The following is a 57,671-nucleotide window of genomic DNA, read 5'->3' as shown; positions in this document are numbered from 1 at the left end:
ATTGTTGTTGTGGATGATGACCCCAAATCCGCAATCTAGTTCATCGTTTTTTAAATCAGCAATATCAAGTAGATTCGGCCGCAGATGGCGAGACTGCTTTAGCATTGTTTGAGAAATTAAAGCCACTGCTAGTAGTTCTCGATTGGAATTGGCCGGATACTACAGGCTATCATCTCTGCCAGGAAATGCAGCGCCGTACTAATATTTTTGCGATCGTGCGATCGCCCCCGCACCGACGAAGCCGATCGACTTAAAGTCCTTTCCGCAGGTGCTGATGACTCGATCTGCAAACCATTTGGTCTGGCGGAGTTGGCAATTAGTATAGAAGTTGTGTTGAGACCCATGAAGGCTGTCACTTCCTCACGTATTGTATTCGATCGATTCGCGATCGATTCAACGCGTCGGGAAGCAACACTCAACGATCGCATTATCAAGTTAACAGCCTGGGAATTTAATATGTTGTAAGCTGGGGAGCATCTCGCATTGAATGCATAGATGGGCTTTTCTGCCCGTTCCACAAGAATTGTAGAAAAATTGACTGTCAAATTAGATGCACAGCAGCTTGTTTTTTAGCAATTTATTCCGGTCAATATTGGAGTCGTCAACAGCTAATCGAAAAAATCTGGGGGTGGAACAGCGACAACACAGGAGAAGAGCAAGTTGTTAGCGTAGATATCGGTCAGATTCGCAAGCAAATGATTCAAGTTGATGCTACTGCGTCTGGGTTTATTAAAACTATTCGGGGTTATGGTTATAGATTCGATCCGCCCGTTAGCGAAGCCCTCGAAGAGGATCGCAGGGCAATGGGAATTTACTAAGGTCATCGGCATTAAGGATTTTAACTGGTGAAAAACCTATTTTCCCAGGTGCCCTGGGGCAGCCAGATGCCTCCTAGGGAACGGACGCGATCGGGTAACATGAAGTATGCCCAAGCGGTGCCTAAAGGTTTGAGGTGTGGATCGAAGATTTCGATGGACTGCCGCTGATATTCGTTTTGTGTCGGTTCCCGCAGGGGATGATAGTCTTCAAGTCGGTCTAAATCGTCCAAAATAGCCGAGGAAGCGAAACAGAGGAGAAAACCGCAGACTGTTCCGTTTCCGGCAATCATCGCAGGATAGCCGATCGGCAGCGCAAAAAGTTGACCGCGGGCGATCGCCGGATAAGCATCCACAACTTTTCCTTCGCAGTAGCGGAGGTAGTTGCACTTCCCGGGTTTGAGAGTGCCGTAGACAAAGACTTTCATCGGGTAGGGCCTAACCGCTAATTTTTGCTAAGATAGATGGCTAAGCTAATAGTTTAAGTGTCGCGGGCGATCGCGACTGCAATCTTGATAAATTTCGTTGTTTACCCTTTCTTATAATTCATGACTCTAGCAGTTAGTTTTATTGCTTTTGGACTTCGGCCTTTGTACTTGAGCTCTTTTTTGCCGTCCCTGCCCCTGGACAGCTTGTTTTCGACTCAAGGGATTATGGTGATGCTGCTGGCAGCCTATGCGGGGGCGATGTGGATGTTTCTCACCAGTGCTCCGAAGGTACACACGGTGATGGTATCCGATCTCGGGCAAGCGAGGGAGTTTTATGAAGGTATGCTAAACCTGCCAGTAGCAGAAGTGCCACTGCACTACTACTACAATTACGAGCAAACTTTGGGGACAACAGGTATCGATCCGCTGTATTTGTCGCCGAATGTCGGGAGGGCAACGACCTCTCAAACAATGGGGAGTCCCGAGGGTTTGTGGTATCAGTTGATGAAAAATACCCAACTGCACATTATTAGCGGGGCCGGTGCAGGAGAAAAAAATCGCCAGCGTCACGTTTGTTTCGATCGCGATTGTTTGGATCAGCTATTGATGAGGGTACAAACTCGTGGCATTAAGTATAAAATTCGCCGGGAAAAGCCACTGAATTTTTTGGTCAAGGATTACGACGGCCGCGTCATTGAAATGGCTGAGGTTAGTAATTAGATAAGACTCGGCCGTTAAAACCGATCCTACACAAACTTTGGTCACTGCAGAGAGGGACTAAAGAATAAAAGGGGTATTAAAGCCGAATTTGGTATTGCATCCCAAGTTAGAAACCCGGTTTATCTAAAAAACCGGGTTTCTCGTTTATCAATTAATCTTAGCTTCAATGCTAGATTTTTCCGAGGCAGCCGCTGCTTTAAACTCTGAAATAGCTTTCCGGCTGAAGATTTTGAAGTAGAGGGAAACAAAGAACTCTTTGACTGGAAAAACTATAAAAGTCAAAGGATTAATTGTGACGATGATATTGCGGACATCAGCTTTAGCTTGTTTGACAACTTGCTGCGCTACCCAATCTGGAGACATAATGCCGATCGGATTTAAATTGCTTTTAAACGGCCCTAAAATCAGTTTGCGAACGATGCAGGGCGCGTCCAGCCGCCGCAGGGTGACTAAATCTCCCAGGGCGCGTTTGCTGAGTTCGTACAGGGGACTGACAGCGGGAATTACTTCTGCTTCTGAAGTGTTGATCCAGACTTCTTTGCAAGCGATGTTTTCGTTAGTGCGGACTGTTAAGAAAAAGAGTTCCATCAGCCGCCACGCGGAAAAAGTGTTAATTTCGTAGGAGTTGGCGATCGCCTCTCCTGTTCTTTCTCGCTGTACGTTAATCCCGTGATTGATGACGAGAATATCGATTTTTTCTAACAATAAGGCTAAGTCTGCCTCTTGGCCCACTTGCCAAGTTACGGTTTTTACAGGTAAATTTTCGCCGTCTATATTCAAAGTAATTTCCTCATTTCCCGAGGAGAGGGCGATTACTTTTGCACCAGCTTTGTGCAGGTGTTTGAGCAGCAAACGTCCTAAAGTTCCCGATGCACCGGTGACGGCTACAGTTTTGCCTTTGAGAGAAAGTGCTGTACCCATAAGTTTGTCTATTAAGGTGAAAGTACCGCAATAGTAAGCATTTTGATTGTCGAAGTGGTGCCGCCAGTGATAAGGTTTATTAACTAACCACTTGCCAGGGGGAGTAAGGAAGTCTCCGGGTTGGTGGGTGATGTCGGTTAATTCGTCTGCGCCTTTGATGCCGCACGCGCGGGCGATCGCGCTCAACAAAAAGCCTAAAGTATAAATACAACCCGCTGCCGCGCCCCAGTGATATTCCGGCAGCCCAAAATAAGCTACAACCCACAGCAACAAGCCCAAAACCATCATCGCCGCAGCTTCGGGCACGTCGTGACGCCAGTGTGCTTGCTTGTAAATTGTCTCGCTGACGGCTGTTAAATCCGGGCGGAAAACGCGGTGATGCCAAGTGTGCAGCTTTTGCAGGGGTGTCCAATAATGGGACACGACGTGATAAAAGTCTCGTATTATTTCTGCCCAGCAGACAGAAGCTATTGCCACAGCGCCGACTATCCAGTAATTTACCATGCTCGCACCAGTTTGAAATTTGAGATATTAGATATTGTCTGCTTTGAAAGATAACTCAAAATGGCTTTTATTGCTAGTCTGGCAGTTGACTCAGGCGTTTTAAAATCTGCAAAACGCGGTACAATTCATTGCCGGGATTGGAAATAACAAATTCAGCAGATCGGGCATACTGGGGAGTTTCCCCTCTTACTAACTTGACAAAAGAGAAGTTAGCACCTGTGGAAATCATTCCAAAAGTAGGAGTTTCTGGGTTGGGATCTGCCAGCATATATGTCAGGAGTTGTGCGAGTGCTTCGTCAGTTGAAAACGAAAGTTGTTTGGATTCAATTACTGTCACCCACAAGTTTGCTTTCATAATTAGGATGTCTATTCTGCCTTCGATGATTCTGCCTTCGTCTTCCTCTTGAATGGCTATGGACTTTTCGGCTTTGACGTGAAAAGGAGACTCGTACAGACCGGCTATAAACAAAATGGGGCTGATGATTGTTAGCTTGACTGCATTTTCCAATACAGGCGGGTTGTCTACAAAGTTGAAGTATATGTCTTGGACGCGATCGAGCAATTGTTTTTCTGAGTCGGTTACTTCGGGTAAGTTTTCTTGCCATTCTCGGAAAAATTCGCTGTTGCGAACTCGCTGCAAGCCGAAGTTATCGATTAGATAGCGGAGGTTGATGTCTCTTGATAGAAGTTTTTGCATTATGATTAATAAAAGCTTTTATGGTTATTAATGAGTTTAGCATGATTGTGATTTTTAACCGCAGATGAACGCAAATGAACGCAGATGAAATGCAGATAAATGAGATTTGGCCCAGATGTCTGTTTATTGGGTTTTTTGATCGGCAATTGGCTGTTTTTGTCCAGCTTGCATTTGCAGCAATTGCGGCACGGTTACAAAACGATATCCCTGCTGTTTGAGTTTGGGAATAATTGCAGATAGCGCCTCGACTGTTTGCTGGCGATTTCCGCCGCCGTCGTGCAACAATACGATCGCCCCCGTTGAAGCTTGGGATAGCACGCTGCGGGCGATCGCAGCGGCCGGAGGTTGCAGAAAGTCTTTAGGGTCGATCGACCACATCACCACTACATAATTTTTATTTTTAGCGTAATTTGCCAAACCGTTATTTAAGCGGCCGCCGGGAGGGCGAAACAAGAAACTTTTTGCCCCAGTCGATCGATAAATATGAACACCAGTATTATCTATTTCATCGGATGCTGTTTTTTCGGTAACATTGTGAGAATAGTGGTGCCAAGTATGGTTGCCGATCGCATTTCCCGCTTGCACAACTCTTTTCGCAATTTCTGGATACTCCCGCAAATTTGCACCCAAGCAGAAAAATGTAGCCACAACTTGATGTTTGTGCAAAACTTCTAATATTTTCAAAGTTTCAGGCGTTGGGCCATCGTCAAATGTCAGGGCGATAACTTTTGAGTTGTTAATACTGGCTTTATAAACAATTTGGCTGCGAAATTGCGCGGGCGGTGCGAAGACTAAAGGTTGTTCGGGAGGTTTGGGAGAGGGAGTTGCGGGGGGAGAAGGCGGTGTTTTTAGTTTTGGGGGTTTAAGCAGGTTTGGAGGCGGATTTTCAACGGGTGCGATTTGTTGGGCGATCCTCTTCGAGGGCTGCGCTAACGAATTTGAGTTTGCAGTTTGTCGCGTTTCAGCAATAAGGGAAATTAGGGCGATCGAGCAGACAAATATAAAGGTTTGAATTAGAAAGTTTTTAGGAAATTTGGTACTCATGCACTGTATTATTTGCTGTTAATGATCTAATTATCGCTTACAGCTCTGTCAGCTTGAGAGTTAGCTAAATTAATTTTTGTTTAAGAAGTGCGATCGGAGCCACGCTAAAAGCTCCAGCTAAAAGTCTGGCGAATCTTAAAATTATTTTATTTTGGGGCCAATATACCCAATGATTATCTTTCCGGGTCCTAATTCTGTGCAGAAATGGAGTCGCCAAGCTCCCGGTGTCATGCGGACGTGCAAACTGAAAATACGCTTTTTCCCGTCAAGACACTGAATATTTAGTTGCTCTCTAAACTCCTTAAGCCTTGACTCGCTCTCTGGAGATACCTTGCTAGGAAGATTATCCAAATCCAGCGCTCCGTCGATCCAATTTTTGGATAATTCATCAAGTTCAAATAACTTTCTGACAACTTGTCGTAACATTTTCGGATCGACAAGGCTTTCTATCTGTTGGCTGACGCGAGGGCAAAATTCCAGGCTGGAGAATAACTCAGCTCGACGGTTCCAAAGCTCCAAACCGTCAACCACCGCTGTTTGCTCACGTTTCTTAATCCAATCAGCGTGTTCGAGAACGTGGTTTTTCTGACTAGCATGAATAACCTCTACGCTTTCTTCTATCAGTTGCCAATTCTCGTCAATTTGTATTAGTTCTAACTTGATACAACTGCTCTTCCACAATGACTCTGAATTCAGACTAATTGCCAATGTTTCAAGGTAATAAGAAACTTTAAACTCTTCTGTTTGAATACCCTGTAAACTCAACTCACAACCTGGGTTTTCAACTTTTATTTGAATCTCTTTATCTGGAATATCAACGGATAAAGGAGTCTTAGTTGCAAGCGTTCTCAGAAAAGTCAGCTCTTCTCTATTCACTTCATTATCATTACGCCAACGAGGAAGAGGATAGTTTTCTGCAAGTACCATATTATGAAAATCTGTTTGAGTGCGAAGTCCCTTCAGTCCACAGCGTTGAGCTTCACGCATCGTACTAATCAATTCTGACATCCATTGTCGTGCCGTAGAAATATCAGGAGCAAGAGTTCGTGCAGACAGTTCATTAAACACCATCTCCAAATCCATCGCTTATTCTCCTTCCACCGCAGGTTCCAACAAAATCTCCAAGCTGTTGTCCCACTCATCAAAAAAACCATCCGGCCATCGATCAATTCGTCCGTTGCGATCGATTTTTGGCGATATTACCTCAGTCACGGCCTGTCCTTCTTTATTTTGACGCTGGAAGTAATGCAACTGAACATCCTTCGGGGCAATTTTGCCCCCGTGAACCGCAAGGCGAATCCCATTTAAAACATGATCGCTGTGAGTTTCTATCACAACTTGAACCCCACCACTCGCTGCCAAAGCTAACAATTCACCCATTTTAACTTGTCCTTTGGGATGGAGATGCGCTTCAGGATTTTCAATTAAAATGATTGTACCAGGTGTTGATGCAAGTGCCGCTACAATAATCGGTAAAGTGTAGCTAATTCCAAATCCCACATTAGTTGCACGGTAAGGATTGCTATCTCCATAGGAATATTGAAAAATCATCAAATCGACATCTGATTTGGCCTCAATTTTGAGGCGCGTACCCGGACTAATTTCTCCCATCCATGCCTCAACTTGGTCGATTAAATCCATTGATTTATTAGGAGTTTGTTCCAGGTTTTGGCTTTTAAATTTTACCTCTGGATGGCTGAGGTTACTATTAGGGATAACCTCACGCCCATTAATAGCAAGAAAATGAGCAGCATATTCGCCTTTGATACCCAATTGACCGAGCTGTCGTACTTGGTAATCTGACATTTCATTAAATGGCCGCGGTCCGATCCGTTCTGCCTGAAGGTAATGAAAATTATTGCCAAAAAGATTCGATTTATACACTTCCGGCGTAACTTGTTCCATGAGAATGTTCAACACATCTACCTCTTGGTTATATCTGAAACACCATATCGCTTCGCTGTTGTTTTCCCAAAAAATGTCAAAACCAATGAAGTCCTCTTTTGCTCCATCAAAAAGTGCGTCTCTAGCAGTACCCACCTTCACTAAATCGCCATTAAGGGCCAACCCTATTCCTGGCAGTAAACCCTGTTGGTAAGATTGTCGCAGCAGCAGGAACGATTGCATAACAGAAGATTTGCCAGTGCTGTTTAATCCGGAAAATAACGTGAGTTTTTTGAATTCCAATAACTGCTTTGCAAAAGGTTTGAAGTTGTTCAACTGCAGCGAAGTAATCATGCCAGAACCTCCTGAATTATTTTTTCAATTATCTTAAATCTGTACTCTATTTTTTCCGCTGCCTGAGAGATAGAAGCTAGAAACTCTCGATCGCTATCTACATATTTTCTAAATTTTTCAATCAATTGCTCTTTGTGCTGCTTCAATATATTAAGTTGCTCGTCACTAAGTAAACTGAGATTAACAGACCAAACTTCAAACAAAGCTTTATTAATTGGAAACATTTTTGTTTGGTGTTGGGAGATTTTACGAAAGGCATTTTTCCCAAAAATTTGCCATGCTGCAATCATAGCTTTTGTGAAATTATTTTCTATTACTTGTAATTCCTGTTCAGACATATTATTAACCTTAGATAATGCTTTACTTAAAAATAGATTTCTCTTTTCAGCTTGAGAATTTTTATAAGATGTAAGCGTAAAGGCTAAAAAACCGAGTATAAATTCCCGATCGTCCATCCGCATTTTACGCAACTTACTCAGCTTAGTGACTTGCTGGAATTCATTAGATGTAGCAAGTTGAGCTAAAAACTTTGTTGCCTTACCGGGGTTGAGAGCATGGCGGAGCTCTTGGGGAGTCATTGGCAATCCCCCTGTATTAATCCGTTTAAAAATGTTATATTTAACTTCAGGAGGTGTACCTTTTTCAATCAAATAAACTGTAACCTGAGTTTCCTCTATTCGACGCTGGTATCTGCGTTCAATTTCATCATAACTTTTACCTTCTAAATTGGTTAAGTATTCTAGTCCGCATAACCTAAGTGTTTTATCGCTCATAAATTGCTTGAGAGCAGATAGCCGTTGCAATCCATCCACAACTAACCATTTATCTTCATCAGTTGCATCTATATAAAAAGCTGGTAATGGAATCCGAATCAGGAGCGACTCAATCAGTCTACTTTTAGCGTCATCTTTCCAGATGTTTGCATGGCGCTGAAAGTCCGGTGCTAAGTCAAGAGCTTCCTCATTGATTCTTCTTAGAAGTTGCTCGATGGTTGGTTCTCTGGTGAAAATATTAATTTCATCAGGATCGTATATCAATTTGTCTGTTTGATAAGGTTCAGCATCATTATCTTCTTCCTCTTGCATCAAATTTAGTTCATCAAGCGTCGTATCTTCGTTAGAGACTTGGTTGTAGGGTTCAGGCTGAGCTACCATAGGAAATACTCCTTTGTACTAACATTTATTGCGATTCGGTATTGTCCTATTTAAACTTGGATGACGAGCCTAGCAGATAAGAACATTCTCAAATATTATCGCACAAATTCTCTCTTGTAGAGACGCCACGAACCGCATCTCTACAACCTACAGCTTATCTACAACCGGCAAGTTTGCCGTGCCCTTTCATCCTCGGGTTCTTGCCACCCAAAAGCAAAATGACTCACCGCATTAATTTGCGGCGTCGCAGAGCGAATTGCCTGCATTTGAATCTCCAATGACGGCCGATTTTTCAGAGGTTTTCCCCAATCTCCAGCAATGGCAGGAATGATTTTTGCTCCCGCAGGCGCTAAACTCACTGTCCGCTGCACCTGTGGCACAATGCAGCTTACATCCCCGCAATTTCCGTAAGACATGGCGTGGAATTCCACAGCCGCCGGAAACTTGTCCCAAGGCTGCAATCTCGAATCAAATCCCCCTTGATTTATCGTTTGATTTCCGTTGGGAAAAAACACCGCTCCTACAGGAATTCCCATCCTTTGAGCTGGTTGAATTGCTATTCCCAAAAAATCTAAAATCCCTTGGACTGCGTGAGCAACGCTCAGTGTCCATAGGTCTTTTTGTAGAATGCCGGTATCGGGAAGTGGCGGTGTCGGTTTTGGTGTTGGACGTGCAGCGTTGGGCTTGTTAGTAGCGGGAGTTGTTGAGGCCGATCTGGATACGGCATTCTCCCTTCTAGAAGCTGGAGTTGCTATCGGTATCGGTCGCGGAGTTCGCCCCTGCCAAAGAGGTTCTTTCTCAGTTGGATACTGTTTGACTACTGCTTGAACGTCATTAGGATTGATAAATCCCTTAGTCAAATATCGCTGAATTAAATCTCGCCCTTGCTGATTGTTAGCCCGCTGCAAAAGAACTTGCTGCGATGCTGGGCCGTAAATCCACAAGTCTTGAACTTTGGTAGCAACCGAAGCAGGCCCGACGCCCCGTAGATAGCGAATGTAGTCGAATAACATTCCTTGGGGCTTGCGCTTGACTATTTGATTTACTAACAAACTATAGTCTTGCCTCGCTTGCGGACTGTAGGGGTCGATAAAGGCTTGATTGCCCGGAACTTCTGCGAATTCATCGTTAATTCCTGGGTCTTGAACTACTGTTAAAGTTGTCTGATTTTTACCGTTGATAGCGAGGGCTTGCTGTCTGTCGGGACGCTGAGAATATGTATAGCCAAAGTTCATGGTAAACAACCAGGCGTATACTTTTAAACCTCGTTGTTTGCCTTTGGCGATCGCCTTTTCTAACAAGTCGTATTTCTCGTAGCCGCGATTTCTCACAACAGAAGGCCAAGCGGTAGGATTGTCTGCGACTGGTAGCAGCACTTGACCGTCATAAAATGTTTCTATATAGACTTGGTTGTAGCCTTTATTCACAACTTTGTCTAATACCCGATCGATTTCTCCGGGTCTGACATCGCAGGGATACAAACGCAGCCACATTGCTTGGGTTCCGGGCCAAGTTCTTTGGCGGCATTGAGCTATTTCCCGCGCGTGTTTGCTCAAAACAGCAAAATATGCTTGCTGAGATTCCCGTTTTCCTGACAGGGCGGCGCGGCGCAAGTCTTCTTTTTGATTTACCTGTTCTTTGGATAATTGGCAATAGGCTGATGTTGCGCCAAAAGCTGGTTGAGTTTCGATAAACGGCCACACAAGCTGGCTGATGAAGCTACTGGTTAAAACAGCAGTTACCGCACTTAAAAAGCGTCGCTGGTGTTGAAAATTCGCGATGCGAGTTGGTGCAATTTTCATGGGAGAGTTGAATGGGGTTTTCTGGTTTAAATTGGGTGGCGATCGCATTTTGCCGAGATCGCTCAACAAGCAGCTACCAATTTTCTACTTTTTTCGGTTGACCTAGTTATGCCACAAGTCGATCGCACAATGCAAATTCTGTCTGGCTGCTATTTAGATCGAATAAGGGCGGCCAAGATAATACTCGGCGGTTGAAACCGCTGCTATGCTATACAAACTTTCGTCCGTCTAACTAAGTATTGGCGCGCAGCCGCGCGCCTTCGCGGACTCAAAAATAAAGGGGGTAAAAAGCCCGGATTCGATCTCATATCCAGTTCAATTTTTCACTAAATGCTGCTGAAAAAAGCGCCTGGGTACAGTGGGCGCTAAAAGCAGTTGATATTTCTACTAAAAATTGTTAACACTCAAATATCAAGGATGAAAGATGAATTATTAAAATTTATCCTTTATCCTAAATTTTGAGATTAAGATCCTCTTTTGAGAGCAGCTTCTACCTGCTGAAATTCTGCCTCAAGACGCTTTTTCAACTTTTCAGGAACGGGACGGTTTGGATAGGAACTGTAATGTCCTGCCAAAGAGTTTAATGCGGTGCGCATTGTCGTGAAAGATGCCAGCTTGGTAAGACCGGGATCGCGGCGGTATGCAGCAGAAAAATCGTTGATTTTGGTACGAGCATCGGCTTGAGCCGCGGCTTTTTCCGGCGTGCCTTCTGGCAAAGTGAGCGCTGTTCTCAAGCTGTTCACTAATGCTAATGTGTCTTGACCATAATCTCCACTGAGAGTGGCCGGAACATTGGTACAGCCCGCTATGCCGATGACAACAACTAATACCAGGGCTAACAGACGGGAAATGTAATGCTTCATAAGGGTTAGAAAAATGGAAGCGAAAGCTGCAATGAAAATTAACCTTTATCCTATCTCGAATTGATCTAATAATGCCAATTTTTCAAAAATTTTGCACCAATACCATGAAACAGAAAATTTGTCAATCCAAAATCTAAAATCTCAAATCTAAAATCGATTGATTTGTCCAGCAACGACGGAGAGTATTTGGGTTTGTCGCAGCCACTGAGTGTCAAAAGCGCCTAAATGAGTCGTAGTAATCAGAGTTTGAAATCTTTCTTGAATTGTTTCTAAAAGCTGATTTTGGCGGCTAAGATCGAGTTCTGCAAGTACGTCGTCGAGCAACAGTAAAGGCGCTTCGCCGACGACTTCTTCAATAAGCTGCAATTCCGCTAATTTTAATGCTAATACCAGAGTTCGCTGCTGGCCTTGGGAGGCGTATTGACGAGCTGGGGTACTGTTAATTGTAAATGTAATATCGTCGCGGTGGGGTCCGACTAAAGTAGTTCCTTGAAACTGTTCTGCGATCGCCCTTTTTTGAATTTTCTCTAAAAATGCTTGCCGCACTCCTTCGAGATTGTCTTTAGCGATTAATTGCGGACCTACTTCAATATTAGCATCGTATTTCACATCTAAAACTTCTGCAGAACCGCTAATTGAATGGTGCCATTTGCGAGCTAAAGGCATCAATCGCTCCAAAATTCGATCGCGCCTGCGGATGACGCGAGCCCCCGCTGTCGCCAACTGCGCGTCCCACAAAGCTAATTCTGAACTGGGAATGGGGAATTGGGAGTTGGGAGTTGGTAAGTTTTCTTTATTTTCCGGTTCCGGACTTTCGGGTGCCAGGAATTGCATTTTCTCAAAACTTTGGGAAAATTCCGCTTTCCTGATTTCTTTAGAACGTTTCAACAGAGCGTTTCGCTGGCGCAAAATTTGGTTGTACTGCTGCAAAATGTGAGCGTAAATCGGTTCTAACTGGATGACTAGGCGATCGATCCAATTGCGCCTTCCTTCGGGTCCGCCGCGCACTAAGTCCAAATCCAAACAAGAAAATTGCACTACATTTAAGACGCTCAAAAAGTCTAAATGGCGACGCAGCGGTTCACCGTTGAGCTTCAGTGTCCGACGCCCCCCAGAGCGAAGAGTTAAAGCTAAGTCGATCGGTCCGGTTTGGCGTTCGAGTGTAGCATCAATTTGCCCGATCGGCTTTGAGTTGAGTATTAAATCGCGATCGCGCCCTACCCTATGACTTTTTAATGTGGAAAGCAACTCTACCGCTTCTAACAAGTTAGATTTTCCTTGAGCGTTATTTCCTACTAAAATGGTTTTGGGAGCGTCAAAGGCTACCTTTTGATCGAAGTAGTTGCGAAACTGCCGTAGGTGCAGCGTTTTCAAATACATAATATTAGTAATTGCTAATTGGTAATTGGTAATTAGTAATACAGTCATCGAGCGGGTGAACGACCGGGCGCACCTTACAGGTTGGCAACCGAGCTCCTTTACGATCGCGATTTTCGCCGAGCGCTGCGATCGCAATCACATTATAACGAATTAATAATTGTTTAATTTTGACACAACCTATTGAGTCTTCATAGCGATGACTTTGGCTGTGAGCCAGGGGGTTGAAACCCCTGGCGGATGTGAATAAAGAATAGTCCCAAATGCGAGGAATCTAGCTAATAATGAAACCTCGCTCAGTATGTGTCAGCCCTTAACACTATTTTCTAGATTTGTAAAAGCGCAAGAACAGTTTTTCCATTTCAATCCAGACAAACATCAGAGCGCTGAAACCGAAGCAAACCAGCAACTCCAACCCCGTTAAATAATGAGTGCCGAAAAAATCTCTCAGCGGCGGAACGTAAATCAGCATCAATTGCAGAATAGTAGTCACAATCACAGCTCCCCAAACAAAAACATTACTCAAGGGATTTAACTCGATAGTTAGCTGAGTGTTAGACCGAATTGCGATCGCGTGACCCATTTGCGCCAAACAAAGAGTTGTAAACACCATTGTTTTCCAAGCATCTGGATCGCCGTGTCCGGGAGTGTGAGTATATCCGTAAGCCCAGGACATCATCGCGATCGTCAAAATTGCAAAAATAATCCCGATCCGAATCATGTAAGAACCCAAACCCCGCGCAAAAATACTTTCTCGCGGACTGAAAGGAGGTCTTTTCATCACGTTCGGTTCCGCCGGTTCCACGGCCAAGGCCAAAGCGGGAACGCCGTCTGTTACTAAGTTCATCCACAAAATTTGCAGCGGCGTCAGCGGCACTCCTCCCAAACCCATTAAAGGTGCGGCCGCAATTGTCAAAACTTCGCCGATGTTGCTGCCCAAAATGTACTTAATAAAGCGGCGAATATTGCTATAAACCACTCGCCCTTCTTCAGCGGCGGCGACAATAGTTGCGAAGTTGTCGTCGAGGAGCACCATATCGCTAGCTTCTTTGCTGACATCGGTGCCGGTAATGCCCATTGCGATGCCGATATCGGCTTGTTTCAAGGCGGGGGCGTCGTTAACGCCGTCGCCGGTCATTGCGACAAATTTGCCCCAACTTTGCAAAGCTTGGACAATCCGCAATTTGTGTTCTGGGGAGACGCGGGCGTAAACGCTAACCTGTTCGACTTGCTGCTTGAGTTCTTCTTGGCTGAGCTTTTCTAATTCTTGACCGGTGAGAACTCGATCGCCCTCTGTTGCAATACCTAAATCGTAGGCGATCGCTTTTGCTGTCAACTGGTGGTCTCCTGTAATCATCACCACTCGAATGCCTGCATTGCGGCACTTCACCACTGCTTCCCGCACTTCCGGGCGCGGGGCGTCCAGCATACTGACGAGTCCCAGCCAAATCATGTCTTGTTCGCTGGTTTCCTCAGAACCGGACGGCGGCAGGTTTTCCCAGAGTTTGTACGCAAACCCGAGGACTCGCAAACCGCCGCTTGCCATGTTGTTGTTTTCGGCGAGGATGCGATCGCGCATTTCCTGGGTTAAAGGTTGTACTCGATCGCCGACTATAATGCCTTTGCAGCGTTCCAAGGTCAACTCTGGAGAACCTTTGGTCAGCATCAAATAATTCGGCTGCTGTCCTGTTTCTGCTGGAAATCCCGAATGTCCCGATCTGCCGGGTACTTCGCAAATCACGCTCATGCGCTTGCGTTCGGAAGAAAAAGGAAACTCCGCCGTCCGCTGCAGCAATTGAGACTGTTTTTCCTTATAAATCCCTGCTTTTGCCGCTACACACAGCAGAGCTCCTTCTGTGGGGTCGCCTAAAATCTGCCATTCTTGCTGTTCTTGTTGCAACACTGCGTCGTTGCAAACTGCACAGGCAATTAATAAAGATTCGAGTTCTGGATATTCCTCTAAATTATTAATTTTGGTCGATGTATGGCGATCGGTAAAATCTCCGATCGGGGCATAGCCCTCGCCTGTGACGGCGACTGTGCAGTCGCCCGTAGACACTAGCTGAACTACCATTTTATTTTGAGTCAGGGTACCTGTTTTGTCAGAACAAATGGTAGTAACCGATCCCAAAGTTTCTACGGCCGGCAGTTTGCGAATCAGGGCGTTTCGCTTCACCATCCGCCTAGTTCCGAGTGCTAGAGTGACTGTCACGACTGCTGCGAGTCCTTCGGGAACCACAGCCACAGCCATGCTGAGAGAAACTTCTAACAACTCTTCCCACCTGCTGGTATCGAACCCGATGCTGCCGTTTTGGAAGGTAATCATGCCGCCGATGACGACAATTGCGACTAAGCTTAGGGCTCCGGAGACTAGAACATTTCCCAACTGGCTCATCCGCTGTTGCAGGGGAGTCGGTTCGCTTTCTACTGACTGAAGCATGGTGGCAATTTTGCCCAGTTCAGTTTGCATTCCAGTGTTGGTAACGATCGCCTTTGCTCGTCCCTGAACAACTTCTGTGCCCTGAAAAATCAGGTTGAGTCTATCGCCCAAGGAAGCATCTTCGGGAAGTTCTAGCTCTGCTTGCTTGGTAACTGCTAAAGCTTCTCCCGTCAAAGCAGATTCTCTGACTTGCAAGTTGGAAGATTCGATCAAGCGTCCGTCTGCTGCAATTTTTACCCCAGCCTCTAACAGCATCACGTCTCCGGGTACGAGTTCCTTGGCTGCTATGTCCGAAGTTTTGCCGTCCCGCAGGACTCTGACTAGGGGGGAAGCGAGGTTTTTGAGGGCTGCGAGGGCTTTTTCAGCACTTTGCTCTTGGAAAAAGCCGAGAATGCCGTTGAGTATGACGATCGAAAAAATGGCGATCGCATCTTTGGGAAAAGTATTCGACCTGATGTCCAAGAAAGCCGAAATCACGGCCACACCAATCAGCATCAACAACATGATGTTGGTGAACTGATCGACAAAAATCGACCACGGACTGCGGCCTCCTGTTTCTTCTAGTTCGTTGGGGCCGTATTGCTGCAAGCGTTCTGACACCTGTTGGCTGCTCAAGCCAGCGTTTTTGTTGCTGCTTAGCTGCTGGAGAGTTTTGTCAATTGCTACGGTGTGCCAAGAAGAGGGAGAATTTGAAGACATAAATTACGATCGAGCATGGGGCATAAAGGTGGTTGCGGCCGGACAGCTACAGCCGATCCATCTGGCTGATTACAGTGAGAGAGTTTTAAGTTTTGAGTTCGGAATAAAAAACTGTTTAACTTGCGACTCGTGAGAGGGCGCTTCGATGCCGGGGAAGCAAAAAGCTTTTAACTTTAATGCGTCTGGCGGCTCGATCGCGCCGTTTGTAGACTTACCGCTGATAGCACTTATCCACCTTACTACTAAAAATTAGCAATTCTTTCGGCTATTACACAGAAAATTGGGTTTAAAGCCCCGTCCTTCACTTCGACACGCGAGCGTGACCTCTAGGACTGCTTTACAAAGTGTCCTAGCGAATCGTAAAAGTAGTGTAGAATGAAATAAGGACGTGATGCAAGTGTGTAATCTGACATTCGAGTTCAAGTTAAAACCAACAACAGCACAGGTTGCTATTTTCTCAGATTGGTTGGAGCTATGTCGCCGTGTCTATAATTATGCCTTGAGAGAGCGTAAAGACTGGTATAAGTCTCGCAGTTGTCGGATTGACGCTTGTTCCCTCCACTCGGAATACATTATTCCAGCAGATGCACCCAGGCCGACATATTCAAGTCAATGTAAGGCGCTAACTGCATATCGAAGAAGCAGCCCCCAACTAAAGCAAGTTCAGTCGCAAGTATTGCAACAAACTTTCGCCGCTTGGAAAGAGCATTTGTCAGTATGTGGGAACAAGGACACGGCTTCCCCCGTTATAAAAAAGTCGGGACTATGCGTTCTTTTGTATTTCCACAAATGGGTGTTGGGGCGATAGAAAATTCCCAGGTAAAGTTGCCTGTTATCGGTAGTGTTAAATTCCATCAATCTCGCCCCATCCCGGACGGTGCGACGCTCAAACAAGCTCGAATTGTAAGGAGATCGAGTTGCTGGTTCGTAATGCTAACCGTGCAATGGGATGTCAATATACCGCAGGCAATGCCCACGGTTCCTTCCTGGGAATTGATGTCGGAATTATTCATTTTTTAGCAACTTCCAGCGGTAAAACGTACCCAAATCCACGATTTTTTAAGACGCTCCCACGCCAGCTTAGATTGCTGCAAAAACGAGTATCAAGAAAGGTAAAAGGCTCGGCAAACCGCAAAAAAGCGCAAAATAAAGTGAGTAGGTTGCATGAAAAAATCGCTAATATCCGCAAGGATTGTTATTGGAAATTAGCTCATGAATTGTGCGATACCGCAGGTACGATATTCGTTGAGAAATTAAACTTGATTGGATTGGCGCGCGGGATTCTTGGCAAACACTGTTTGGACGCTGGATGGGGTCAATTCTTCCAGATCCTCGAACAATGCTGTTTTAAACGTGGAATATTTTTCCTGAAGGTTGATGCCAGAAAAACCAGCCAAATCTGCCCGAATTGTTTAACAGAAACGGGCAAAAAGGAGCTGTCCGAGCGAGTTCATTCATGCGAACATTGCGGCTATCAAACAGATAGAGATGTTGCAGCAGCACAATTCGTCTTAATTAGAGGACTTGCAGCCGTAGGGCATACCGCCTGTGATGCTTTCCGAGGGTAAAGCGGTTGCGCTCCCTATGACGAAAGAATCCCCGTCTTTATAGGACGGGGAGTGTCAATTAACCGTTCTTAACAATTGGGCTTGGACAAAGAAAGCCAACAAAGGCGATCGGTTCACGGGAAGGTTCGGGGTGGTTCCATCGCCACTGCTGGGGCAACAAAAGCAAACTCTGCTTTTTATGTTGCAACTCCGCATCTACCCTAGGGAGGAGATGTGCCCGCAATTCCCCCCCAGATATTTACCTTCTTAGAGAGATAAGTTTTTGTAATAAATTGTAATAAACAAAGACGGACGAGCATTGTATAAAGATTATCATGAGGGTTGAAACGCCAGGTCAAAGTTAACAAAAACGCTGATTGACAAGGTTTGTCGCATCTCATAAAAGATGTAAAAATTTCTAAGGTTTCTTAAACGTCCGTTGCAATGTAACAATAGTGCAGGTAGCGGAAAGGGAGAGATCGATCGAACCAGCAGATGATCTGGCACCAAATTTCAACCCTTGCAGGCTCTAGCAGCCTGAACAAATTTAACTTAACGGTTTTATACCGCAACCAAACTCAATTAACTCAAGTAGGAGAGTTCTTTCATGTTTGACGCCTTTACAAAAGTGATTTCCCAGTCTGACGCTCGCGGCGAATTTATAGCTACGGGCCAACTAGATGCTCTCAGCAGCATGGTTTCCGAGGCCAACAAGCGGATTGACGCAGTAAACCGCATCACTAGCAACTCATCCACAATCGTGGCCAATGCAGCTCGCGCCCTGTTCGCCGAACAGCCACAACTGATCGCTCCTGGTGGCAATGCGTACACCAACCGCCGCATGGCAGCTTGCTTGCGCGATATGGAAATCATCTTGCGCTACGTGACCTACGCAACATTTGCAGGCGACGCTAGCGTTTTGGACGACCGCTGCTTGAACGGTCTGCGTGAAACCTACCAAGCTCTGGGAGTTCCAGGTGGCTCGGTTGCAGCAGGCGTGCAAAAAATGAAGGAAGCAGCAATCGCGATCGCTAACGACCCCAACGGTGTTACCCGTGGTGATTGCAGCTCGCTGATGTCTGAAATCGGCAGCTACTTCGACCGCGCAGCCAGTGCAGTCGGCTAAAAATAGCCAAACCAATATCGGTTGTAAAGAAGCGAGCATCGCATTTTTGCAAACAATCATTTTTGTAGAAAAACCACAAAACATTAGGGAGACACCAGAACAATGAAAACCCCTTTGACTGAAGCAGTAACCGCAGCCGATTCTCAAGGCCGCTTCCTGAGCAGCACTGAACTCCAAGTCGCCTTCGGCCGCTTCCGCCAAGCAGCAGCAGGTTTGGAGGCAGCCAAGTCGTTGACAGCCAATTCTCAGCGCTTGATCGACGGTGCAGCTCAAGCTGTGTACAACAAATTCCCGTACACCCAACAAATGCAAGGCCCGAACTACGCTTCTACCCCAACCGGTAAAGCCAAGTGCTCTCGCGACATCGGCTACTACCTGCGGATGGTAACCTACTGCTTAGTTGCAGGCGGCACCGGTCCGATGGACGAGTACCTGATTGCAGGTGTTGACGAAATCAACCGGACATTTGAATTGTCTCCTAGCTGGTACGTTGAAGCCCTCAAGTACATCAAGAGCAACCACGGTCTCAGTGGCGACGCTGCAACTGAAGCGAATTCCTACATCGACTACGCAATCAACGCTCTAAGCTAGATTTGCGTGATGCCCGGAATTCTAAGCTACTGTTAGCTTGAGTGTTAGCGGTTGTTTAGAGTTCCGGGCATCTGCGATCGAAGCCGAGTTTTCCAAATAATTTTTTAAATCAGTTAATCCGTTTTTAAAGCAAACAAGGAAGAAGCGAAAATGGGGGGGATTGAGTGCAGCAGAACGGTTGGGAATAAAAGCATTTGAAGAAGCGGGACGGTGAGAACTGCGTCCCCAAAGCACGCAAGACGATGCGAAAGCAGTAATTCGCGCCGATTAAAGCCAAGTTTTCGGCAACGAGTATTTAATGTCGAGCGAACGACTTACCAGTGCTGAATCTCTGCGGCCGCCTCGGGGCAGATTTCAGTGAAAGATTTTGTGCGGTCAATTGCACATTCCGAAACCTATCGGAAAAAGTTTTTTGATCCGAACTCGCAAACGCGGTTGATCGAGCTTAATTACAAGCATTTGTTGAACCGCGCTCCCTAGCACGAGTCGGAAATTGCTTTCCACGTTGATTTGTCTAATGCCGAAGGCTACGAAGCTGAAATCAATTCTTGCATTGACTCAGTTGAGGATCAAGAAAATTTTGGCGAAAGTGTAGTGCCTTACTATGGCGGTTTCGCGGCTCAAAGAAATCAAAAAACCGTCGGTTTTAACCGGATGTTTCAACTGTACCGGGGTTTTGCTTCTAGCGATCGATCGCAAAACCAAACCCAAGCCCGGCTGACTGGGGAAGTAGCGAGAAATATGGCTTCGCCGATATACACGGCCTCCACCGTCCAAGCCCTTGGGGGGACTTCCGGTGGTTCTCGCGGCCAACTCTACCGAGTCACCGCAATGCAAGGTTCGGCTAAGTTTTCGCCGCAAGTGCGGCCGACTACTACCGAATATCTCGTGCCTTACGAGCAACTTTCGAGCCGCTGGCAGCAAATCAACAAAGGTGGCGGCAAAGTGGTAAGTATTACCACAGCTTAAAGTTTGTGTATTGACGTTTTTTTGAAACGTCTTTAGCAAAGTAGGACTAAGGCTAAAAAATTCTTCAATTTTATGTGTATAGGTAAGGTGCTCCGTGCGCACCCTACTTTGAGCAGGTGCGCACGGAGCACCATAGTTTGAGACATATTAGCCTTAGTCGTAAAAATCTCAAGTGCAACAAAGCTTTAAACTTTTGTTATTAATTTAGGAGAAAATCTGGTGGCAATTACAACAGCAGCGTCCAGACTGGGAACATCCGCATTGAGCGATGCGCCGACGGTAGAATTGCGCCCGAACTACAGCAAAGACGACGTTGAAACTGTGATTCGTGCGGTTTACCGTCAGGTGCTGGGCAACGACTACTTAATGAAATCCGAGCGACTTACAAGTTCCGAGTCTTTGCTGCGAGACGGCAGTTTGACGGTACGAGAATTTGTACGCGCTGTAGCTAAGTCAGAACTGTACAAAACCAAGTTTTTCTACAACAGTTTCCAAACTCGGACGATCGAACTAAACTACAAACACTTGCTCGGTCGCGCTCCCTACGACGAATCTGAAGTAGTTTATCACTTAGATTTGTACCAAACACAAGGCTACGACGCTGATATTGATTCTTACATCGATTCAGTAGAGTATCAAGAAAGCTTCGGCGACAGTATCGTGCCTTACTACCGCGGCTTTAACACCCAGCGCGGTCAAAAAACCGTTGGTTTTACCCGGATGTTTCGCCTGTATCGCGGCTATGCAAACAGCGATACATCTCAACTAGAAGGCAAGAACTCTCGCTTAGCAGTCGAGCTCGGCACTAACAGCGCTACGGCTGTAGTTGGGCCTTCTGGCGGTAACGAAGGTTGGGCATATCGGCCTTCGGCCAGAAACGTAACTCCCGCCAGCACTTTCGGCGGCGCGGCAGCTTACGGCAAAGAAGGGCGACTGGTGCGCGTGGAAGTTTCGGGCATTCGCACGGGCGGCTATCCCAGCGTGCGCCGCAGCAGCAAGGCTTTCATCGTGCCTGTTGAGGAGTTGTCCTCGCAAATGCAGAAATTTCAACGCATGGGCGCGAAAATCGCTAGCATTACTCCAATTTAGTCAGTGGGCAGTTGGCAGTTGGCAGTTGGCAGTTGGCAGTTGGTAGTTACTAGCTTTTACTCAACAGTCAACAGTCAACAGTCAACAGTCAACAGTCAAAATTACCAATTACCAAGAAGCTTATGTTGGGTCAAATTGTAGCTGGAAAAAGTGGCAATACAGCTTCTGCTGGTCGCTGCTTTCGGTATGAAGTTGTGGGCTTGCGCCAAAGCGATGAAACAAATAATGTTGATTATTCGATTCGCTCGAGCGCGAGTACATTTATCACCGTGCCTTACAATCGGATGAATCAAGAAATGCAGCGGATTACTCGCATGGGCGGGAAAATTGTCAGCATTCATCCTTTGAACGCGGGTGCAGAATCATCCCATGAATCATCGGGAGAGCACCAATAGTTTAGTTGCAGGGGCGATGAAAATCGCTTAAGAGTCAAGCTAAAAAGGGCGATGGAAATCGCTTAAGAGTCAAACTTTCGTCCACTCCAAGCGGACTAAGAGTTAATGCAACCCGCGCAGGCGGGTTTTGTCTGTTTAGTAGCGATTTTAATCGCCGAGTTTCCCTAACCCTTGCCTTGCAGGATTTACAGCATTTTTTAGGTAAGTGAGGTACATAGCTTTCGATAGAGGACACGGCGCCGTGCCGTTTCCCGTAAGCTCGCGCTTGACGGGTGTACTTGATTAACGTGGAATTTGCTGTATCTGTGTAGCAGCGATTGAAATGGCCGAATAACTAATAACTAATAACTAATAACTATGGATTATTACGAATCCGACTCACCGCCGCCTGGTGTAGCTGAGGGCGAGTCTTTAACTGTTGAACAGGCGATCGCAAATTTGCACTCCCAAGATTACAGTCTCCGGTATTATGCTGCTTGGTGGATTGGTAGATTTAGAGTCAAGGAACCGGCAGCTATTGCAGCTTTAATTGCCGCATTGCAAGAAGAATCAGAACAAACAAAAATCGGTGACTATTCCCTATTGCGAAATGCGGCTCGGGCCCTGGGTAAATTGGGCGAAAAACAAGCCTTGCCGGCCCTGATTCGCTGTTTGGAATGCGCCGATTATTACGTGCGGGAAGCGGCGGCTCAAGCTCTAGAAATGCTGGGCGAGATCGATTCTATTGGGCCGCTAATGAAGCTATTGGATGGGGGTGTAGCGGCGGCTGTGCGAGTGCCAGGAAAATCGCACCTTCTGCAACCTTACGACTCGGTAATTGAAGCTTTGGGAACCCTGCAAGCGACGGAAGCAATACCGCTAATTTCACCTTTTTTAGAACATTCTGTGGAGCGGGTGCAGTACGCTGCGGCGCGGGCGATGTATCAGTTAACTGGTGAGGGGGTTTACGGAGAGCGGTTGGTAAGCGCTTTGAAGGGGGATAATTTGCAGTTGAGGCGATCGGCTTTGATGGACTTGGGGGCGATCGGCTATTTGCCGGGAGCGCAAGCTATTTCTGAGACTTTAGCAGAAAATAGCATAAAATTGATTGCGCTCAAAGGAATTTTGGAGCATCACCTCAATCAACAAGAATCTCTATCTTTGTCAGATGAAGCTATCCAAGTTATGAATTTAATGGATAGTTTGCTTTAAAAAAATTAGTTCATAACTGAAATAGAATTGCTGTAGCGATGCTCAATTTTCTCGCGTAAATTCAGGAAACAGCACTTTTCAGGATACAACACTTTTCAGGACACAGCGCCATGCTATTTCCCTACCGCATATCTGTATTTCATGGAGTTGAGAACTGCTATTGTCTCGCTTTTATCCGGGTGAATATATGGCAGATTATTTGAGGGAATAAGAAACGAGGCTTTAGGTACTAATTTTTATAAATTTCAGTGAAAATACTGAGGGTGGTAGCTGTAGTTGGCGAAAACGAGAGTGTTAAAATAGTATTATTATCTGGATTAGTTCTCAGTTAAAAAAGTTTGGGTTTTGACTCCGGGCGATCGCGGAATGCTGGGAGATGGTTGTGTAGCGGCTAGAAGTATAAATCGGGGGATTCACCATGAGCAACGACGCTTTTGAAGTCCAGGTGCAACATTTTGCAGTGCTGAAGTCCAAGTATCAAGCAACAAAATATGAAGATTCATCTCCCTCTAGTCTTCTGTATCTCATTCTGCGAAAAGCTGATTTAGGATTTGAAATTAGTAAATTTGAGCGGAAGTGGTTACAAGAGCATGAGCTTTTGGAAACAAGAAAAGCTATCGAGCAAGAGCTACAACGTAAGGAGGAAGAACCAAAAAAATTAGCTGCTGAATTTTCTCAACTCAAGTCTAAATTTAAAGTAACCAGACCTCGCGAGTTTGGGATATCGAGTCCTTTGTATCCTATCCTTTGGAAACTTGACTCAGAAAATCAGCTAACTGACTTAGAAGTTAAATATCTTAAAGAACAGGGGCTTACTGAAACAGTTGCTGTCGTTCAAGAGATGGCGCGATTTGCTGCACTAAAGGCTAAGTACCAAGCAACTGAATATCCAGATTGTTCACTTGATAGCCCCTTGTATCAAATTCTCAAGCAACTGGATGCACGACAAATATTAAGTGATGTAGAGGCTAACTGGCTGTTCAACAACCAACTGATGGATACTCTAGAAATTTTTTGGCAACAAAAAGCTGGACGGGAAGCTGAATTTGCCCAACTCAAGGATAAGTACAAAGCTAGTGAATACGCAGAAACATCTGTCTCTAGTCCGTTGTATCAAATCCTGAAAAACCTGGATGCAGATATGCAGTTGAGCGAGTCAGAACTTAACTGGCTGCAAGAGCATCAACTGAGGGAAACGCTTAGCATGGTTTTGGAGATTGAACAAACACGGCACTTTGCTGAACTGAAAGTTAAGTATAAAGCTACTACTTATGAGGATTCATCCCTCTCTAGCCATCTGTATAAAGTTCTCAAAAAAATTGATTTAGAAAGTCAGCTAGGTGAGCCGGATATTAACTTTCTGAAAAAGCGTAAACTGACCGAGACAATTACTCTTGCGCTTGACAAATATGCTGCTAGTCTCAAGTCCAAAATTCAATCGGGAGAGCCGTTGAGTGAGGCTGATATTGATTGGGTGAAACAGAATGGACGTGATGATGTAATTACTTTTGCTATTGAAAACTATGTTGTTAGTCTGAAGTCTAAAATAAAATCGGGAGAGCAGTTAAGTGAGGCTGATATTGATTGGCTCAAACAGAATGGACGTGAGGATGTAATTACTTTTGCCCAAGAAAAGGAATTTGCTGCTCTGAAGTCTAAGTATGATGTGTCGAACTATAAAGATCGGGCACCTTCTAGTCCGTTGTACGCAATTCTGCAAAAACTGAATAAAGGAGAGCGACTGGAACCAACAGATGTTGCTTGGCTTGAGGAGAATAAACTTGAAGCATCTCAACCGAGCAATAGCTATTATGGGTGGCAGGAAGAACGCCGATATCAAGGCCAGAGACTGTTCTCGGGCAAGATTTTTACAGCTTACCACAAAATCGAAGCACTTTTTTATGAACAGCAGTACAAAGGCACTGGAAATAAATGGAACTTGGCTAATGCCAGCAGTCATTGGCGGAAGGCAGAGCAACCGGGAAGTGCATTGAACCTGACAGAAAATCTGGACTTAGACAAAATTAAAGAAAATAAGCTCAAGTCCGCTTTGCTAACAACTAGGGGCGGTGCTTTTCGAGATATTAATAAACTAGATGATACCGAAAAATGTGCGCTAAAAGCTATTGAGTATCAGCCTCAGAGTCATCATCCTTACACTTTGATGGGAGCTATTTGTTTTGAGCGGGGTCAATTCTTAGAGGGCGAACGTTGGTTTAACGAGGCAATTAAACGCGGTGCTTCACCCAGAGATCAGGATGCGGAAATGAAGCGGGTTGTCAAAAATGCTAAAAATGGGAAGCGTCGGGAAGTTGTGGAATATCTGCTAAAAAAAGATCCGCAGCGGTATGCTTGGGCTAAGTTTTATCGAAACCGCCAAGACGGTTAGGATGCACAGCGCAACACCTCCTAGGGCGGGTATGGAGTCGAGTTTTTTGCTGATTCGACTGTTTAACCAAGACTGTCCTACTTCGAGCAGGGTAAGCTTTTCAAGTAGATCGCCGCGCCTCACCCACGCTGTAAAAAGTTCGATCGCGGGATCGACCCAACCTACAATTAAAATGGTCACGGTAAAGCTTACAAATAAATGGCATTAGAATTAATTCAGGCTGTCGAACAAGCAGATTCTTCCGAGGGCTTGTTAAACGCAGTCAAAGAACTGGCGGCAGCTTCGTCAAAACAAGCAATTCCTACCTTAATTACAGTGCTCGGTTACAACAACCCAGGCGCCGCTGTTGCCGCCGTTGACGGGCTGATTCAAATCGGAGAAGCTGCGGTGCTGCCACTTCTAGAACAGCTTGACGGCTACAATTACGGAGCGAGAGCTTGGGCTGTTCGGGCTTTGGCGGGAATTGGCGACCCCAGGGGTTTGGAGATTTTGCTCGATGCAGCGGCGAATGACTTTGCTTTGAGCGTGCGGCGGGCGGCGGCTAGGGGTTTGGGGACGATTTGCTGGGAACTGATGCCAGCAGAACAAATTGCCGATGCTCAACTTCGTGCTGTGAAAACGCTGCTGCAAGCGTCCCGAGATCCAGAATGGGTGGTTCGCTACGCAGCAGGGGGGGGTTTGCAAGCTTTGGCGGGTGCTGCGACTGTTAAACCGGATTGGTTGGCGTCCGTTTTGGCCAGGCTTGAGGAAATCGCCCAAACCGATGAAACTACTTCAGTTAGGGCCCGGGCTTTGCTTGCTAAGGAAAAATTGTCACTTGGCTAGGGTTTGGGCGATCGTCTCTTCCAAGTCCCCTTGACTGAGAGTGGTTAATATAAAGACTTCTTGTACGGTTTTGCCCTGTCTGGCGATGATTTTAAATCCCCCGCGGATGGGTACTGACACTCTTAATGTCATGCGGGGGATGTGTCCTTTAACTTTGTTGATGACGCCGGGAGTGACAGTTTGAATGCCCATTTTTAGAGTGAGGCGCTCTAAAATTGGTATCAAACCGGGAAGGTGGGTAGAGTGATTCCAAACTAGGCGGCCTTTGGGTTGTGCGTTCATAAATTTTTAACCAAATTCAACATACCCAGTCTAAGCCACCCCTGGGTGGAACCAATTTGAAATTCCCTCCACTTAAGTCTTAATAAGGTTACTTTGCGTGTCATTGCCAGCAAACCGACGCCATCTCAAACCGAGATTTTCGATTCCTGGCGGGCAAGCCGAGATTTGATGGCGCAGAATTGTCCTGTACTTTTTGATGTTGTGGGTTGCTAACTGTCGGTTTTTCTAGTTGAGTGGCGATCGCCCCGAGCATTTCTGCGACGGTGCAAGGCTTGTTGAGATACCCATCTGCTTTGAGTGCGAGAGCTTTTTGCATGTCGGAGGCTGTCATAAAAATAAACGGAATGCTGGCCGTTGCAGGGTGCGATCGCAAAGCTGCGAAAACTTGTAAGCCGTTTTGTTCGGGCATCCTGACATCTGACAAAATTAAATCGGGAATTTGGGCGATCGCTAACTGGATACCAACTTGTCCGTTTTCGGCGCCGACGGCCTCAAAACCGCGCGATTCCAGGATTTCTAATACGATTTCTCGCATTAAGTTATTGTCTTCAATTACTAATATTTTTGTCATTTTTTTGAGCTAGCTTTTTACTTGGTTGGTATTTATCTGTGATAATTATTGCAAGTAAGTTTTAAGATATTCAAGAGGGTTATTGCAAAAAACCACTTTTTACGGCCCCCTTTTTAGGAATCTTGTGCGCTCCCAGTACACACAAGATTTGATCTATCAGCCGCTTTACCTTTTGTACTAGCGATCGAACTCGCTGGGCCCTACCCATCCTGGTAAATATAGCGGTTCGATCGTGTGGTGAGGTATGCCCTATGCCCGTGGATCCACGGAGGCCTATGCCCTATCGGTTATGCCAGATAGTACCTCATGTTAGTGAGAAAGGCTATATCTAAAATCTTGGATTTAACAGTTTATTTAAGAGAATTCCAGCCGCCTGACTCAAAAAGTTTCTGTTGGAGTTGCGATCGCCCGAAACCTGTAATTAATAAATCCGCCAGGGGCTGAGCGCGAAACTACAAACCGTGAAGTTCACAAAGTGCGGGCGATCGCGTAAAATATAACTTGGGGTATCGGTATTAAGTGAGGAAAAGTATATGTCAGAATTTCTTGACTTTCTCAGACATCAGTTTGCCTACGTTGCCATTGGCGAATTTAAACCAGGAAAATTTGAAGCTGCAGAAGAACTTTTTGAAAAAGCCGTTGCAACTTACGCTACAGGTTTTAAGGGAGCATACCTGCTGCAATTGCCCAATACAGACAAAGGTATTGCCATCATTTTTTGGGAAAGCGTAGAAGAGATGACTGCCAATCAAAGCGAAGCTTATCAGGAAATATTAAAGCAGATGACGCCTTTGTTTGCGAAAATTCCCGACACTGACGTTTATGAAATCGTCAGTGAAATTCAGCCGAAAAGTGAATGATTAAAAATCCTGCAACCGACGCGTCATTCCCATTCCCATCGGCGTCTTCCGCCCGACTCCGCTGTAAAGCGCAAAATCTGCTAAAGCGTTAATTTGCTTGATGATAGCAGGAGCTATATCTCCCATAATTCGGTAACTAATATGGCCGACGCAGCCAATAAATTTACTTCGAGAATCCGTACTAACTTCTGTTCGGATATCGAAAAAACTGGGGAAAATAGCTTCTGTGAAAGTAGGTTCGATCGCAATCATGCTGTACTTGTTCCAGCGATTGGCTAAACTACCAAAAATACTCTCACGAGTGGGCATAGCACTATCGTATACACCTTGCCGAAAATTAGTAGGAGTGCAAAAACTAAAAGCAATTTGGCGCTCAGTTTCCGAAGCTCTATCGAACAATTCCGCGTAAGTACAAAAGTTGACCCACGGCTGGTTTGATTGCGGTTCGCTCAAAATATTAGTAATGTATATATTTGTCGGGCCCAGATGCCAAGGGCGAGCGAAATTGAGTTGCTGCCAAAGTTGAGTTAGGCGATCGAACAAACCGTCATCCAGCAGAGAAATTCGCCACCAAATCGGCGTATTTTCCTGAATTGCTTGCTTGTAATCCCACTGTAGGGCCTGCGAAATTGTGCGGGAAGCAGAAGGCAAAACTCTCTTTTGGGGCTGTGGCGTGCTGCTTTTGTAAGCTTCTTTTCTGCTTACTTGGAAAGGGCTTAAAGTGAAAGCTTTTTCCTGAGATTGGTCGTGCAGGTACGCGCTCAAATCGCTGTCTACAGCACTCACAAGGTTCAAAAATAAAGCGTGGAGATGCCGCCCGGTTAAAAACTGAGATGGAATTGGTGCAACTGGCAGCAGGTTTAAAACAAGGCTGTGGGGCATTTTTAAATTCTATACTGTATCTCTATATATTTTCAGCTACTATTAATATTACAGCTAAGTTGCAACTTATATTAAGGAATTTAAATCAGGTAAGGTGCGCGGGCGCACCCTACGTTTAGGGGTATTTGCGCGCCCGCGCACCCTAGGTTTAGGTTGTGATATTGAGGCAAATCTCTGCACTGTGAATTTTTAGGCGATCGAGATTTCTGGCGACAAATAAACGTCTTGGATGGCGTGGAACAATTTTACACCTTCTTCAAAGGGACGCTGAAAAGTTTTGCGACCGGAAATTAAGCCGCAGCCGCCAGCGCGCTTGTTGATTACCGCCGTGCGAATTGCTTCGGCAAAATCGCTTTTCCCGGAAGCACCGCCGGAGTTAATTAAACCCATCCTTCCCGCATAACAGTTGAGAACTTGATAGCGAGTGAGATCGATCGGGTGATCCGTTGTTAAATCCGAATAAACGCGCTTGTCGGTTTTGCCGTAACTGTGGCCGCTAGCTTTAGCAACCGCTTCGTAACCGTGATTGCACTCGGGCAATTTCTGCTTGATAATGTCAGCTTGAATTGTCACTCCCAAGTGATTTGCTTGACCTGTCAAATCGGCCGCAACGTGATAATCTTTGTCTTGTTTAAAGATATCGTTGCGGAGGTAGCACCACAAAATTGTCGCCATTCCGTATTCGTGAGCCAGTGCAAAAGCTTGACTGACTTCTTGGATTTGTCGCGTCGATTCCGGGGAACCAAAATAAATTGTTGCTCCGACTGCTGTTGCTCCCAAATTCCAAGCTTGCTCGACGGTTGCAAACATTATTTGGTCGAATTGATTGGGATAAGTCAGCAATTCGTTGTGATTGAGCTTGACAATAAAAGGGATTTTGTGCGCGTACTTGCGAGATACGCTTCCCAAAACTCCCAGGGTTGTCGCGACAGCGTTGCAGCCAGCAGAGATTGCTAGTTTGATGATGTTTTCGCTGTCAAAGTAAATGGGATTCGGTGCAAAAGAAGCGGCGGCAGAGTGTTCGATTCCTTGGTCTACTGGCAGGATGGATAAATAGCCGGTATTCGCCAAGCGTCCGCTAGAATAGAGTTGCTGAAGCGATCGCAAAACTTGAGGAGATCGATCGGTTTGAGCAAAAATGCGATCGACCCAATCCGGCCCAGGCAGGTGCAACAAATCTTTAGGAACTTTTGCTTGATGGGTGAGCAAGTCTTCGGCTTCGTCGCCCAGCCAAGACTCGATGGAATTGGGAACTGATAGTGTAGCTGTCATAAAGAATCTCAGTAAGTGCAAAACGATCGTGGCTTGAGCCTAGAGAGGAAAATGACACTTCGGCTACGCGAGGGTGGATCGCACAAGCGATTTTAACCGCATTGAATCTTTCTTTACCCATTACCGCCTTGGAGTTGTTCAATTTGGTGTACTTTTGTAATGCACTTTCGCGCTTGACAATTACCATCTCAAACTTCCCAACCCGCGATCGCATAATGGTTCGCTCAATTGAGCCTCCCTTGCGGGGTAATGTTAGCACGCGCCTTTATTTTAAGAGCTTTTTGAACCTGCAATACTGTTGAGCGTGACTTTAAAACTGTTTAATTGCAGATGACAGAGCAAGGAACTAGCTAGGCATTCCGGGGTGTCGCGACTCAAAAAACGCATTCAATGAAGACGATAGCCGATCGGTACAGCTTGCAAGAATTTCTCTTACAAGCTCAATCCCTTTAGGGTTGAGTTACTGACGCAGATTTCCCTCACCATTTCAATTGCAGGCTGATGTTTGCAGACATGAGCCTTGCTGATATTGTAGCGAAAAAATCATATTTTCCATCCCGGCAACGATCGACCAGTTTTTAACAAGTTAGCGACAACAGCAGCTAGGACGCGCTACCCTATAATAAGCTGGCAGTTCAGCCAGATCGGCGCTGCCAGCGATCGCCGCTCGACTCACAACTTTGCCATCACAATGTCAAATACTTACTTTGATTCTGAAAACAGTCACAAATCCTTCGAGATGCCTGGTGCTCGGCCGCATTACAACCCGGATCGCCCCGGTCAAGTAGAGCATATTTTCCTCGACTTAGTGCTGAATATTCCCAAACAAAGCTTTCGCGGCACTTGCAGCATCCGCATCAATCCAGTCCGCAGCGGCATTGACAAATTAACCTTAGATGCGGTAAACCTCAATATTGAATCGGTAAAAGTTGGCGAAACCGAGCAAAATTTCGACAGCGACGGCGAAGTGCTGCAAATTCAACTGCACGAACCAACAGAAGCTTACCAACCAATTACTATTGCGATCGACTACTGGGTGGAAAAACCCCAACGCGGCCTTTATTTCGTCGGCCCGGACAAAAACTATCCAGACAAACCAACACAAGTTTGGACTCAAGGCGAAGACGAAGATTCCCGCTTCTGGTTTCCCTGTTTCGACTATCCCGGACAGTTGGCAACTTCCGAAATTAGAGTGCAAGTTCCCCGACAATTTTTGGCCATCTCCAACGGCGAATTAATTAGCATAAAAAACGACGGCGACGATAAGATTTATCACTGGTCGCAAACCCAGGTACACCCGACGTATTTAATGACCTTAGCAGTCGGAGATTTTGCCGAGATCAAAGACGAATGGCGCGGCAAACCAGTTAATTATTACGTTGAAAGAAGCCGGGAAGCAGACGCTAAGCGCAGCATGGGCAAAACGCCCAGAATGATTGAATTCTTCTCGGAAGCATTTGGCTATCCTTACCCTTTTCCCAAATACGCTCAAGTCTGCGTCGATGATTTCATCTTCGGGGGCATGGAAAATACTTCGACAACTTTGCTAACAGATAGGTGCTTGCTAGACGAACGCGCCGCCCTCGACAATCGAGGTACTGAAAGCTTAGTCGCCCACGAATTGGCTCACCAATGGTTCGGCGATTTAGTAGTAATTAAACATTGGTCTCACGCTTGGCTGAAAGAAGGCATGGCTTCTTATTCCGAGGTGCTGTGGACTGATAAAGAATATGGCAAAGAAGACGCGGCTTACTATATGTTAAATGAAGCCCGCAGTTATTTAGCTGAAGATAGTTCCCGCTACCGCCGCCCGATGGTTACTCACGTTTACCGCGAAGCCATTGAATTGTACGATCGCCATTTGTACGAAAAAGGCGCTTGCGTTTATCACATGATTCGCGCCGAGTTGGGCGACGAATTATTTTACAAAGCAATTCACACTTTTGTGCGGGATAACGCTCACAAAACTGTAGAAACGATCGATTTGCTCAGGGCGATAGAAAAGGCTACCGGTCGCAATCTCATGTTTTTGTTCGACCAGTACGTTTATCGCGGCGGTCATCCAGATTATAAGGTTGCTTATTCCTGGGATGGCGACAGCAAATTAGCAAAAGTGACTGTAACGCAAACTCAGGTAAAAGATAGCAAAAATGACAGCGGCAACAGCAAAGATGTATTCGATCTGAAAATTCCGATCGGCTTCGGTTACAAGCCGGAAAAAGAGGCAGAGGATGAAAGTTCTGCACGTTCAACCGCGAACATAAAAACTTTCACTGTGCGAGTCTACGAACGCGAGCAAAGCTTCTATTTCCCTCTCGAAGAAAAGCCTGCCTTTATCAGTTTTGATGTCGGCAATAAATACTTAAAAACTGTTGCGTTAGAGTATGGAGTTGCGGAACTAAAAGCTCAGTTGCAATTCGACCCCGACCCGGTTTCCCGGATTTACGCGGCCCACGCTTTGGCGAAAAAGGGAGGACTGGAAGCTGTGAAAACGCTGTCAGAAGTTCTCAATAAAGAGCCGTTCTGGGCTGTGCGCGCCGAAGTCGCGAGTCAGTTAGTTGAAATTAAACTTGACCAAGCTTTTGAAGGTTTAGTAAGTGGTTTGAGTGATAAAGATGCTCGCGTTCGCCGTGCTGTGGTGGGGGCGCTGGGTAAAATCAAAACTCACGAAACTTTTAAAGCGCTGAGATCGATCTTAGATAAAGGCGACGCCAGCTATTACGTAGAAGCAGCCGCAGCGAGTGCTATGGGCGGAATTGTAGCGGCTAACCCGGACGAAAAACCGACTGAGGAACAGGTACTGAAAGAGTTAAAATTCCTGCTGAAAGAACGTCAGGGCTGGAATGAGATTGTGCGATCGGGTGCGATCGCCGGTTTGGCGCAAATGAAAACTTCTGAAGATGCGCTGAATTTAATTTTGAAATATACTGCTGCGGGTACTCCGCAAGCTTTGCGCTTGGCTGCAATTCGCTCTTTGGGCACCATTTCGACAGGTCAAACTAATATCAATTTAGAACGGATTTTGCAGCGATTGGCAGAATTGTCTAAAGAGACGTTTTTCTTGACTCAAGTATGTGTCGTAGCGGCATTAGGACAAATGGAAACCCGCAAAGCAATTCGCATTTTGCGTTCTTTAGCTGACCAAACTCCCGATGGCCGCGTCCGCCGCATGGCTGATGAAGCTGTGCAAAAAGTGCAGAAAAATGCTGGTTCTGATGCAGCGGTCAAGCAGTTGCGGGAGGAATTAGACCAGGTGAAAAAGGAAAATCAAGATTTGAAGAGTCGGATGGAAAGTTTGGAGGCTAAGGCGAAGAAGGATTAGGCGTAAAGTAAAACCGCAGACCGGTGCAGGTAAAGGCCGATATTGTCGATCGGCTTTTATCTGCTTGTCGGTAGAGGATTGCGCCCGGTTATTATTATAATATTATTGTTCAGTGGGAGTGCATGGGAATTTCCTATTTTCCACAGAGGGGAAAAGCCAAATATCTCTATTCTCCACGTTGTTGTCTCAACTGGGAAATTATCGAGAATTTGAAGGCAATTTTTATTTTTGAGTTGTAAACTGTTGATGAAGTTGCAGTAGCTTTTTTAACCATAAATTTTGCAGAAATCATGAGTATAAAAACCGCTGTATTGATAGAGCAATCGGGGGTAATTCCCTATCGTATTGAAGACGGAAAAATAGAAGTAATGCTGATTACTTCTTCGGCTAGCAAGCGCTGGGTTATTCCCAAAGGATTAATTGAACCTGACATGACTCCCCAAGATTCCGCCGCCAAGGAAGCTTGGGAAGAAGCAGGTTTGTTGGGTAAAGTGTTCCCGGATTTGCTAGGAACTTACGAGTATCAAAAGTCCGGCTGTACTTGGCTGGTAGGAGTATTTCTACTGGAAGTGCAAGCTGTTCTGGAAATTTGGCCGGAAGCTAGCAAGAGAAAGCGCCAGTGGGTAAGTATTCCTAAAGCAATTAAGCGGGTTAACGAACCGGAACTCAAACTCATTTTTGCGGATTTGCAGAATAGGTTCTGGTGAAGAGTGGCTTGGTAAGGGCGGGTTTACCAATACTTTGGTTTTCAACCATAAATTCGGGTGAACCCGCTAAAAGAACAAAATGACTGAAGACTATATGCTTTATGATTCTGGAGATGCGATCGCCCGGAGCCATCTCCTCTGATGACCCACATTAACCCAATTAAAATTCTCTCCCTGAATGACCTGCGCGACAACAAGCCCGAACGTCCAGGCTGGTCACTCACCTTCGGAGCCATCTGTGCAGATGCAGCCGCCGTTTGTCTCGACGAGGGAGGACACTCTATCCCTGTGACGCTGACAATCGAGGGGATTCAACCCTGTGAAATCCAAATTCAATGGGATGCGATCGATGATACTATCCGTCGGTTCAACGCCGATCGGGAAGTTGCCACTGAATATGGAGCCTACGGTATTGCGGCGCTCATCATGCCTCACCTCACTGGACTCACCATTATCGAACGTTCTGTCAAAGGTAAAGGCTTAGGTTTTGACTTTTGGCTTGGTTCGCTCGAAGATCCAGGCACGCTATTTCAGCGCAAAGCCCGCTTAGAAGTCTCCGGGATTCGTAAAGGTTCTGACAGCATTATTCAAGCCAGAGTTAACATAAAATTAGAACAAATCCGCCCTTCAGATGACGTAGCTCCTGGCTATGTATCTGTAATTGAGTTCGGTACTCCCAAAGCACGGATCGTCAAAAAATGCAGACCGTAGAAGCCCTTCACCACGAAGCAATGGAACTGGTCGATCGAGCAGTTCTCGCCCGTCAGTGCGGTGATATCGACCAAGTGACTGCACTCACCAGAGCCGCCTTTGCGAAAGAACGGGCGGCAGCGGATTTAGTAGCAAACGAATGGGATTTTGAGCCTACTCGTTCTATACTGCATCGGAGCGCCGCCGTACTTGCCATTGAGTGTGCCCAACTCCGGGAAGCAGAACGGCTGATTGGACGCGCCCTCGCAGGCAACCCTCCCACAGACATTGCTGATGAACTGCGTGACCTGCTTATAGAAGAAATTTACTCGCAGCGCCAAGCGATTGGAGCTTAATTTATTTAGGCGTTAGCTGATAGAAAAGGAATACTTTCGGCTAAGTTATCCTTAACTTCAATTCCCTGTTTTCTCGCCCAAAACTGGCTCAAAAAGTGAATTTGCCGCAAGCCGACAACTAAATTTAAACCTGGTACAAAAAGCCACCAAACAGTTAGCGGTTCTTTGATTCCTTCTTGGCGGTACAATTCGTTAACTGTCTTGTAAAGTTTGAACTGCACGATGTAAATCCAAGCAATACCGAGGAAGGAAAACCAACCAAACCATCCGGGAACGTCAGGATCGAATATCCGCAAAGCTTGGGGGACGGCTACTCCTAAAAAAAAGGGAAGCAAGCAAAGAGTTCCCGACCAACCGCTGCCGTTATAGCGACGCAATTCTTCTTGAATAATCCATTTGTACCATCCGTAATATAGCAGCAAGCTGACTCCAGACAGCAAAATTACTCGCCACAAAGAGCGCGGTTTACCTAAAGGTTTTTCGGACATATTTAGATGTAAGATATGAATGGCTGTCTTGATTGTATTAACATTTGTTAATTATTGCAAAATCATTTCTCGGATCGATCGCGCTGTTGCAGGGGCCAGCAGAACACCGTTGCGATAGTGGCCGCTGGCGATCAAAACGCGATCGTTACCGGGAAGCGTCTCGATAATTGGGGCCGGCCGCCCTTCCGGCCGCGGGCGCAATCCCGACCATTTCCTGATTATTTCAGCTTCTGCTAAGGCCGGACAAAGTGCGATCGCCCTCGCCATCACTTGCGCCAACATATCAGGATTCGCCTGAATTTCCCCGCCATTTTCGGAAAACTCCACCGTCGCCCCCACCCAAAATTCCTGATTTCCCACAGGCACAATGTGAACGTCATCGCAAGTAATTACCGGGCTAAAATCTGGGTTTCCTACAGGATTGGGCGTCAGCAAATGCAGCGCTTGTCCCAACACCGGGCGAATGTCAACCAACTGATTTAACGATGCAGTCACAGCAGCAGAACCCAAACCAGCGCACACAATTAGTCGATCGAAATTTTCAGCAACAGGCAAGATGCCTGTTCCACAAGACTGATTGACAGCAATGGAAGATGCGAGTTGAATCTGAGACACCGGAGAATCCAACTCAGTAATGCCTTGAACTTCCACTCCCAACTCAAAATTAACTCCTTTGAGTTTAGCAGCATCAACCAAAGCCAAAGTTAGCGCCGTCGGATCGACTTGCCGGTCTTGAGGCGAATAAATCGCAGCAATAATCTTATCATTTAAATAGAGATGAGGGCAGCGATCGCGCACTCGTTCCACATCCCAAAGTTCCAATTGCCAACCTTGAGACTGGCGAGTGGCTATCAATTTTTCCCACTTACTTAAATCCTCTCCCTCCGAACAAAGCATTAAAATTCCTTGTTTGTTAAAAGGAATTTTGCGCCCCGTAACTGCTTCCAATTCTGGAATCAAAGTTTCGTAGCGCTGAAGGCTGGTTTCCCTCAACTGCCAATTTCTGCCCTTAGTTTTGTGGCTGATAACTCCCATCAAAACACCGAGTGCAGCGCCTGTAGAACCTTGTGCCGGCGGCTGTTTGTCGAACACAGTAACTTTCAGTTCGGGAAATTGACTTAGTTCAAAGGCGATCGAAGCCCCAACAATACCGCATCCAATAATTGCAACGCGAACCATTCAATTTTAGATTTTAGATTTTAGATTTTAGATTTTAGATTTTAAATTAACTGCTTCCTAGGTTCTGCCCGTATAAGCCTTTTTCGGGCGGGCAAGATGCCCGCCCCACAAGAAAACTGATTCTTTCTTTGTGGAACAGGCATCTTGCCTGTTCTTGACAATGATACAAGATGTGAGTTAAGGCTAATTAAGCTTTAGGAATTAGCTGCAAGAAGGTATCGAAATCATTCACAGCTTTTTGATAGCTGGCCGTGACTTTTGCATAGTCAAGGTCTTTAGCAGCAAGATCGATGTTAACCAAATCGGTAAACAAACTCTTGGTCAAATCAACAGCTTGTTGTTGAGACTTAGGCAATAAACTCGCAGAGACCGTTTTCATGGTGTTCCGCAAGTCGCCTAGAGGCCCGTGAATGTAAGTTCTGGTATCAACCCAATTTCGCTTTTGAATTAGGGTGCCCAGTTTGTCCATGCGCGATCGGAACTCTGTCAGAGTAGGAACATAGCGCTGAATTTGCTGGATTTGGGCTGTTGTGTAAGTCGTTGGAACTTTTGCTTCGACACTGCTGCAACTAACCAGAAATGCCATCAAAAACGCCATCATCAAGGCAAAAATTGAACGGGGACGAGTCATGTCGATTTTAGATTTTAGATTTTAGATTTTAGATTGCTCGTTGCGAGCGGGCACAGGGCGGGTACGGGGTTGCTCGTGTTCGTTCCAAGGCTCTGCATAAAAACGCAGATGCTTTGGCTCTGCTTCGCTGACCCAGCACCGAGAGTTATGTACAAAATATTATTTTACCTCCTGGCGGCGCAGAAAAGTTATCACAGCATCGCCAACTTTTTCTGACCAATGTTCTTGAGGATAATGCCCCGCTTGTTCCAGCGTGACTAACTCTGCATTTTGCAGGGAACCTACTAGCTTTTGAACTGGTTCAACACTCAGCCAAGGGTCTGTCAAACCCCACACAAATAAAGTTGGTCGAGTCCATGCTTTCCAGCCGGATTCTATTTCGGCCATTGACTGCGGCAATTGAATATTGCGGACTGTATTCATCAGCGATCGACCCGCATCCGAACTCTTCAAAAATGGGCGGCGGTAAACATCTAAATCTTTGTCTGATATCGTTTGGCGGCTGCCGCCTTCGAGAGTTCTGTCAACCAAAAGCGGGTCTTGTGTCATCATGTCGCCAATAAAAGGCAGCCCCAACTGCTGCATTTTCCAAGGCAATTTTATATCTGCTGAAACTGGTGTATTGATGACAGCTAAACGCTCAATTTTCTCGGGATTGCGCAATGCGTATTGAATGCCTGCGGAAGCTAAAAATCCTTGGACAACGAGGTAAAATCGGTCTAGTTCTATAGCTTGAATAAAGCCTGTGAGGGCGTCAACAAAAGCATCTGGAGTATAGGAAAAGTCGCGTTTGTCTGGTTTTGTCGATCGCCCGTAACCCACCCAATCAGGGGCGATCGATCTAAATCCCTGTGCCGCCAAATCCGGCATAATAGCAGTCCAGGTAAAACTCTGGGACGGCAAACCGTGCAGCAGCAGTACGGGCGGTTTATCAGTTTTGTTAACCGGATTTGTTTCCCGATAAAACCATTGCAGCGGGCCTACTTCAACTATTTTCTCATCAATTGACATTATTTTATATCAAATCCGTTAGCATCGGAATAGTAAATTTGAGTTCACTGTTGACTGTTCACTGTTGACTGTTCACTGTCAACCGTCAACTGTCAACCGTCAACTGTCAACATCATTCCGGTGTAACCGGAAATGATATTACTGGTTATTTATCAAACAATAAGGCGGGGAATACCCGCCCTACTTACCTAATAGTTGGATCTGCACAGAGTACCTTACCCAACTAATTACAGCCGCCCTTAGAAATTCATTTCAGCAGCTTGAACTTTTTCGACCTGTTTCTTCTTGAGAACCAGCATAATTTGAGCCAGCATGGTCAAAGCCACGAAAGCCATCAATCCTTTAACGCGATCGGCACTTTGCAGCACAATCTCCACGTCTTTTTGACCGAAGCCGCCCACATTAGGATTGTTCGTCAAAAGTTCGCCTGCTGCCACTGTTTGTCCTTCGGTAACAATCAGTTCAGGGCCTGCGGGAATCGTATCAACAACGGCTGCACCTTCGGCAGGTTGAATTGTCACTTCATAACCGCCATCTTCAGGTTGAGCAATCTTAGAAATGGTGCCAGCTACCGAAGCATTGTAAACAGTATTATTGCTCTTATCGCCAGTAGGATAAACCTGACCGCGGCCGCGGTTGCCTCCGACATGAATTTGGTATTTGCCGTAGTGAACCGACTTGTCTGTTGCCGGATTCGGCGACAAAACGGGGAATACCAATTCTTTGTATTGTTCTCCCGGCAGTGGGCCCACTAAAACAATATTTTCTTGGGTTTCGCTGTAAGGTTGGAAGTAAAGGTCGCCGACTTTTTCCTTCATTTCTTCGGGAATTCTGTCCTCGGGAGCAATCTTGAAACCTTCGGGCAACATCACAACTGCGCCGACATTCAAGCCGCCTTTGCTGCCGTCGCCGACAACTTGCTGCACGCTAGTATCGTAGGGAACTTTGACAATAGCTTCAAAAACTGTGTCAGGCAAAACAGATTGCGGTACTTCAACTTCAGTCGGTTTTGCACCGAGGTGACAGTTAGCGCAAACAATGCGACCTGTTGCTTCGCGGGGAGTAGCGGGGGCTGTTTGCTGCGCCCAGAAAGGGTAAGCAAATGCTGCTTGGGGATATGCGATGTCGCTGGTGAGGAAAAATCCTGCAGCTGCGATCGCAATTAAGGCTGTTTTCGCGATCGTCCTGGCACTGCGGCGAAATATCGCAGATAAATTAGTTTGTGGCATTAGAGTATTCAATCTCAAAGGTCAGACAATTTTGGATTTTGGATGTAAGGATTTTGGATTTTGGATTTTGGATTATTAGACTGCTTTAGGGATGCACTTATCTGTGGTTTTCACCATTCACCCCCTATCTAAAATCTCAAATCTAAAATCCAAAATAGTTTAAGACCACCAAGGTGCTTCGCCGGTGCGGAAATCAGTTTCTGTCCAAGTTGTAAAAGCGATCTTGTCATCTGCGACAGTGGCGTGGGCCAGGGCCAGAGACAAAGGCGCGGGACCGCGCACCACTTTGCCCTCATTATTGTATTGAGAACCGTGGCAAGGACAGATAAACTTGTTTTCGCTAACATTCCAAGGCACGACGCAACCCAAGTGAGTGCAAACTGCATTGATGCCGTAGTCGGCGATAGATTGGTCTTCTTTCACCACAACATAGGTGGGGTCGCCTTTGAGACCTTGGGCTAAGCTGCGATCGCCCGCCGGGTGCGAAGCCAAATATTCGCTAACGATGATGTCGTTACCCAAAGCATCTTTAGCTGTCACTCCGCCACCAACTGCCCCACTCGACGGAGGAACAAAATACTGGACAACGGGATAGAGTGCGCCGAGTGCCACACCTGTGACTGTACCGAACGTCAGCAAATTCATAAATTGGCGACGCCCCATATCGGGGACATCGGGATTTCCAGCAGAAGATTGAGCCATGACCTGCCTTTACGGTTTTAAGTTACGTTTGTTTGTTAGCTGTTAGCGAACCTGTACGTGCAGAGGAAGGAGGATAATTGCCGTTAATCTGCTCGCACAAATTTTAGGCCGCGAAAATTCCTTTTAAGAATGCGCCTTCCAGCCTTTATTAGAGTATTATTACATTTTTTGAACTTTGTCTTTTATTGTTTAATGGATTAACTCAGGAGCAACCATGACGGGCAAGGAATTACACCAGCTACTGCTAGAAAAATGGGGAAAGTCTTACGATATCAGATTGCGGCGGACGCGGGGCAAGATTTTTGTGCAAGTTATGTGGAAATATCTAGAACAGGCGTCTTTTCCGATGACGGAGGCTGATTATTTCGAGCATTTGGATGCGGTGGCCAATTACCTCAACGGCTGGGGCAGCACGGCACAGGTGAGAGAATACATTGTAAATACTCGCGAGCGCCCGCGCTTGGGCAAAGCTGTTAGCGTTCCCCTAGATTTGGGTGAAAGAGCCTCGGAGTGGTTGCTAGACGAGTTTTGAATCACTAAGTCGATACAGCCGGGATCTGGGGGTGTTCCCTAAAGTTTTGTGTCGCGCCGCGGCCCGATTAGTTGAGCCCAAAGTCCCGAAAATCGATCGGCGAGCTTGTCATAGCACTTGCTGCTGGTGAGAAACTAAGCTGTGGCGCATCTAATTTGCACAGTTGTTTTGATTCAAAGTCTTGTGTGGCGGGCTTTGCTGCGCGCCCCTAACTGTGGGATTTAAATGCCCCAACAGCTTGTGGGGCTCTTTTAATTTTGGGCGATCGTCCTTCATCAGAAAATTGGGTAGAAACCTCGTCCTTTGAGGACGGCTTTATATTACAATATAATTGGTCAACGACCCACCCGAGACGATGGATCAAACAGCCTATACGAGCGAAGTTCAGCCTTGTGCTGGCGGCGAAGCAAAATCGGTAGACCGGGAAAAGAGGATAGGGCAATGGTAAACATCCCTAGAATCAAAACTACAAAGAATTCCCTTTGGTATTCGACACGTAAAAACCGCAGGGCTTGCGGGGTTAGTCTGTGGAGCGAACATAAGACCAAATCTCTTTTAGGGTGGAGGCAGTTGCTTTGAAGCAGAAATTCAAATCGTGAGGTTTGGGAATCCCCGTACCTTCAGGTCGGGGTGGATGTCAACGGAACCAATTTCTGTCAACAATTTCACCTACAATGAAGGTCAGATATCTTGTGAAATTTAGGAGAATGTTGTAATGGGTGTTGCACTGGGAATGGTTGAAGTCTTAGGATTTCCCGCTGCCGTAGAAGTTGCAGACTCAATGGTGAAAGCAGCCCGTGTTACTTTAGTTCGCTATGAGAAAATAACCCGCGCCTACTGGACAATTATAGTGCGAGGAGATGTCTCGGAAGTGCAAGCAGCCGTTGCCGCTGGAGTTGAATCAGTTAAAAAGGTCGATGGCGGAAAGTTGCTATCGTATCACATTATTGCTCGTCCCCACGAGAATCTGGATTACGTTTTGCCGATCGGCTACACACCTGAAGTCGAACAGTTCCGAATGTAGTCAAAGTTTTGACAAAACTTTGGTGTTGAATTTTAACTTTTAGTAATTATAGAGGCGCGGGCGATCGTGTCTCTATATTTTTTATCAACCTTAAAATTGAGCGATCGCCCCATACTCAGCCAGAAATTACCATCACGCCCCAAATATTTATAGGACTAATTTAAAATTAGCAATTAACCATTAGCAATTTGGATGACCGAAAGCATCCAGGATACAAGCCCCCGGATTCATTCCGAAAGCAGACTCAGGACCGGTGAAATAAAAAACCTGTATCCGATGAAACTTGCCCCCGAATTTATCCGTAGGGTCAATGCTTCAATCTAAAATCTAAAATCTAAAATCTAAAATCGATTGACTACCAGTCTGCGAACTTATCTGTTGCCTCAATTAAACAGGTGCGAATTCCCGGTTCGCTCATCGAATGTCCGGCATCGGCAACTACAATGAACTCAGCTTCAGGCCAAGCCCGATGCAGTTCCCACGCCGACATCATCGGACAAACAACATCATATCTTCCCTGAACGATAACCGCCGGAATCTTGCGGATGCGATCGATATTTAAAAGCAATTTATCTTCCGGATCTATAAATCCCTTATTGATAAAATAATGGCACTCTATTCTGGCAAACGCCTCCGCGAAAGCATCAATTCCAAATTTTTGCTTTAAATCTAAATCTGGAAATAATCTACTCGTGCTCGCTTCCCAAATTGACCAAGCACGAGCCGCTTCTAATCTAATTCGATCGTCTGGACTCGTCAAGCGTTGGTAATAAGCTGTTAGCAGATCGTCCCTTTCATTTATGGGGATAGGTTTAACATATTCCTCCCAAGCATCCGGGAAAATATAACTTGCTCCTTCTTGATAAAACCAGCGAATTTCTTTTTGTCTCAACATAAAAATGCCCCGCAAGATTAAACCCTTGCAACGGTCGGGATGGGTTTGACTGTAAGCTAAAGATAGAGTGCTTCCCCAGCTACCACCAAAAACAACCCATTGATGAATATTTAAATATTCTCGAAGTTTCTCAATATCGTTGACTAAATCCCAAGTAGTATTTTCTTGCAATTCTGCATGAGGTTTGCTTTGACCGCATCCGCGTTGGTCAAACATCACCAAACGCCATTTTTCCGGGTCAAAATATTGTCGATAAAAAGGCGGACATCCACCTCCTGGTCCCCCGTGCAGCAATACAATAGGTTTTCCCTCTGGGTTGCCAGATTCTTCAAAATGAATGGTATGGAGGTCAGAAACTTTGAGTTCTCCTTCGTTATAAGGTTGTCTAGGCGGGTAAAGTTCTCGCATTTTTTCAAGGACTTATAACTCGATAGTGTTTATTTTACATCATTAAGAAATCACCGTCCTAAAAGCTTCACCAAACCAACCCCGCCAAAATACAAGCCGAGCACCGCACCTCCTAAAAGACTTTGCGTTAAAGGGTCAGTAGAAGGCGTTAAAACCGCTCCCAAAACTGCGGCTCCCAAGACTACATACCGCCAGCCGGATAGCATTTGATTGGAAGAAACTATGCCCAAAACGCCGAGCAATACTTGGACAATCGGGATTTGAAAAGCTAAGCCGGTGCTGAACATTAACAGCAGCACAAATTTAAAGTATTTGTCTATCGACCACAACTGCTCTACAACATCCGCTCCATAGGTAACAAAGAAGTTAAGCGCCGCCGGAATCAGAGCGATGTAAGCAAATACTAACCCGCCCACAAATAGGAAACTCGAACCGAAAAACACAGGGCCGAGCAACCTGCGTTCTTTGCGAGTCAAGCCGGGGAGAACAAACAGCGCTATCTGGTAAAAAATAAACGGACTGGCGATGAGCAAACCGCTGTATCCGGCTACTTCGAGAGAAACAAAGAAATACTCGCCGGGAGCTAGTTGCAGAAACTTGACGGGCCCGGCCGGTACTTCTAGCAGTTGCACGATGGGTTTAACTGTTAAAAAGCAACCGATTACACCGATTGCTACTGCAATTAGCGAGTAGAAAAGTCGCTGCCGCAGTTCTTCTAAATGGTCGAATAAAGACATTTCAACTTCGTCAGGAAGTTCGTCGAGAAATTCGTCTTCTAGGTTGCGGGAACCCATCGCACCGCCTGCGATTGGTGCAATGCTGTTTTCCGGGCTAAGTGCTTCGAGGTTGTTGTCGGAACCTTGTTCGGATGTCTCCAAGTTTGAGGGAGCAGTCATAGGGATTTTTGATTTTATTTAGGTTTTAGGTTTATTAGTCCTGGACGCAGGTAGATTCAAAAACCCGGTTTATGGGTGAACTTCTATCGCTGATATCATTTCCCGTTACACCGTCCGTGATGTTGACGGTTGACGGTTGACTGTGAACAGTGAACAGTGAACAGTCAACAGTGAACTCGAATTTACTATGCCGATGCTAAGGGATTTGATATCACAACAAAGATTTTGACTCTTAACCGGGTTTTTTGGGCAAGCGTCCTATTTATGCAAACTGCGGGCGATCGCTCTTTTACTTTAACTCCAACCTGGCATCTTTTGGTAGACTTTTGCCACGTACCAGGTATAGTCATCGGGCTGGGATTCTGACTCTGCTTTGAGAATTCAGGTTGGCGATCGCGATCGCGCTCCTGCATCCGCTTAAGAGTACAATCAACAGTATAAGTGGCTGTAGAAACTGCCGCGCTTGCCTTCTTTTTTCCCTCCCGCTAAAACATCGTCGGGCTTGCAGTTTCCGGCAAAAAGTTCGTAAACTTGCCGCTCGCACCAATCAGGCGTCATTTTTAACGGCAAGCAGCGAGTTTTTGTCGAGGGCTGCACCCGATTCTTTGGCACTACAAAGGTAGCGCCAAACGGTTTCCTCTAGGTCTTTAGCGTTGACTGTTAAGTCGATTTTAAACTGAGATGTTGCACCATTCTCAATAAGCTTTTTATGAACAGGTAAGATGCCTGTTCCACAAAGAGTGAACTTTCTTGTGGAACAGGCCGGAAAGCCTGTTAAGCGAGAATGGTGCAAGATGTGAGTTTTAAACTGTTTTGCTCCCGGGAGCCAATCAGGCGGCGCAGTAGTAGGAAAGTCCGCGCTGCCACAGGTAAGGTATAATGCGCGAGTCGAGTTTTTTGGCGGTGTCGAACTCGGGGAAAAACTCGATAATTTGTCCTAGTTTAAATTTAACCATCCCCGCCGCCGAATGTAAGCTTTAGTTTCTGCCGGTGGCGATTGGATTCTCTGCTTCCAGTCAATCGATTTTAGATTTGAGATTTGAGATTAAAGAATTGAAGCATTGACCAAGAATTTCAAAGGTGGTACCCGCCACGTGATTTATCCGTGGAATCAATCCCTTTTCGAAAATCTAAAATCCTCAAGCCCCCGCATTTATCCGTGGGGTTAATCTAAAATCTCAAATCTAAAATCTCAAATCTAAAATCGATTGACCCCACGGATAAATACGTTAGGCAAGTTTCATCGGATACAGGTTTTTTATTTCACCGGTCCTGAGTCTGCTTTCGGAATGAATCCGGGGGCTTGTATCCTGGTTCCTTCCCGTCAGAGAGTTCTGTTTCTAATTCGTTTTGCTTAAACATGATTTTTTTAACTGTCAATACCTATCGCAATTTTGCCGACAGCCCGGCCCGTTTCGCTGTAAGTGTGGGCTGCTGCTACTTCTGCTAAGCTGTAAGTGCGATCGACAATCGGCTCAACTTTACCGGATTCTATTAACTCCCGCAAAAGCCCTAAATCGCTGGTGTTGACATTGGCTACAATTAATTTAGCTTTCTTCCCCGAGACAAACCAGCTCGTTAACATCGGTGCGAGGTTTTCAACACTCGGCAAAGTCGAGATATAAACTCCCTCCGGCTGCAGCACATTTTCGCATTCAGCAAATGTTCTTGTCGCGACTGCATCCAAAATTATATCATATTTTTCGGGCTGTTGAGTAAAGTCAATTTGTGCATAATCCAGGACTAAATCAGCTCCCAAACTCTTGACAAATTCTCGATTTTTAGCGCTGCAAACTCCCGTTACTTCCGCTTTCATTGCTTTCGCAACTTGCACGGCAAAAGTACCTACGCCGCCGGAAGCGCCGTTAATTAATACTTTATTTCCTGCTTGAATTTGACCCAAATCCCTGAGTGATTGCAACGCAGTTAAACCTGCAATCGGCACTCCTGCTGCTTCTGCATGAGTGATGTTTTTAGGTTTAATTGCCGCACTCGATTCTGGGACGACCGCGTACTCGGCACAAGCACCGCCACTTATGGGATTTAAGGAAGTATAAACTTCATCTCCCGGTTGAAAGTTGGTAACTTCCCGGCCGACTTCCACCACAATTCCCGAGATGTCAGAACCGACTATTCGAGGAAAGTTAAATCCTGTCAATAGTTGCAGGTGTCCTTGCCGGATTTTCCAGTCTACGGGATTGACGCTGCTAGCGCGAACTCGCACTAACAATTCGTTGGATTTGGCGTGAGGCTTGGACAATTCTCGGTACTGCAATTCCTCGACGGAACCGTAGCGATCGAAGGCAACTGCTTTCATGGCAAATTTTCCGGTCTATTTTTAATAAAAGACTCAATCCTGTACAACAATTACAGCACATTCTATCTAAATGTGACAAACTAAATTGAGTCAGCCTTGTAGCAGCGGGCGATCGACTCTTGGAAATCGACCGACGGGACGCAGGCGATCGGCAATGGGCCCGCTGGCGGGCCGTGCGATCGACTAGCGATTAAAATTAATAGGGACGGGATGGGCGATCCCATAACCCTGAGCATAATCTACTCCCATCTCCCGCAATTTTTCTAAGATACTCTCGTCTTCGACAAACTCAGCTATAGTTTCAAGATTCATCGCATGGGCTATACGATTAAAACCTTCAACGAGCGCTTGAGAAATCAAATTATGACTAATATTCTTGACCAAAGCACCATCAATTTTTAGATAATCAACTGGTAAATTCATCAGATACGCAAAGGAACTCAACCCCCTGCCAAAATCATCTAAAGCAAAGCAACACCCCATCTTTTTGAGTTCGCTCATGAAATATCGGGCTTGCTCAAAGTTCGCGATCGCTGCGGTTTCCCTGATTTCAAAACAAATGGTTTGCGGGGGGATTTGGTAGCACGAAAATTGTTCGATTAAGAACCTTATAAACCCATGGTTACCAATGCTATCGCCAGAAATATTAATGGTATATAAGCCTGTACTAATAATATTCTTACCCGATAAATTATGATAATTAGAAAAAAAAGTTTCGATTACCCAACAATCGATCTGGGTGCTCAAGCCATAACGCTCGGCGGCGGGAATAAACTCATTGGGAGCTACTATTTCTCCATTTTCATCTAGCATTCTTAGCAAAATTTCATAATGCTCTACTGATGGGTTAGAGGTAATAGAGACAATCTTTTGGGAGTATAGACAAAAACGATTGGTTTCCAACGCTCGGCTGATTTGGGAAACCACGTGCCTCTCACCGCGTTGGCTAATTAGTTTTTCATCATCTAGACGATAAACATGAACACAGTTGCGACCTTTGCCTTTGGCGACATAACAAGCGGCATCAGCCGCCCCCATAACCTCCATCAAATCTTTGCTGGTGTGGTTAATGGCAACAACTCCAATACTGACCCCGATGATAAAGGTTTTGCTATCCCAAATAAACCGAAACTGATGCACTAGGTCTTTGAGTTTTTCCGCAATCTTAGCTGCTTGAGAGAGGGGACATTGAGTAAGCAAAAGACCAAATTCATCACCTCCCAAGCGAGCCAGTGCGTCATTAGCACGAACTCCCTTTTGTAAAAGTGTAGTGATTTGGCGCAGTAGCTCATCGCCAGCAACATGACCTGCGGTATCGTTAACGACTTTGAAGTGATCTAAATCTAAATAACAGAGAGCGTGCTGGTGATTGCTATCTTGACAAGAGGCGATCGCATCAATTAGTTGCTGCTCAAATCCTCGACGGTTGATTAAACCCGTCAGAGCATCGTGAGAGGCTTCCCAAGAGAGTTGACGAGCAAGATTGCGCGATTCGGTAACATCACGAAAGACGATGACTGCCCCGATAATTTGACCTTGGCGGTCTCGAATCGGTGCTGCTGAGTCCTCAATGGCATACTCCGTCCCATCGCGCGCAATGAGAATAGTATGGTTAGCTAAGCCCACAATTCGCTTCTCCAACAGAGCCTTGGCGATCGGATTCTCTACTGGCTTTCGCGTTACTTCATTGACAATTACAAAGACCGCAGACAGGGGGAGTCCCTGAGCCTCATCAGCCTTCCAGCCTGTCAGTTGCTCAGCAATAGGATTGAAATATCGCACATTACCTTGAGCATTGGTAGTAATAACTGCATCACCAATCGATTGGAGGGTCACTTGAGCTAGTTCTTTTTCGGCAAAGAGGGACTCTTCGAGACGTTGGCGTTCTTCGATTTCTCTCAAGAGATGTAAATTCTGCTCTTGGAGGCTTTGTTGCAACCGTCGGATGGTTAGGTGAGTTTCGACACGAGCTAATACTTCTTCGATTTGAAACGGCTTAGCAATATAATCTACCCCACCAACAGCAAGCCCCTGAACCTTATTGAAAGTGTGATTGAGTGCACTCAAAAAAATTATCGGAATGCCTGCGGTTTTCTCGTCGGATTTTAATTGCTTACAAACTTCATAGCCATCAATATCGGGCAGTTTAATGTCGAGTAAAATTAGTTCCGTCCATGGCGATTGGGCGGCTCGGATCGCCATTGCGCCTGTTGTGGCACAGCGAACTTGATAACCATGTGTCCTCAAAGTACGGCTGAGAAGATGTAGGTTACCAGGCAGATCGTCAACAATTAAAATATTGCCTCGGTAGTTGGTAGCTGAATCGCTAACCCTATCGCTAGTTCTATCGACAATGTTACTAATTTCCATACTTTTCTGGTAGAGGACTATAACCCTATGAATAAGAGTATACTTGAATTATTAGGTTATCCACTCACTTGACGTAGAAAGAAGTCATGCGATCGCAGGATTCTAGAACTGGCACCGTGGCACAGCCCCTACAAACTCTGACTTGTTCAGGTAGGGATAATCCGCCCGTAGTTGCCCTTCTTCGTTTCGCGTAACATGGCAGAGAACCTTTTTTTCCCAGCAGCAGATTTAGGAACAACCACATTTCTTACAGGGCAAGTCTACTCCTCATTGCGATCGGATGTCTCCTGCTGCTGGGTTGGCAATTTGACATCTCCCTACTCAAAAGTGGTTTTTCCGGTAGGACTTCGACGATGAAGCCGGCAATGGCAGAACTCAATCGCTAAGCACTTCAGCACTCATGAATTATTCAGGTTAGCTATGATTGCACAATTTTTTGAGACGGGAGGATTCATTCCTCACGGTCACTGCTATCTCTGGCAAACAAACTTAGTAGGATTACATATTTTATCCGATGGTTTAATAGCTTTAGCTTATTACTCCATCCCCATTATGCTAATCTACTTTGTGCGACAGCGCCAAGATACTCCATTTCCGAAAGTAGTTTTTCTGTTTAGCGCCTTCATAATTGCCTGTGGTACAACTCATCTCATGGAAATTTGGACGCTTTGGTATCCTACTTATTGGCTTTCGGGAGGACTTAAAGCTATTACTGCTCTGATTTCTATATATACTGCATCTGAGCTAGTGTTTTTAATTCCATCAGCCTTAGCTTTACCTAGTCCAGCTCAACTTATTGCGACCAATCAAGCCTTAGAGAAGGAGATCAATGAGCGCCAGCGGGCTGAAAACGAACGCAAACAAATTGAGGTGGCTTTACGAAACAGTGAAGAGCAGTTTCGCAATGCGTTTGAAAATGCGTCTATTGGAATGGCGATCGTTTCACTTGACGGGCACTGGGTTAAAGTCAATCCTGCCTTATGTCAGATTGTTGGCTACTCCTCAGAAGAGTTGTTAGCGTTAAATTTCCAAGACATTACCCATCCTGACGATTTAGACCTGGATCTTAGCTATGTAAATCAGCTATTAGCAGGAACAATTTCAACTTACCAAATGGAAAAACGGTATTTCCATAAACAAGGACATATGGTTTGGATTCTTCTTGATGGCTCGCTAGTACAAGATGAACAGGGAAATCCCCTGCATTTTATTGCTCAGATCCAAGAAATTACCGCTCGAAAAGAAGTTCAAAAGACCCTAGAACTTCAAAGCATTATTATGAATAACATGGCAGGTGGCGTGTGTTTAGTCAAAGCATCCGATCTGACGATCGTCTACACCAATCCCAAGTTTGATGCGATGTTTGGTTATGCAGAGGGGGAACTCGCAGGTCAATCTGTTGGTGTAATAAATTACGTCGATACAGAGGTTACACCCGACGAAACCGTTGAAGATGTTGTTGCTCAACTTGAGCGGGATGGGGAAGCAAAATATGAAGTCTACAATAAGAAAAAAGATGGAAGACTTTTTTGGTGCAGGGTTCATACATCCAGGTTTGATCATCCTGAATACGGAACTGTATATGTTGCCGTTCAGGAGGAGGTGACAGAGCTCAAACAAGCTGAGCAAGCCTTGCAAACTACCACAAATCGCCTCAACTTTCTCCTGAACTACAGCCCCGTCGTTATTTTTAGCTGTAAACCTTATGGCGATTATGGAGCAACGTTCATCAGCCAAAATGTCAAAGATGTATTGGGCTACGAAAGCATTGCGTTTTTAGAAGATGATGAATTTTGGGTGCATAACTTACACCCAGACGATCGAGAACGAGTGCTTAATGGCTTAGGCAATCTATTCGTCAAGGATTTTTATTTCCATGAATACCGTCTTCGTCGCTCAGATGGGGTTTATCGCTGGATACTCGGTCAACTCAGACTAATTCGAGATGCTGCAGGTAAACCAGTGGAAATGTTGGGATATTTAATTGACATTAGCGATCGCAAACAAGCCGAGTTGGAACTCCAGCAAGCTAAAGAAGCTGCAGAAACAGCAAACCGAGCCAAAAGTATGTTCCTGTCCAATATGAGCCACGAACTCCGTACTCCTCTCAATGCTATTTTGGGATTTACGCAATTGATGAGTTACGATCCTGTTCTGACTCCCGAACTCCAAAGCGATCTGGCGATCGTCAATCGTAGCGGCGAACATTTATTGGAATTGATTAACGACATTTTAGATTTATCCAAAATAGAGAGCGGACAGATGACACTCTATCTTTCTGACTTCGATCTCAAAAAAATGCTGAATTGTATTGAAGAAATGTTACAATTTAAAGCCCAATCGAAAGGATTGAAACTAATTGTCGAGCGAGACCCCAATCTTCCCCAATTTGTGCATACCGATGAGAAAAAATTGTATCAAGTCTTAGTCAATCTGCTGGGTAATGCGCTTAAGTTTACTAATCAAGGAACCGTCACTTTACGAGTAAGATCCCAACAGAGCGACCAAACTTCCTGTCGCCTATGTTTTGAAGTTGAGGATACTGGAGTGGGAATTGATCCAACAGAAATTGACAGCTTATTTAAGGCGTTCGTGCAAGCTGAAGCTGGGAATAAATTGAATCAAGGTACTGGTCTAGGTCTAGCTATCAGCCAAAGATTTGTCCAACTCATGGGTAGTCAGATTCGGGTTCAAAGCATATTGAATCGGGGCAGCATTTTTAACTTTGAACTTGGGGTAAATTTACCTCAAACAGTCTGCCTTGCCTCAGAATTGCCTGAACAAAGAGTGATTGGTATAGCTGCAGGACAACCAACTTACCGCATCCTTGTTGTTGAAGATATAGAGGAAAATCGCCGCTTATTGGTCAAACTCCTTACCTCTGTCGGTTTTGAGGTGCGCGAAGCAACAGAGGGAGCTGAAGCACTCGAAATCTGGGAAAGTTGGTCCCCACACCTGATTTGGATGGATCTGCGAATGCCGATCGTGGATGGCTACACAGCTACCAAACGCATTAGAGAACACCCTCAGGGACAAGAGACTGTGATTATTGCTTTAACTGCCAGTGTTTTTGAAGAAGATCGAGAGAAAGTTCTTATGGCTGGGTGTGACGACTTTATCACCAAGCCCTTTCAGGAAAGGCTCGTCTTTGACAAACTCGCTCAACACTTGGGAGTACAGTACATCTACACAGTTGTAGGAAAAGAACCCCAAAAACTAGGTATTGACACTTTATCTCCAGAAGATATAGCCGTGATGTCCTCTGAGTGGTTAGAACAAATGTTTCAAGCTGCCTACGATCTTGATACCGAAGTCATGAACGAGTTGATTAAACAAGTTCCCGCATCTAAACCAACCGTTTCCAGTGCGCTAATTGATTCGGTCAATAACTTTAAGTATGACCAAATTATGGAGTTAATTCTGCCTCTGCTCCCGAATCCCGTTTAGTTATCGAGTTTAAGGAAAAAGAAGTTATAGTCCTGTAAGGAGTGGCTAGATCTCCAATAAAGAAACATCAAAAAATAAGGCTTTAATGACGTAAAGCGGGTCGATCGCACTCAGGCAGCGGGTCCAGTGCCGAGGGCCTGCGCCCTATCGGTCAGCCTCCAAGAGTCGATCGCCCGCTGCTACAAGGCTGACTCAATTTTCTGTCACATTTAGATGGAATGTGCTATATGATACAGCAATTATATTTTGTTTTTGAAGGGGATTTATTTTTTTATTAACCGCAGAGGGCGCAGAGGGCGCAGAGAAAGAGAAAAGATAGAAAGAGAGATAGAGAAATGATTGATTTAACCGGAAAGGTAATTTTAGTAACTGGCGGCTCGAAGGGGATTGGTGCAGTGACGGTGCGGACTTTGGTTAATGCTGGGGCTGAGGTGATTTTGCATTACTTTCGCAGTCAAACTGAAGCTGAAGCAGTAGCAGCAAGTGTGGCGCGCGATCGATGTTATTTATTAGCAGCAGATTTGATGGTGGAAAACGCGGCTTCGATTTTGTGGCGAGATGCTTTAAAATGGCGCGGTCATATTGATGTTATAGTTAACAATGCTGGAATTATGCAGTCAGCAGGTATAGAGGACGAGTTTGATATTTGGTCGTCAGCTTGGCAGCAAACTCTACAAGTTAATTTAGTTGCAGTTGCTGACTTGTGCCGGGAAGCAATTATTTATTTTAAAACTCGCAGTGGAGGTACAATTATTAATATAGCAAGTCGCGCTGCTTTTCGCGGCGATGACCCGAATTATCTGCACTACGCCGCGTCCAAAGGTGCTATTGTGGCTTTAACTCGCAGCATTGCTAGAGGGTTTGCGGCTGATAATATTTTGGCTTTTACAGTTGCACCGGGATTTGTCAGTACAGAAATGTCTAATCAGTTTATTCAAAAGTCCGGCGAAGCTGATATTATTCGCGATATCCCGATCGGCAAAATCGCTCCTCCTCAAGATGTTGCCAATGTTATCGCGTTTTTAGCGTCGGGTTTGGCTGTGCACGCTACCGGGACTACGATCGATATTAATGGAGCCTCTTACGTGCATTGATGCGATCGCACAACTTGCACAAAACATCTAATTGTAGGGTGCGCCGAAGGGCACTTTACGACTACCTCCCAAGACTCACGAACGCACATTTTCCCACCTAATAATTTATCACTTTAGCAAGACGCGAGAACAGCAACAAATGAATTAAGTTGATAGAAAATGGTACCTTAAGGGAAAGTGATTATGACAGCCGATAACAAAGCCCAAACGAAACGAGTTGCCATACTAATCGAAAATGCAGTTGAAGATTCGGAATTTCTAGTTCCTTACAATGCCTTAAAACAAGCAGGATTTGAAGTAGTTGTCCTGGGTTCCCGGACAAATGAAAAGTATGCAGGCAAACACGGAAAACTTGCCATGCAAGCTGACGGAACTACCACTGAAGGCGTGCCAGCAGAATTCGATGCAGTGATAATTCCCGGCGGCATGGCTCCCGATATGATGCGGACTAACCCCAATACTGTGCAATTTGTCCGAGAAGCATTTGAGCAAGGAAAACTCGTCGCGGCTGTTTGCCACGGCCCGCAAGTTTTGATTGAAGCCGACGTGCTAAAAGGCAAAAATGCGACAGGTTTCTTGTCAATAAAAAAAGACATGATCAATGCCGGGGCTAACTATATCAACGAAGCTTTAGTAGTTGACGGCAACTTGATTACTTCCCGGCAGCCTGGAGATTTAGCAATATTTACTACCGCCATTCTGGCTCGCCTCGGTTACGGCGGAAAAGAAGTCGGTTTGCCAGAAGAAACTGACACAAATGCAGAATGGTGGAAATTAGCTAATGGTTGGGGTGGCTCAACACAAGGCGACATTGTTAAAGGTTTGAATACCGCCCTCGCAGGGGAACGCTATGCTTGCGAAGCCTTTCAAAATTATGCCGAAAAAACCCAAGACAGCGATTTGCGATCGGTGCTTGCAGAAATCATTCAAAATAAACAGCACCACATCCTCGCTCTCGAAAACCGCCTCAACTATTTCGGCGAAAAACCCTCAATTCCCGCCCAAATTGCTGACAAATACGCTAAATTAAAAGCGTCGATGCAAGGAACCGATGAAACGTTCTTGCTGCGGAGCACTCTGGGTGATTTGCAAACCGGTGTTGTTGATATTAACAACCTGCGGGTGAAGTTCACAGATCCGGTATCAACTGCGATTTTGACAGAGATAGAATCGGATTTGTCTAAGTGCGAGCAAGCCGTTGCTAAACTCTACCGGGCCCGTGCGGTTTCCCAGGAAATTAAGTCGCCTAAACCTTCGACTAGCCCCGCTGTAAAAATGTAATCAGCAAGCGGATAAATAAGTTTGTAGTTGTTTTGAGGGATTAAAACCCCCACCAATAGCGCAACTACAAACTTGTTATGCAATCATAAAATATACGCCTTTGCGGTAAAATAAAACCCCAGACTAAAAAGCAGAGACTCAAGTAACTGCAAGGTGGAGCGTTTTATTAAATGGGTTGTATTTTTGTTTCAGCCGGAAACGGCGGGTTTTAAGGAGGCGCGACTCGGGGGCGGTACAAGCCCCCGGATTCATCGGTACACAAATAAAAAATATAGTATCCGATAACCAGCCCCCGGAGACATCCGTGAAGTCGCTTTCTTCAATTCTTCAAATCTCAAATCTCAAATCTCAAATCTCAAATCTCAAATCTCAAATCTCAAATCTACAATCTCAAATCTCAAATCTCAAATCTCAAATCTCAAATCTCAAATCGATCGAGAATCGACAATCTCAAATCTCAAATCTCAAATCTCAAATCGACAATCTCAAATCGACAATCTACAATCGACAATCTCAAATCGACAATCTACAATCGACAATCTCAAATCTCAAATCGACAATCTCAAATCGACAATCTACAATCTACAATTTACAATCTACAATTTACAATCTACAATCTACAAGCTACAATTTCCAATCTACAATCTCAAATCTACAATCTAAAATCTAAAATCTAAAATCTAAAATCGATTGACTTGTTCCCTCTTCCTTTAGACAGGAGACACCAGGGCGATAAATGCGCTATTGTGTTGCCAATATTTTGATGAGGAAAAAAGGCTGTGGTTCCCTTACGCGATGATAATCCCATTACTATCACTCCCTACGTCACCTACGGGCTGATTGCCGCAAACATATTAGTATTTTTGTACGAACTCAGTTTGCCCGATGAGCGACAATTAACGCAATTCTTCTACTCTTGGGCGGTAGTTCCTTGCCAGTTAAGCAATATGTGCCGGGTATCTTTGCCAGTGTCGTCATTTCCCGAATGGACGACACTAATTAGCTCCCAATTCCTGCACGCAGGCTTTCTCCACATTGCCGGAAATATGTTATTTTTGTGGATTTTTGGCAACAACGTAGAAGACCGTTTAGGACACGTCAAATTTATAATATTTTATCTTACTTGCGGCGTCTTAGCTTCGCTAACTCAGTGGTTTTTTTCCTCAGCATCGGCCATTCCGTCCCTGGGCGCTAGCGGGGCGATCGCAGGCGTGATGGGAGCTTACATTCTCAGATATCCCCAAGCCAAAGTTCTGACACTGCTTCCCTTGGGAATCTTTATTACCACCGTCAGAGTCCCCGCTTTCTTCTTTCTAGGATTTTGGTTTGCACAGCAAGCATTGAATGGCTTGGCTTCCTTGAATGCCCCGGCAAGTGTCGGCATGGAATCCGGGGGAGTTGCCTACTGGGCCCACGCCGGTGGCTTTGTTTTCGGTGCTGTTCTCGGCCCTTTATTGGGTCTTTTTTCTGAGGACAATTAGATTTAATTTTTTACCGCAGATGAACGCAAATAAACGCAGATAAACTGCCAACGAAATCGGCGTTTATCTGCGTTTATCTGCGGTTTTAAACCTATTATATTCCTAGATAAAAGTGGGGAGTTGCCTGCTTAGTACAGGCCAGCGGCTTTGTTTTCGGCGCTATTCTAGGCCCTTTATTGGGACTTTTTTCTGAGGACAATTAGATTTAATTTTTTACCGCAGATGAACGCAAATAAACGCAGATAAGCTGCCAACGAAATCGGCGTTTATCTGCGTTTATCTGCGGTTTCAAACCTCTTATTTTTTTAGATAAAAGTAAAGTCAAATCCCGAAAGAGATGTCACTCCAGTTACACCATTTAACTTCGCCAAAATGCGAGAATCGCTGCCGGTGAGGTTATTGCCATTGCCGTCATAAATGATGTAAGTATTGCCGCCGGAATCGTAGGCAAACAAGAAAGCACTTCCTCCCAGAATATTTGCAGAAACTGTTGTCTGCACATTCAGCAGAACTTGGGTGTTACCACTGAGATTCGGGAATCCGGGGGCAAAATTAAACTGATCGGCGATCGGCACACCGAGGTCGGTAAAATCAGTAATCACATCGTATCCGCCCGCCGCGATCGCAGCCTGGATCGCCGCCGAAGAAGCCGCATTAAAGGCCGGTCCACCGTCTGCGGGGCTGGTATAGCGGTATTGATTGCTGCCGCCGCCCCCCGTCATGGTATCTGCGCCGGGGCCGCCTAGGATCACGTCGTTATTTAAACCGCCGTTAATCGTATCATTGCCGCCTTGACCATCAATAGTATCGCTGCCCGCCAAACCGTTAAAATTGTCCGGCAAAGAACCCCCAACCAATTTGTTAGGCCCGCTATCAGCCGGCAAGATTTGAACGGTGACAGTACCTGTTCCCGGACTTGTCCCGAATCCGTCGCTGACGCTGTAGGTGAAAGCAGTTGTACCCGCTACATTGCCGGGGATGAATTGCACTTGAGAGACAAGATTTACCGCTATCCCCAGTTTCGGTGTGCTGACATTGATAATGTTGAGCTGCCCTTTTTGCGGGCTGATATCGTTCGCCAGCACGTCGATGAAAGTGGGCAGCAAATTATTCGTATTTGTAAATACGATGCCGTCATCGCCAGCGAGCGGCGACAGGGTAGTTGGAACAGTTACGGAGGTATCGAAAGAATTGATGTTAATCGCCACTGACGCTGCTGCCGTGCCGCCTTGGTCGTCAGCTACGCTGTAGCTGAAAGAGCCGGCTTTCCCGATCGCATTAGTTGCAGGTTGAAATTTCAGGCCGAGCAATTCCTCAACCGTCAATTTTTGGTTCAGGGCGAGCGGCTCCGTACCGGTAATTACTTGACCGAAAGTAGGATTGGGAAGTCCTACTACCCCGATCGACAGCGGCTGGCCCTCCGGGTCGCTGGGCGCCGAAATGCTCAGAGACAGAGGCAAATTCTGCAAACCAGTCAGCGTTTTGCCAGCTTCCACGATCGGCGGCTGGTTAGGAGTCGGAGATGTAAAACTCGGCGGAGTCGGCCCCCCACCGAATGGCGGAGTAGGTGGGGGCGCCGCAGTTGGAGTCGGGACGATCGAAGGACTCGGACTCGGAGTCGGACTTGTCGTCGGAGTCGGACTCGGACTCGGAACCTGTGTCGGCAATGTCCCAGCAGGCGGAGTTGGAGAAGGACTTGTCCCAGCAGGCGGAGTTGGAGTCGGAGTCGGAGTCGGAGTCGGTGCCGCCGGAGTTGGAGTCGGTGGCGGAGTTGGAGAAGGAGTTGTCCCAGCAGGCGGAGTTGGAGAAGGAGTTGTCCCAGCAGGCGGAGTTGGAGAAGGTCTTGTCCCAGCAGGCGGAGTTGGAGAAGGACTTGTCCCAGCAGGCGGAGTTGGAGAAGGAGTTGTCCCAGCAGGCGGA

At 45.8% G+C, this 57,671-nt stretch carries 55 protein-coding genes and 1 pseudogene (1 of these 56 running past the window's edge); 27 read left to right on the top strand and 29 right to left on the bottom strand.

Translation table 11 applies throughout. The annotated features are described in order from the left end of the window. Positions 1 to 126, bottom strand: partial view of a hypothetical protein gene (locus QUB56_RS21590; protein WP_332957976.1) — the 5' portion only. The gene continues 87 nt to the left of window position 1, outside the view; the window shows 126 of its 213 coding nt (coding positions 1-126); it begins with the start codon at positions 124 to 126; its stop codon lies beyond the left edge, outside the window. Between QUB56_RS21590 and QUB56_RS37360 the strand changes: the two genes are divergently transcribed. Genes QUB56_RS37360 through QUB56_RS21580 form a run of 3 tightly spaced genes read left to right on the top strand, consistent with a single transcriptional unit; the run spans position 27 to position 818 of the window. Next, entirely contained in the window at positions 27 to 254 is a 228-nt protein-coding gene (locus QUB56_RS37360) for a response regulator (protein WP_445243383.1), read from the top strand. The two genes, QUB56_RS21590 and QUB56_RS37360, sit on opposite strands and share 100 nt — an antisense overlap. Next, complete coding sequence (locus tag QUB56_RS21585; RefSeq protein WP_332957975.1) at positions 208 to 465, top strand: hypothetical protein; 258 nt, start codon at positions 208 to 210, stop codon at positions 463 to 465. Before QUB56_RS37360 ends, QUB56_RS21585 begins: the two co-directional genes overlap by 47 nt. Positions 466 to 482: 17 nt before the next feature. Continuing rightward, a complete protein-coding gene (locus QUB56_RS21580; RefSeq protein ID WP_332957985.1) occupies positions 483 to 818 on the top strand; it encodes a helix-turn-helix domain-containing protein in 336 nt (111 codons plus the stop codon). A gap of 20 nt (positions 819 to 838) precedes the next feature. Here the strand turns inward: QUB56_RS21580 and QUB56_RS21575 are convergent, their stop codons facing one another. Then, positions 839 to 1,243 carry a gamma-glutamylcyclotransferase gene (locus QUB56_RS21575; protein ID WP_332957974.1) on the bottom strand — a complete coding sequence of 135 codons (405 nt, stop codon included), beginning with the start codon at positions 1,241 to 1,243 and terminating at the stop codon, positions 839 to 841. A gap of 120 nt (positions 1,244 to 1,363) precedes the next feature. Here QUB56_RS21575 and QUB56_RS21570 point away from each other — a divergent pair, with 120 nt between their 5' ends. After that, the gene (locus QUB56_RS21570; protein WP_332957972.1) at positions 1,364 to 1,963 is read left to right on the top strand and encodes a glyoxalase-like domain protein; all 600 of its coding nucleotides are present in this window, start codon (positions 1,364 to 1,366) and stop codon (positions 1,961 to 1,963) included. A 147-nt stretch (positions 1,964 to 2,110) separates the two neighbouring features. On the opposite strand, the gene QUB56_RS21565 is transcribed toward QUB56_RS21570, so the two are convergent. From QUB56_RS21565 to QUB56_RS21520, 10 genes are all read right to left on the bottom strand, one after another. Next, complete coding sequence (locus tag QUB56_RS21565) at positions 2,111 to 3,388, bottom strand: bifunctional sterol desaturase/short chain dehydrogenase (protein WP_332957970.1); 1,278 nt, start codon at positions 3,386 to 3,388, stop codon at positions 2,111 to 2,113. A 73-nt stretch (positions 3,389 to 3,461) separates the two neighbouring features. After that, positions 3,462 to 4,085, bottom strand: coding sequence for a restriction endonuclease subunit R (locus QUB56_RS21560; protein ID WP_332957968.1), 624 nt, complete (start codon positions 4,083 to 4,085; stop codon positions 3,462 to 3,464). 123 nt (positions 4,086 to 4,208) lie between these two features. After that, positions 4,209 to 5,129, bottom strand: coding sequence for a polysaccharide deacetylase family protein (locus QUB56_RS21555; protein WP_332957967.1), 921 nt, complete (start codon positions 5,127 to 5,129; stop codon positions 4,209 to 4,211). Between the two features lie 141 nt (positions 5,130 to 5,270). Next, positions 5,271 to 6,212 (bottom strand): hypothetical protein, encoded by a 942-nt coding sequence (locus tag QUB56_RS21550; protein WP_332957966.1) that lies wholly within the window; start codon positions 6,210 to 6,212, stop codon positions 5,271 to 5,273. A 3-nt stretch (positions 6,213 to 6,215) separates the two neighbouring features. Next, positions 6,216 to 7,367 (bottom strand): DUF3696 domain-containing protein, encoded by a 1,152-nt coding sequence (locus QUB56_RS21545; protein ID WP_332957965.1) that lies wholly within the window; start codon positions 7,365 to 7,367, stop codon positions 6,216 to 6,218. Beyond that, the gene (locus QUB56_RS21540) at positions 7,364 to 8,521 is read right to left on the bottom strand and encodes a DUF262 domain-containing protein (RefSeq protein ID WP_332957963.1); all 1,158 of its coding nucleotides are present in this window, start codon (positions 8,519 to 8,521) and stop codon (positions 7,364 to 7,366) included. Before QUB56_RS21540 ends, QUB56_RS21545 begins: the two co-directional genes overlap by 4 nt. A 158-nt stretch (positions 8,522 to 8,679) precedes the next feature. Further along, the gene (locus QUB56_RS21535) at positions 8,680 to 10,323 is read right to left on the bottom strand and encodes a family 10 glycosylhydrolase (RefSeq protein ID WP_332957983.1); all 1,644 of its coding nucleotides are present in this window, start codon (positions 10,321 to 10,323) and stop codon (positions 8,680 to 8,682) included. 464 nt (positions 10,324 to 10,787) lie between these two features. Then, positions 10,788 to 11,186, bottom strand: a complete 399-nt coding sequence (psb27, locus tag QUB56_RS21530; protein ID WP_332957961.1) for a photosystem II protein Psb27 — start codon at positions 11,184 to 11,186, stop codon at positions 10,788 to 10,790. Positions 11,187 to 11,333: 147 nt separating this feature from the next. Then, complete coding sequence (locus tag QUB56_RS21525) at positions 11,334 to 12,566, bottom strand: AAA family ATPase (RefSeq protein WP_332957982.1); 1,233 nt, start codon at positions 12,564 to 12,566, stop codon at positions 11,334 to 11,336. A gap of 316 nt (positions 12,567 to 12,882) precedes the next feature. Beyond that, the gene (locus QUB56_RS21520; RefSeq protein ID WP_332957960.1) at positions 12,883 to 15,702 is read right to left on the bottom strand and encodes a cation-transporting P-type ATPase; all 2,820 of its coding nucleotides are present in this window, start codon (positions 15,700 to 15,702) and stop codon (positions 12,883 to 12,885) included. Positions 15,703 to 16,093: 391 nt separating this feature from the next. Here QUB56_RS21520 and QUB56_RS21515 point away from each other — a divergent pair, with 391 nt between their 5' ends. The 11 genes and pseudogenes from QUB56_RS21515 (at position 16,094) to QUB56_RS21465 (ending at position 25,824) form a co-directional block, all read left to right on the top strand. After that, complete coding sequence (locus tag QUB56_RS21515; RefSeq protein ID WP_332957959.1) at positions 16,094 to 16,510, top strand: helix-turn-helix domain-containing protein; 417 nt, start codon at positions 16,094 to 16,096, stop codon at positions 16,508 to 16,510. Then, positions 16,399 to 16,722, top strand: a complete 324-nt coding sequence (locus QUB56_RS21510) for a hypothetical protein (RefSeq protein ID WP_332957986.1) — start codon at positions 16,399 to 16,401, stop codon at positions 16,720 to 16,722. Before QUB56_RS21515 ends, QUB56_RS21510 begins: the two co-directional genes overlap by 112 nt. Continuing rightward, entirely contained in the window at positions 16,647 to 17,270 is a 624-nt protein-coding gene (locus tag QUB56_RS21505) for a transposase (RefSeq protein ID WP_332957980.1), read from the top strand. Before QUB56_RS21510 ends, QUB56_RS21505 begins: the two co-directional genes overlap by 76 nt. Positions 17,271 to 17,856: 586 nt before the next feature. After that, positions 17,857 to 18,375, top strand: a complete 519-nt coding sequence (locus tag QUB56_RS21500) for a phycocyanin subunit beta (RefSeq protein WP_332957958.1) — start codon at positions 17,857 to 17,859, stop codon at positions 18,373 to 18,375. Positions 18,376 to 18,477: 102 nt separating this feature from the next. Next, positions 18,478 to 18,966, top strand: coding sequence for a phycocyanin subunit alpha (gene cpcA, locus QUB56_RS21495; RefSeq protein WP_332957956.1), 489 nt, complete (start codon positions 18,478 to 18,480; stop codon positions 18,964 to 18,966). Between the two features lie 160 nt (positions 18,967 to 19,126). Then, positions 19,127 to 19,935: pseudogene (locus QUB56_RS21490) on the top strand (phycobilisome rod-core linker polypeptide). Positions 19,936 to 20,154: 219 nt separating this feature from the next. After that, positions 20,155 to 21,024, top strand: coding sequence for a phycobilisome linker polypeptide (locus QUB56_RS21485; RefSeq protein ID WP_332957955.1), 870 nt, complete (start codon positions 20,155 to 20,157; stop codon positions 21,022 to 21,024). A 122-nt stretch (positions 21,025 to 21,146) separates the two neighbouring features. After that, positions 21,147 to 21,419, top strand: coding sequence for a phycobilisome linker polypeptide (locus QUB56_RS21480; protein WP_332957954.1), 273 nt, complete (start codon positions 21,147 to 21,149; stop codon positions 21,417 to 21,419). Between the two features lie 357 nt (positions 21,420 to 21,776). Further along, positions 21,777 to 22,610 carry a HEAT repeat domain-containing protein gene (locus QUB56_RS21475; protein ID WP_332957953.1) on the top strand — a complete coding sequence of 278 codons (834 nt, stop codon included), beginning with the start codon at positions 21,777 to 21,779 and terminating at the stop codon, positions 22,608 to 22,610. Positions 22,611 to 23,028: 418 nt separating this feature from the next. Continuing rightward, complete coding sequence (locus QUB56_RS21470) at positions 23,029 to 24,999, top strand: hypothetical protein (RefSeq protein ID WP_332957952.1); 1,971 nt, start codon at positions 23,029 to 23,031, stop codon at positions 24,997 to 24,999. A gap of 198 nt (positions 25,000 to 25,197) precedes the next feature. After that, a complete protein-coding gene (locus QUB56_RS21465) occupies positions 25,198 to 25,824 on the top strand; it encodes a HEAT repeat domain-containing protein (RefSeq protein WP_332957951.1) in 627 nt (208 codons plus the stop codon). Here QUB56_RS21465 and QUB56_RS21460 read toward each other — a convergent pair. After that, positions 25,813 to 26,106, bottom strand: a complete 294-nt coding sequence (locus tag QUB56_RS21460; RefSeq protein ID WP_015175787.1) for a DUF2103 domain-containing protein — start codon at positions 26,104 to 26,106, stop codon at positions 25,813 to 25,815. The two genes, QUB56_RS21465 and QUB56_RS21460, sit on opposite strands and share 12 nt — an antisense overlap. 100 nt (positions 26,107 to 26,206) lie before the next feature. Next, entirely contained in the window at positions 26,207 to 26,677 is a 471-nt protein-coding gene (locus QUB56_RS21455; protein ID WP_332957950.1) for a response regulator, read from the bottom strand. Positions 26,678 to 27,210: 533 nt separating this feature from the next. On the opposite strand from QUB56_RS21455, the gene QUB56_RS21450 reads away from it, so the two are divergent. Beyond that, positions 27,211 to 27,537, top strand: coding sequence for an antibiotic biosynthesis monooxygenase (locus tag QUB56_RS21450; protein WP_332957948.1), 327 nt, complete (start codon positions 27,211 to 27,213; stop codon positions 27,535 to 27,537). On the opposite strand, the gene cas6 is transcribed toward QUB56_RS21450, so the two are convergent. Next, on the bottom strand, positions 27,538 to 28,419 hold the full coding sequence (gene cas6 / locus QUB56_RS21445; protein ID WP_332957946.1) for a CRISPR-associated endoribonuclease Cas6: 882 nt from the start codon (positions 28,417 to 28,419) through the stop codon (positions 27,538 to 27,540). Between the two features lie 189 nt (positions 28,420 to 28,608). Beyond that, positions 28,609 to 29,691: a class I fructose-bisphosphate aldolase gene (locus QUB56_RS21440; RefSeq protein ID WP_332957944.1), complete on the bottom strand. Its 1,083-nt coding sequence runs from the start codon at positions 29,689 to 29,691 to the stop codon at positions 28,609 to 28,611. Positions 29,692 to 30,382: 691 nt separating this feature from the next. On the opposite strand from QUB56_RS21440, the gene QUB56_RS21435 reads away from it, so the two are divergent. The 4 genes from QUB56_RS21435 to QUB56_RS21420 all read left to right on the top strand — a co-directional run bounded on the left by QUB56_RS21435 (position 30,383) and on the right by QUB56_RS21420 (position 34,766). Next, on the top strand, positions 30,383 to 33,013 hold the full coding sequence (locus tag QUB56_RS21435) for a M1 family metallopeptidase (protein ID WP_332957942.1): 2,631 nt from the start codon (positions 30,383 to 30,385) through the stop codon (positions 33,011 to 33,013). Between the two features lie 290 nt (positions 33,014 to 33,303). After that, the gene (locus QUB56_RS21430; protein WP_332957940.1) at positions 33,304 to 33,720 is read left to right on the top strand and encodes an NUDIX hydrolase; all 417 of its coding nucleotides are present in this window, start codon (positions 33,304 to 33,306) and stop codon (positions 33,718 to 33,720) included. Between the two features lie 141 nt (positions 33,721 to 33,861). Beyond that, complete coding sequence (locus QUB56_RS21425) at positions 33,862 to 34,431, top strand: hypothetical protein (protein ID WP_332957938.1); 570 nt, start codon at positions 33,862 to 33,864, stop codon at positions 34,429 to 34,431. After that, a complete protein-coding gene (locus QUB56_RS21420) occupies positions 34,419 to 34,766 on the top strand; it encodes a hypothetical protein (protein WP_332957936.1) in 348 nt (115 codons plus the stop codon). Before QUB56_RS21425 ends, QUB56_RS21420 begins: the two co-directional genes overlap by 13 nt. A gap of 5 nt (positions 34,767 to 34,771) precedes the next feature. On the opposite strand, the gene QUB56_RS21415 is transcribed toward QUB56_RS21420, so the two are convergent. From QUB56_RS21415 to petC, 6 genes are all read right to left on the bottom strand, one after another. After that, on the bottom strand, positions 34,772 to 35,254 hold the full coding sequence (locus QUB56_RS21415) for a hypothetical protein (RefSeq protein WP_332957935.1): 483 nt from the start codon (positions 35,252 to 35,254) through the stop codon (positions 34,772 to 34,774). Positions 35,255 to 35,305: 51 nt separating this feature from the next. Then, positions 35,306 to 36,433 carry an FAD-dependent oxidoreductase gene (locus QUB56_RS21410; protein ID WP_332957932.1) on the bottom strand — a complete coding sequence of 376 codons (1,128 nt, stop codon included), beginning with the start codon at positions 36,431 to 36,433 and terminating at the stop codon, positions 35,306 to 35,308. A 187-nt stretch (positions 36,434 to 36,620) separates the two neighbouring features. After that, positions 36,621 to 37,064 carry a photosystem II protein PsbQ gene (gene psbQ / locus QUB56_RS21405; RefSeq protein WP_332957931.1) on the bottom strand — a complete coding sequence of 148 codons (444 nt, stop codon included), beginning with the start codon at positions 37,062 to 37,064 and terminating at the stop codon, positions 36,621 to 36,623. A gap of 159 nt (positions 37,065 to 37,223) precedes the next feature. After that, complete coding sequence (locus QUB56_RS21400) at positions 37,224 to 38,075, bottom strand: alpha/beta fold hydrolase (protein WP_332957930.1); 852 nt, start codon at positions 38,073 to 38,075, stop codon at positions 37,224 to 37,226. A 239-nt stretch (positions 38,076 to 38,314) separates the two neighbouring features. Further along, the gene (petA, locus tag QUB56_RS21395) at positions 38,315 to 39,304 is read right to left on the bottom strand and encodes a cytochrome f (protein ID WP_332957929.1); all 990 of its coding nucleotides are present in this window, start codon (positions 39,302 to 39,304) and stop codon (positions 38,315 to 38,317) included. Between the two features lie 159 nt (positions 39,305 to 39,463). Continuing rightward, complete coding sequence (petC, locus tag QUB56_RS21390; protein ID WP_242717315.1) at positions 39,464 to 40,006, bottom strand: cytochrome b6-f complex iron-sulfur subunit; 543 nt, start codon at positions 40,004 to 40,006, stop codon at positions 39,464 to 39,466. Between the two features lie 214 nt (positions 40,007 to 40,220). On the opposite strand from petC, the gene QUB56_RS21385 reads away from it, so the two are divergent. Together QUB56_RS21385 and QUB56_RS21380 are read left to right on the top strand one after the other, a co-directional pair. Further along, positions 40,221 to 40,538, top strand: a complete 318-nt coding sequence (locus QUB56_RS21385) for a DUF3067 family protein (RefSeq protein WP_332957927.1) — start codon at positions 40,221 to 40,223, stop codon at positions 40,536 to 40,538. A gap of 715 nt (positions 40,539 to 41,253) precedes the next feature. After that, entirely contained in the window at positions 41,254 to 41,562 is a 309-nt protein-coding gene (locus QUB56_RS21380) for a carbon dioxide-concentrating mechanism protein CcmK (protein ID WP_332957925.1), read from the top strand. Between the two features lie 355 nt (positions 41,563 to 41,917). Here QUB56_RS21380 and pip read toward each other — a convergent pair whose 3' ends face one another. From pip to QUB56_RS21350, 6 genes are all read right to left on the bottom strand, one after another. Continuing rightward, positions 41,918 to 42,865: a prolyl aminopeptidase gene (gene pip / locus QUB56_RS21375; protein ID WP_332957924.1), complete on the bottom strand. Its 948-nt coding sequence runs from the start codon at positions 42,863 to 42,865 to the stop codon at positions 41,918 to 41,920. Between the two features lie 50 nt (positions 42,866 to 42,915). Continuing rightward, positions 42,916 to 43,761, bottom strand: coding sequence for a twin-arginine translocase subunit TatC (gene tatC, locus QUB56_RS21370; protein WP_332957922.1), 846 nt, complete (start codon positions 43,759 to 43,761; stop codon positions 42,916 to 42,918). A gap of 429 nt (positions 43,762 to 44,190) precedes the next feature. Beyond that, a complete protein-coding gene (locus QUB56_RS21365) occupies positions 44,191 to 44,373 on the bottom strand; it encodes a hypothetical protein (RefSeq protein WP_332957920.1) in 183 nt (60 codons plus the stop codon). A 218-nt stretch (positions 44,374 to 44,591) separates the two neighbouring features. Continuing rightward, positions 44,592 to 44,717 (bottom strand): hypothetical protein, encoded by a 126-nt coding sequence (locus QUB56_RS21360; protein ID WP_332957918.1) that lies wholly within the window; start codon positions 44,715 to 44,717, stop codon positions 44,592 to 44,594. A 413-nt stretch (positions 44,718 to 45,130) separates the two neighbouring features. Then, complete coding sequence (locus QUB56_RS21355; protein ID WP_332957916.1) at positions 45,131 to 46,078, bottom strand: NAD(P)-dependent alcohol dehydrogenase; 948 nt, start codon at positions 46,076 to 46,078, stop codon at positions 45,131 to 45,133. 183 nt (positions 46,079 to 46,261) lie between these two features. Further along, positions 46,262 to 48,448, bottom strand: a complete 2,187-nt coding sequence (locus QUB56_RS21350; protein WP_332957914.1) for an EAL domain-containing protein — start codon at positions 48,446 to 48,448, stop codon at positions 46,262 to 46,264. A gap of 420 nt (positions 48,449 to 48,868) precedes the next feature. Between QUB56_RS21350 and QUB56_RS21345 the strand changes: the two genes are divergently transcribed. From QUB56_RS21345 to QUB56_RS21330, 5 genes are all read left to right on the top strand, one after another. Continuing rightward, entirely contained in the window at positions 48,869 to 51,895 is a 3,027-nt protein-coding gene (locus QUB56_RS21345) for a PAS domain S-box protein (RefSeq protein WP_332957912.1), read from the top strand. A 335-nt stretch (positions 51,896 to 52,230) separates the two neighbouring features. Next, positions 52,231 to 52,989 (top strand): SDR family oxidoreductase, encoded by a 759-nt coding sequence (locus QUB56_RS21340; protein WP_332957910.1) that lies wholly within the window; start codon positions 52,231 to 52,233, stop codon positions 52,987 to 52,989. Between the two features lie 183 nt (positions 52,990 to 53,172). Continuing rightward, positions 53,173 to 54,270 (top strand): DJ-1/PfpI/YhbO family deglycase/protease, encoded by a 1,098-nt coding sequence (locus QUB56_RS21335; RefSeq protein ID WP_332957909.1) that lies wholly within the window; start codon positions 53,173 to 53,175, stop codon positions 54,268 to 54,270. 304 nt (positions 54,271 to 54,574) lie between these two features. Then, positions 54,575 to 54,940: a FlxA-like family protein gene (locus QUB56_RS37355; RefSeq protein WP_445243381.1), complete on the top strand. Its 366-nt coding sequence runs from the start codon at positions 54,575 to 54,577 to the stop codon at positions 54,938 to 54,940. A 109-nt stretch (positions 54,941 to 55,049) separates the two neighbouring features. Continuing rightward, entirely contained in the window at positions 55,050 to 55,751 is a 702-nt protein-coding gene (locus QUB56_RS21330) for a rhomboid family intramembrane serine protease (protein ID WP_332957906.1), read from the top strand. Between the two features lie 305 nt (positions 55,752 to 56,056). Here QUB56_RS21330 and QUB56_RS21325 read toward each other — a convergent pair. Next, positions 56,057 to 57,671: calcium-binding protein (locus tag QUB56_RS21325; RefSeq protein WP_445243380.1), on the bottom strand; the 1,615-nt coding region annotated here is incomplete at its 5' end.

Origin of the sequence: Microcoleus sp. AR_TQ3_B6, from assembly GCF_036702785.1 — a bacterium.
GTDB lineage: Bacteria > Cyanobacteriota > Cyanobacteriia > Cyanobacteriales > Microcoleaceae > Microcoleus.
The sequence above is the reverse complement of the archived record's forward strand: the minus strand, read 5'-3'. Positions and strand labels throughout refer to the sequence as shown.

What these genes read in the sequence shown, in the direction of transcription:
- QUB56_RS21575 (WP_332957974.1), bottom strand. Translation starts at nt 1,243, where the DNA reads ATGAAAGTCTTTGTCTACGGCACTCTCAAACCCGGGAAGTGCAACTAC.
- QUB56_RS21570 (WP_332957972.1), top strand. Translation starts at nt 1,364, where the DNA reads ATGACTCTAGCAGTTAGTTTTATTGCTTTTGGACTTCGGCCTTTGTAC.
- QUB56_RS21565 (WP_332957970.1), bottom strand. Translation starts at nt 3,388, where the DNA reads ATGGTAAATTACTGGATAGTCGGCGCTGTGGCAATAGCTTCTGTCTGC.
- QUB56_RS21560 (WP_332957968.1), bottom strand. Translation starts at nt 4,085, where the DNA reads ATGCAAAAACTTCTATCAAGAGACATCAACCTCCGCTATCTAATCGAT.
- QUB56_RS21555 (WP_332957967.1), bottom strand. Translation starts at nt 5,129, where the DNA reads ATGAGTACCAAATTTCCTAAAAACTTTCTAATTCAAACCTTTATATTT.
- QUB56_RS21550 (WP_332957966.1), bottom strand. Translation starts at nt 6,212, where the DNA reads ATGGATTTGGAGATGGTGTTTAATGAACTGTCTGCACGAACTCTTGCT.
- QUB56_RS21545 (WP_332957965.1), bottom strand. Translation starts at nt 7,367, where the DNA reads ATGATTACTTCGCTGCAGTTGAACAACTTCAAACCTTTTGCAAAGCAG.
- QUB56_RS21540 (WP_332957963.1), bottom strand. Translation starts at nt 8,521, where the DNA reads ATGGTAGCTCAGCCTGAACCCTACAACCAAGTCTCTAACGAAGATACG.
- QUB56_RS21535 (WP_332957983.1), bottom strand. Translation starts at nt 10,323, where the DNA reads ATGAAAATTGCACCAACTCGCATCGCGAATTTTCAACACCAGCGACGC.
- psb27 (WP_332957961.1), bottom strand. Translation starts at nt 11,186, where the DNA reads ATGAAGCATTACATTTCCCGTCTGTTAGCCCTGGTATTAGTTGTTGTC.
- QUB56_RS21525 (WP_332957982.1), bottom strand. Translation starts at nt 12,566, where the DNA reads ATGTATTTGAAAACGCTGCACCTACGGCAGTTTCGCAACTACTTCGAT.
- QUB56_RS21520 (WP_332957960.1), bottom strand. Translation starts at nt 15,702, where the DNA reads ATGTCTTCAAATTCTCCCTCTTCTTGGCACACCGTAGCAATTGACAAA.
- QUB56_RS21515 (WP_332957959.1), top strand. Translation starts at nt 16,094, where the DNA reads ATGCAAGTGTGTAATCTGACATTCGAGTTCAAGTTAAAACCAACAACA.
- QUB56_RS21505 (WP_332957980.1), top strand. Translation starts at nt 16,647, where the DNA reads ATGGGATGTCAATATACCGCAGGCAATGCCCACGGTTCCTTCCTGGGA.
- QUB56_RS21500 (WP_332957958.1), top strand. Translation starts at nt 17,857, where the DNA reads ATGTTTGACGCCTTTACAAAAGTGATTTCCCAGTCTGACGCTCGCGGC.
- cpcA (WP_332957956.1), top strand. Translation starts at nt 18,478, where the DNA reads ATGAAAACCCCTTTGACTGAAGCAGTAACCGCAGCCGATTCTCAAGGC.
- QUB56_RS21480 (WP_332957954.1), top strand. Translation starts at nt 21,147, where the DNA reads ATGTTGGGTCAAATTGTAGCTGGAAAAAGTGGCAATACAGCTTCTGCT.
- QUB56_RS21475 (WP_332957953.1), top strand. Translation starts at nt 21,777, where the DNA reads ATGGATTATTACGAATCCGACTCACCGCCGCCTGGTGTAGCTGAGGGC.
- QUB56_RS21470 (WP_332957952.1), top strand. Translation starts at nt 23,029, where the DNA reads ATGAGCAACGACGCTTTTGAAGTCCAGGTGCAACATTTTGCAGTGCTG.
- QUB56_RS21465 (WP_332957951.1), top strand. Translation starts at nt 25,198, where the DNA reads ATGGCATTAGAATTAATTCAGGCTGTCGAACAAGCAGATTCTTCCGAG.
- QUB56_RS21460 (WP_015175787.1), bottom strand. Translation starts at nt 26,106, where the DNA reads ATGAACGCACAACCCAAAGGCCGCCTAGTTTGGAATCACTCTACCCAC.
- QUB56_RS21455 (WP_332957950.1), bottom strand. Translation starts at nt 26,677, where the DNA reads ATGACAAAAATATTAGTAATTGAAGACAATAACTTAATGCGAGAAATC.
- QUB56_RS21450 (WP_332957948.1), top strand. Translation starts at nt 27,211, where the DNA reads ATGTCAGAATTTCTTGACTTTCTCAGACATCAGTTTGCCTACGTTGCC.
- cas6 (WP_332957946.1), bottom strand. Translation starts at nt 28,419, where the DNA reads ATGCCCCACAGCCTTGTTTTAAACCTGCTGCCAGTTGCACCAATTCCA.
- QUB56_RS21440 (WP_332957944.1), bottom strand. Translation starts at nt 29,691, where the DNA reads ATGACAGCTACACTATCAGTTCCCAATTCCATCGAGTCTTGGCTGGGC.
- QUB56_RS21435 (WP_332957942.1), top strand. Translation starts at nt 30,383, where the DNA reads ATGTCAAATACTTACTTTGATTCTGAAAACAGTCACAAATCCTTCGAG.
- QUB56_RS21430 (WP_332957940.1), top strand. Translation starts at nt 33,304, where the DNA reads ATGAGTATAAAAACCGCTGTATTGATAGAGCAATCGGGGGTAATTCCC.
- QUB56_RS21425 (WP_332957938.1), top strand. Translation starts at nt 33,862, where the DNA reads ATGACCCACATTAACCCAATTAAAATTCTCTCCCTGAATGACCTGCGC.
- QUB56_RS21420 (WP_332957936.1), top strand. Translation starts at nt 34,419, where the DNA reads ATGCAGACCGTAGAAGCCCTTCACCACGAAGCAATGGAACTGGTCGAT.
- QUB56_RS21415 (WP_332957935.1), bottom strand. Translation starts at nt 35,254, where the DNA reads ATGTCCGAAAAACCTTTAGGTAAACCGCGCTCTTTGTGGCGAGTAATT.
- QUB56_RS21410 (WP_332957932.1), bottom strand. Translation starts at nt 36,433, where the DNA reads ATGGTTCGCGTTGCAATTATTGGATGCGGTATTGTTGGGGCTTCGATC.
- psbQ (WP_332957931.1), bottom strand. Translation starts at nt 37,064, where the DNA reads ATGACTCGTCCCCGTTCAATTTTTGCCTTGATGATGGCGTTTTTGATG.
- QUB56_RS21400 (WP_332957930.1), bottom strand. Translation starts at nt 38,075, where the DNA reads ATGTCAATTGATGAGAAAATAGTTGAAGTAGGCCCGCTGCAATGGTTT.
- petA (WP_332957929.1), bottom strand. Translation starts at nt 39,304, where the DNA reads ATGCCACAAACTAATTTATCTGCGATATTTCGCCGCAGTGCCAGGACG.
- petC (WP_242717315.1), bottom strand. Translation starts at nt 40,006, where the DNA reads ATGGCTCAATCTTCTGCTGGAAATCCCGATGTCCCCGATATGGGGCGT.
- QUB56_RS21385 (WP_332957927.1), top strand. Translation starts at nt 40,221, where the DNA reads ATGACGGGCAAGGAATTACACCAGCTACTGCTAGAAAAATGGGGAAAG.
- QUB56_RS21380 (WP_332957925.1), top strand. Translation starts at nt 41,254, where the DNA reads ATGGGTGTTGCACTGGGAATGGTTGAAGTCTTAGGATTTCCCGCTGCC.
- pip (WP_332957924.1), bottom strand. Translation starts at nt 42,865, where the DNA reads ATGCGAGAACTTTACCCGCCTAGACAACCTTATAACGAAGGAGAACTC.
- tatC (WP_332957922.1), bottom strand. Translation starts at nt 43,761, where the DNA reads ATGACTGCTCCCTCAAACTTGGAGACATCCGAACAAGGTTCCGACAAC.
- QUB56_RS21360 (WP_332957918.1), bottom strand. Translation starts at nt 44,717, where the DNA reads ATGGTTAAATTTAAACTAGGACAAATTATCGAGTTTTTCCCCGAGTTC.
- QUB56_RS21355 (WP_332957916.1), bottom strand. Translation starts at nt 46,078, where the DNA reads ATGAAAGCAGTTGCCTTCGATCGCTACGGTTCCGTCGAGGAATTGCAG.
- QUB56_RS21350 (WP_332957914.1), bottom strand. Translation starts at nt 48,448, where the DNA reads ATGGAAATTAGTAACATTGTCGATAGAACTAGCGATAGGGTTAGCGAT.
- QUB56_RS21345 (WP_332957912.1), top strand. Translation starts at nt 48,869, where the DNA reads ATGATTGCACAATTTTTTGAGACGGGAGGATTCATTCCTCACGGTCAC.
- QUB56_RS21340 (WP_332957910.1), top strand. Translation starts at nt 52,231, where the DNA reads ATGATTGATTTAACCGGAAAGGTAATTTTAGTAACTGGCGGCTCGAAG.
- QUB56_RS21335 (WP_332957909.1), top strand. Translation starts at nt 53,173, where the DNA reads ATGACAGCCGATAACAAAGCCCAAACGAAACGAGTTGCCATACTAATC.